This is a genomic window from Streptomyces sp. NPDC049687 (assembly GCF_044465285.1).
Lineage (GTDB): Bacteria > Actinomycetota > Actinomycetes > Streptomycetales > Streptomycetaceae > Streptomyces.
Map to the genome: position 1 here is coordinate 344,460 of NZ_JBITLN010000002.1, position 57,671 is coordinate 402,130.

At 72.2% G+C, this 57,671-nt stretch carries 45 protein-coding genes and 1 pseudogene (2 of these 46 cut by a window edge); 23 read left to right on the forward strand and 23 right to left on the reverse strand.

The genetic code is table 11. The annotated features are described in order from the left end of the window. The 3 genes from ACIBVL_RS06635 to ACIBVL_RS06645 all read right to left on the reverse strand — a co-directional run. Positions 1-250 carry the 5' portion of an Lrp/AsnC family transcriptional regulator gene (locus ACIBVL_RS06635; RefSeq protein WP_399092871.1) on the reverse strand. 191 nt of this gene lie to the left of the window's left edge, so the window shows 250 of its 441 coding nt (coding positions 1-250); it begins with the start codon at positions 248-250; its stop codon lies off the left edge, out of view. Positions 251-271: 21 nt separating this feature from the next. Further along, entirely contained in the window at positions 272-1,621 is a 1,350-nt protein-coding gene (locus ACIBVL_RS06640) for a transaminase (RefSeq protein ID WP_399092874.1), read from the reverse strand. A gap of 152 nt (positions 1,622-1,773) precedes the next feature. Then, positions 1,774-2,520: an anti-sigma factor antagonist gene (locus ACIBVL_RS06645; protein ID WP_399092877.1), complete on the reverse strand. Its 747-nt coding sequence runs from the start codon at positions 2,518-2,520 to the stop codon at positions 1,774-1,776. Between the two features lie 127 nt (positions 2,521-2,647). Between ACIBVL_RS06645 and ACIBVL_RS06650 the strand changes: the two genes are divergently transcribed. Both ACIBVL_RS06650 and ACIBVL_RS06655 read left to right on the forward strand, forming a co-directional pair. Then, complete coding sequence (locus tag ACIBVL_RS06650; protein WP_399092880.1) at positions 2,648-2,995, forward strand: helix-turn-helix transcriptional regulator; 348 nt, start codon at positions 2,648-2,650, stop codon at positions 2,993-2,995. Between the two features lie 291 nt (positions 2,996-3,286). Beyond that, positions 3,287-5,470: an NlpC/P60 family protein gene (locus ACIBVL_RS06655; RefSeq protein WP_399092883.1), complete on the forward strand. Its 2,184-nt coding sequence runs from the start codon at positions 3,287-3,289 to the stop codon at positions 5,468-5,470. Positions 5,471-5,586: 116 nt separating this feature from the next. Here the strand turns inward: ACIBVL_RS06655 and ACIBVL_RS06660 are convergent, their stop codons facing one another. Beyond that, positions 5,587-5,760 carry a hypothetical protein gene (locus ACIBVL_RS06660; protein ID WP_399092887.1) on the reverse strand — a complete coding sequence of 58 codons (174 nt, stop codon included), beginning with the start codon at positions 5,758-5,760 and terminating at the stop codon, positions 5,587-5,589. Between the two features lie 264 nt (positions 5,761-6,024). Between ACIBVL_RS06660 and ACIBVL_RS06665 the strand changes: the two genes are divergently transcribed. Beyond that, positions 6,025-6,660, forward strand: coding sequence for a class I SAM-dependent methyltransferase (locus tag ACIBVL_RS06665; RefSeq protein WP_399092890.1), 636 nt, complete (start codon positions 6,025-6,027; stop codon positions 6,658-6,660). 25 nt (positions 6,661-6,685) lie between these two features. Here ACIBVL_RS06665 and ACIBVL_RS06670 read toward each other — a convergent pair whose 3' ends face one another. The 6 genes from ACIBVL_RS06670 to ACIBVL_RS06695 form a co-directional block, all read right to left on the reverse strand. Continuing rightward, positions 6,686-7,258, reverse strand: coding sequence for a phosphatase PAP2 family protein (locus ACIBVL_RS06670; RefSeq protein ID WP_399092893.1), 573 nt, complete (start codon positions 7,256-7,258; stop codon positions 6,686-6,688). After that, positions 7,251-8,597 carry a diacylglycerol/lipid kinase family protein gene (locus tag ACIBVL_RS06675; protein WP_399092896.1) on the reverse strand — a complete coding sequence of 449 codons (1,347 nt, stop codon included), beginning with the start codon at positions 8,595-8,597 and terminating at the stop codon, positions 7,251-7,253. Before ACIBVL_RS06675 ends, ACIBVL_RS06670 begins: the two co-directional genes overlap by 8 nt. A gap of 94 nt (positions 8,598-8,691) precedes the next feature. Then, entirely contained in the window at positions 8,692-10,389 is a 1,698-nt protein-coding gene (locus ACIBVL_RS06680; RefSeq protein WP_399092899.1) for a hypothetical protein, read from the reverse strand. A 111-nt stretch (positions 10,390-10,500) separates the two neighbouring features. Further along, entirely contained in the window at positions 10,501-12,534 is a 2,034-nt protein-coding gene (locus ACIBVL_RS06685) for a DUF1996 domain-containing protein (protein WP_399094791.1), read from the reverse strand. A 195-nt stretch (positions 12,535-12,729) separates the two neighbouring features. Then, positions 12,730-13,497, reverse strand: coding sequence for a hypothetical protein (locus tag ACIBVL_RS06690; protein ID WP_399092902.1), 768 nt, complete (start codon positions 13,495-13,497; stop codon positions 12,730-12,732). Positions 13,498-13,661: 164 nt separating this feature from the next. Further along, the gene (locus ACIBVL_RS06695; protein WP_399092905.1) at positions 13,662-15,089 is read right to left on the reverse strand and encodes an alkaline phosphatase family protein; all 1,428 of its coding nucleotides are present in this window, start codon (positions 15,087-15,089) and stop codon (positions 13,662-13,664) included. 193 nt (positions 15,090-15,282) lie between these two features. On the opposite strand from ACIBVL_RS06695, the gene ACIBVL_RS06700 reads away from it, so the two are divergent. The 5 genes from ACIBVL_RS06700 to ACIBVL_RS06720 all read left to right on the forward strand — a co-directional run bounded on the left by ACIBVL_RS06700 (position 15,283) and on the right by ACIBVL_RS06720 (position 23,913). Then, a complete protein-coding gene (locus ACIBVL_RS06700) occupies positions 15,283-15,921 on the forward strand; it encodes a lipoprotein (RefSeq protein WP_399092908.1) in 639 nt (212 codons plus the stop codon). A gap of 105 nt (positions 15,922-16,026) precedes the next feature. Next, on the forward strand, positions 16,027-18,525 hold the full coding sequence (locus tag ACIBVL_RS06705) for a SpoIIE family protein phosphatase (RefSeq protein ID WP_399092911.1): 2,499 nt from the start codon (positions 16,027-16,029) through the stop codon (positions 18,523-18,525). Between the two features lie 78 nt (positions 18,526-18,603). Then, on the forward strand, positions 18,604-21,300 hold the full coding sequence (locus ACIBVL_RS06710) for a SpoIIE family protein phosphatase (RefSeq protein ID WP_399092914.1): 2,697 nt from the start codon (positions 18,604-18,606) through the stop codon (positions 21,298-21,300). Between the two features lie 143 nt (positions 21,301-21,443). Then, positions 21,444-22,808 carry an FAD-dependent oxidoreductase gene (locus ACIBVL_RS06715; RefSeq protein WP_399092917.1) on the forward strand — a complete coding sequence of 455 codons (1,365 nt, stop codon included), beginning with the start codon at positions 21,444-21,446 and terminating at the stop codon, positions 22,806-22,808. Positions 22,809-22,947: 139 nt separating this feature from the next. After that, positions 22,948-23,913 carry a DUF1152 domain-containing protein gene (locus ACIBVL_RS06720; RefSeq protein ID WP_399092920.1) on the forward strand — a complete coding sequence of 322 codons (966 nt, stop codon included), beginning with the start codon at positions 22,948-22,950 and terminating at the stop codon, positions 23,911-23,913. A 68-nt stretch (positions 23,914-23,981) separates the two neighbouring features. Here the strand turns inward: ACIBVL_RS06720 and ACIBVL_RS06725 are convergent, their stop codons facing one another. After that, positions 23,982-25,775 carry a protein kinase gene (locus tag ACIBVL_RS06725; protein WP_399092923.1) on the reverse strand — a complete coding sequence of 598 codons (1,794 nt, stop codon included), beginning with the start codon at positions 25,773-25,775 and terminating at the stop codon, positions 23,982-23,984. 291 nt (positions 25,776-26,066) lie between these two features. Here ACIBVL_RS06725 and ACIBVL_RS06730 point away from each other — a divergent pair, with 291 nt between their 5' ends. Next, a complete protein-coding gene (locus tag ACIBVL_RS06730; protein ID WP_399092926.1) occupies positions 26,067-26,576 on the forward strand; it encodes a hypothetical protein in 510 nt (169 codons plus the stop codon). A gap of 33 nt (positions 26,577-26,609) precedes the next feature. On the opposite strand, the gene ACIBVL_RS06735 is transcribed toward ACIBVL_RS06730, so the two are convergent. The 3 genes from ACIBVL_RS06735 to ACIBVL_RS06745 form a co-directional block, all read right to left on the reverse strand. Continuing rightward, the gene (locus ACIBVL_RS06735) at positions 26,610-27,104 is read right to left on the reverse strand and encodes a roadblock/LC7 domain-containing protein (RefSeq protein WP_399092929.1); all 495 of its coding nucleotides are present in this window, start codon (positions 27,102-27,104) and stop codon (positions 26,610-26,612) included. A gap of 348 nt (positions 27,105-27,452) precedes the next feature. After that, positions 27,453-28,205, reverse strand: a complete 753-nt coding sequence (locus ACIBVL_RS06740) for an SDR family NAD(P)-dependent oxidoreductase (RefSeq protein WP_399092932.1) — start codon at positions 28,203-28,205, stop codon at positions 27,453-27,455. Next, complete coding sequence (locus ACIBVL_RS06745) at positions 28,202-29,173, reverse strand: fumarylacetoacetate hydrolase family protein (RefSeq protein WP_399092935.1); 972 nt, start codon at positions 29,171-29,173, stop codon at positions 28,202-28,204. The genes ACIBVL_RS06740 and ACIBVL_RS06745 overlap by 4 nt, the downstream gene beginning before the upstream one ends. A 407-nt stretch (positions 29,174-29,580) precedes the next feature. Here ACIBVL_RS06745 and lanKC point away from each other — a divergent pair, with 407 nt between their 5' ends. The 4 genes from lanKC to ACIBVL_RS06765 all read left to right on the forward strand — a co-directional run bounded on the left by lanKC (position 29,581) and on the right by ACIBVL_RS06765 (position 36,310). Then, on the forward strand, positions 29,581-32,259 hold the full coding sequence (gene lanKC / locus ACIBVL_RS06750; RefSeq protein WP_399092938.1) for a class III lanthionine synthetase LanKC: 2,679 nt from the start codon (positions 29,581-29,583) through the stop codon (positions 32,257-32,259). A gap of 45 nt (positions 32,260-32,304) precedes the next feature. Continuing rightward, the gene (locus ACIBVL_RS06755) at positions 32,305-32,439 is read left to right on the forward strand and encodes a SapB/AmfS family lanthipeptide (RefSeq protein ID WP_399092941.1); all 135 of its coding nucleotides are present in this window, start codon (positions 32,305-32,307) and stop codon (positions 32,437-32,439) included. A gap of 144 nt (positions 32,440-32,583) precedes the next feature. Further along, positions 32,584-34,395 (forward strand): ABC transporter ATP-binding protein, encoded by a 1,812-nt coding sequence (locus ACIBVL_RS06760; RefSeq protein WP_399092944.1) that lies wholly within the window; start codon positions 32,584-32,586, stop codon positions 34,393-34,395. Then, on the forward strand, positions 34,388-36,310 hold the full coding sequence (locus ACIBVL_RS06765) for an ATP-binding cassette domain-containing protein (RefSeq protein ID WP_399092948.1): 1,923 nt from the start codon (positions 34,388-34,390) through the stop codon (positions 36,308-36,310). Before ACIBVL_RS06760 ends, ACIBVL_RS06765 begins: the two co-directional genes overlap by 8 nt. On the opposite strand, the gene ACIBVL_RS06770 is transcribed toward ACIBVL_RS06765, so the two are convergent. Both ACIBVL_RS06770 and ACIBVL_RS06775 read right to left on the reverse strand, forming a co-directional pair. Next, positions 36,240-36,848, reverse strand: coding sequence for a response regulator transcription factor (locus tag ACIBVL_RS06770; RefSeq protein WP_399092951.1), 609 nt, complete (start codon positions 36,846-36,848; stop codon positions 36,240-36,242). The genes ACIBVL_RS06765 and ACIBVL_RS06770 overlap by 71 nt on opposite strands. A gap of 177 nt (positions 36,849-37,025) precedes the next feature. Continuing rightward, positions 37,026-38,042 carry an Acg family FMN-binding oxidoreductase gene (locus ACIBVL_RS06775; RefSeq protein WP_399092954.1) on the reverse strand — a complete coding sequence of 339 codons (1,017 nt, stop codon included), beginning with the start codon at positions 38,040-38,042 and terminating at the stop codon, positions 37,026-37,028. 624 nt (positions 38,043-38,666) lie between these two features. Between ACIBVL_RS06775 and ACIBVL_RS06780 the strand changes: the two genes are divergently transcribed. Further along, positions 38,667-39,248 (forward strand): hypothetical protein, encoded by a 582-nt coding sequence (locus tag ACIBVL_RS06780; protein ID WP_399092957.1) that lies wholly within the window; start codon positions 38,667-38,669, stop codon positions 39,246-39,248. A 373-nt stretch (positions 39,249-39,621) separates the two neighbouring features. Here the strand turns inward: ACIBVL_RS06780 and ACIBVL_RS06785 are convergent, their stop codons facing one another. Continuing rightward, a complete protein-coding gene (locus ACIBVL_RS06785; RefSeq protein ID WP_399092960.1) occupies positions 39,622-40,233 on the reverse strand; it encodes a cysteine hydrolase family protein in 612 nt (203 codons plus the stop codon). A gap of 145 nt (positions 40,234-40,378) precedes the next feature. Here ACIBVL_RS06785 and ACIBVL_RS06790 point away from each other — a divergent pair, with 145 nt between their 5' ends. After that, positions 40,379-41,074 (forward strand): TetR/AcrR family transcriptional regulator, encoded by a 696-nt coding sequence (locus ACIBVL_RS06790; RefSeq protein WP_399092963.1) that lies wholly within the window; start codon positions 40,379-40,381, stop codon positions 41,072-41,074. Between the two features lie 79 nt (positions 41,075-41,153). Here ACIBVL_RS06790 and ACIBVL_RS06795 read toward each other — a convergent pair whose 3' ends face one another. Together ACIBVL_RS06795 and ACIBVL_RS06800 are read right to left on the reverse strand one after the other, a co-directional pair. Further along, entirely contained in the window at positions 41,154-41,336 is a 183-nt protein-coding gene (locus ACIBVL_RS06795) for an SDR family oxidoreductase (RefSeq protein WP_399092966.1), read from the reverse strand. Positions 41,337-41,641: 305 nt separating this feature from the next. Further along, a pseudogene (locus tag ACIBVL_RS06800) lies at positions 41,642-41,905 on the reverse strand (short-chain dehydrogenase); the annotation flags it as partial. Between the two features lie 300 nt (positions 41,906-42,205). Here ACIBVL_RS06800 and ACIBVL_RS06805 point away from each other — a divergent pair. Then, positions 42,206-42,913, forward strand: a complete 708-nt coding sequence (locus tag ACIBVL_RS06805; protein ID WP_399092969.1) for a TetR/AcrR family transcriptional regulator — start codon at positions 42,206-42,208, stop codon at positions 42,911-42,913. 116 nt (positions 42,914-43,029) lie between these two features. Beyond that, entirely contained in the window at positions 43,030-43,434 is a 405-nt protein-coding gene (locus ACIBVL_RS06810) for a hypothetical protein (RefSeq protein WP_399092972.1), read from the forward strand. A 52-nt stretch (positions 43,435-43,486) separates the two neighbouring features. Here the strand turns inward: ACIBVL_RS06810 and ACIBVL_RS06815 are convergent, their stop codons facing one another. Continuing rightward, positions 43,487-44,545: a cation diffusion facilitator family transporter gene (locus ACIBVL_RS06815; RefSeq protein WP_399092975.1), complete on the reverse strand. Its 1,059-nt coding sequence runs from the start codon at positions 44,543-44,545 to the stop codon at positions 43,487-43,489. A gap of 294 nt (positions 44,546-44,839) precedes the next feature. On the opposite strand from ACIBVL_RS06815, the gene ACIBVL_RS06820 reads away from it, so the two are divergent. After that, the gene (locus ACIBVL_RS06820; RefSeq protein WP_399094794.1) at positions 44,840-45,841 is read left to right on the forward strand and encodes a glycoside hydrolase family 43 protein; all 1,002 of its coding nucleotides are present in this window, start codon (positions 44,840-44,842) and stop codon (positions 45,839-45,841) included. 439 nt (positions 45,842-46,280) lie between these two features. Here ACIBVL_RS06820 and ACIBVL_RS06825 read toward each other — a convergent pair whose 3' ends face one another. The 3 genes from ACIBVL_RS06825 to ACIBVL_RS06835 all read right to left on the reverse strand — a co-directional run bounded on the left by ACIBVL_RS06825 (position 46,281) and on the right by ACIBVL_RS06835 (position 50,362). Beyond that, positions 46,281-46,715, reverse strand: a complete 435-nt coding sequence (locus ACIBVL_RS06825) for a VOC family protein (protein WP_399092978.1) — start codon at positions 46,713-46,715, stop codon at positions 46,281-46,283. 304 nt (positions 46,716-47,019) lie between these two features. Then, positions 47,020-49,191 (reverse strand): hypothetical protein, encoded by a 2,172-nt coding sequence (locus tag ACIBVL_RS06830; RefSeq protein WP_399092981.1) that lies wholly within the window; start codon positions 49,189-49,191, stop codon positions 47,020-47,022. Between the two features lie 97 nt (positions 49,192-49,288). Then, positions 49,289-50,362, reverse strand: coding sequence for an NAD(+)/NADH kinase (locus tag ACIBVL_RS06835; protein WP_399092984.1), 1,074 nt, complete (start codon positions 50,360-50,362; stop codon positions 49,289-49,291). Between the two features lie 326 nt (positions 50,363-50,688). On the opposite strand from ACIBVL_RS06835, the gene ACIBVL_RS06840 reads away from it, so the two are divergent. From ACIBVL_RS06840 to ACIBVL_RS06860, 5 genes are all read left to right on the forward strand, one after another. Further along, positions 50,689-51,840, forward strand: coding sequence for a LacI family DNA-binding transcriptional regulator (locus ACIBVL_RS06840; RefSeq protein WP_399092987.1), 1,152 nt, complete (start codon positions 50,689-50,691; stop codon positions 51,838-51,840). 364 nt (positions 51,841-52,204) lie between these two features. Next, on the forward strand, positions 52,205-53,602 hold the full coding sequence (locus ACIBVL_RS06845; RefSeq protein WP_399092990.1) for an ABC transporter substrate-binding protein: 1,398 nt from the start codon (positions 52,205-52,207) through the stop codon (positions 53,600-53,602). A 77-nt stretch (positions 53,603-53,679) separates the two neighbouring features. Further along, positions 53,680-54,621, forward strand: coding sequence for a carbohydrate ABC transporter permease (locus tag ACIBVL_RS06850; protein WP_399094797.1), 942 nt, complete (start codon positions 53,680-53,682; stop codon positions 54,619-54,621). Beyond that, entirely contained in the window at positions 54,618-55,550 is a 933-nt protein-coding gene (locus tag ACIBVL_RS06855; RefSeq protein ID WP_399092993.1) for a carbohydrate ABC transporter permease, read from the forward strand. The genes ACIBVL_RS06850 and ACIBVL_RS06855 overlap by 4 nt, the downstream gene beginning before the upstream one ends. 29 nt (positions 55,551-55,579) lie before the next feature. Next, positions 55,580-57,671: the 5' portion of a beta-galactosidase gene (locus tag ACIBVL_RS06860; RefSeq protein WP_399092998.1), read on the forward strand. 71 nt of this gene lie beyond the right edge of the window; 2,092 of the gene's 2,163 nt are visible here — the first part of the coding sequence; its start codon is at positions 55,580-55,582; its stop codon lies off the right edge, out of view.

Here is a 57,671-nt window from a genome sequence, read left to right on the forward strand (position 1 = left end):
GGGCGGCGAGAGCGTCGGCGACGGGGCGCGGGTCGCCGTCGGCGGTGATGCCGAGGAGCGCCATGGCCTGGCCCCCCATGGCCATGGGGTCGGTGACGCCGACGACCTGGACGGCACGGGAGTCCAGCAGCCGTTGGAGACGCTGGCGGGCGGCGGAGGCGGACAGGCCGACCCGGGGGCCGAGGTCGGCGTAGGCGATGCGGCCGTCGGTCTGCAGTTCGCGCAGGATGGCCCGGTCGATCTCGTCCACGTGGGGTTCCTTTCCCGGTGGTCAGCCGGCCAGTTCGGCGAGGGCCGCCGCGAACAGCCCGGTGTGGGTGTCGACGTCCTGCTCGGTGGTGTCGGGGCACATCAGGGCCATGTTGTGGAACGGGGTGAGGAGGATGCCCCGGTTGGCGAGGTAGAGGTGGAGGAAGTCCTCCAGTTCGGTGTCGCCGGCGGCCGCTGCCTCGGTGCCGGTGCGGGGCGCCGGGTCGGTGAAGCGGTACTCGGTGCGGGCGCCGAGGCGGCTGACCGACCAGGGCAGGGCGTGGGCGTCGATGCCCGCGCGAACGCCGGCCTCGAAGCGCTCGGACAGCTTGTGCATCCGGGCGAACGCCTCGTCGGTGAGGACGTGTTCGAGGGTGGCGCGGGTCGCGGCGACCGAGAGCGCGTTGCCGGCGAGGGTGCCGCCGACGCCGCCCATGTCGACGAGGTCCAGGTCGGCGCGGCCCAGCAGCCGTTCGGCGAGGTCGGCGGCAAGACCATAGGCGCCGGCCGGAATGCCGCCGCCGACGGCCTTGCCGATGGTCAGTACGTCCGGATCCAGGTCCCAGGCGGCGGTGCAGCCGCCGGGTCCGGCGGAGAAGGTGTGCGTCTCGTCGTTGATCAGCAGCGTGCCGTGGCGGCGGGTCAGCTCGCGCACGCCTGCCAGGTAGCCGGGTTCGGGCAGGACGATGCCGATGTTGGTGAGCGCGGGTTCCATCAGGACGGCGGCCACGTCGCCGTGGGCGAGTTCGCGCTCCAGGTGGTCCAGGTCGTTGAACTCGGCGACCCTGCTGGTGAGGGTGACGTCGCAGGGGGCGCCGACGTTTCCGGGGCGGGCGGTGCCGTGGCCGTCGGGGCCGGTCACGATCAGGGACTCGTCGACGCTGCCGTGGTAGCAGTAGCTGTTGACCAGGATCTTCGGGCGGGCGGTGACGGCCCGGGCGAGGCGGATCGCCCAGCGGTTGGCGTCGGTCGCGGTGAGCGAGAAGCTCCAGCGGGTCAGGCCGAAGCGCCGGGTCAGCTCGGCACCGACCCACTCAGCGTCCTCGGTGGGCAGCATCGCGGTCGCGCCCCCGAGGGTGGTGAAGCGGTGCTGCACGGCGGCGGCGACGGCGGCCGGTGAGTGACCCGCCATGGCCCCGGTGTCGCCGAGGCAGAAGTCGATGTACTCGTGCCCGTCCACGTCCCGGACGCGGGCGCCCCGAGCGGACTCCAGATACCGGGGAAAGGCACCGGCCGTCTTGTTCATCCAGGTCATCGGCACCCGCCCGAAGAGGTGCTCGGCGCGGGCGTAGGCGTCCCGGGAGCGGGGGTTGCGTCGTTCGGCGTCCGCGCTCTCGCGGGCCAGGAGATGACGCAGTCGGGCACGGTCCATGGCACACCCCGGATCCGAGGGACGAGTGATTACGGTGAATCTACGGTCGTCCACCCCGGGTTCTCAAGAGTCCACGCTCGAATCGACCGTCTCCACGATTGATCCACGCGTCACCGAGGTGTGTCGGATCGTCGCCCCCTTCGTCGTCCGATTCATTCCTCGGCCGCCGAGGTCTCCGCCCGGATCCTGGACACGGCCGCTGCCACCTGCTGCTGTACGGCGCCGGTCGGCGGGGCGCCGTGGACGGCGGACACGAGGTCATGGGCGAGGTGGTGCAGCTTGGTGTTGGTGTGCTGTGACGCCTCCACCAGGACCCGCCAGGCGTCCTCGGCACTCAGGGCGAAGGAGGCCATCAGGATGCCGCGGGCCAGGTCGATCACCGGGCGGGTCTGCATGGCGCGCCGCAACTGGACGACCTCGACGCGCAGGTCCCGCAGAGCGTCGCCGCCGGTGGCGGCCGGATCCGCGCCCGCCCCGGTGCCGTCCCACTCGGGGACATGCCCGGCATCGGCCGGCTCGGGCGCCTGTTCGGCGAACAGCGGGCGGGTGCCGGTCAGGGCGAGGAGGCGTTCGACGGCGGGGGCGAGGGTGCGCAGCACCACCGTCTTGCCCTGTCTCAGCCCCTGCTCGCGCAGGTTGAGGAGCACGTTGAGGGCCGAGCAGTCGCAGAAGGAGACACCGCCGAGTTCCAGGTCGACGCCGGCCACCGCCGCGCCGAGGGCGGCCCGCAGGGCATGCTCCAGCCGCTCGGCGGAGCCGAGGTCGAGGTCGCCGTATACGGCCACGACGACGCGGTCGCCGTCGTACCTGACACCGATCTCCGGCACAGGCACCGGCCGGGCGGATGACGCGCCGCCCGTCTCCGCTTCGAGCTTCGCTTCGTACGCAGGCTCCGGCATGACCGCCTCCCCCGGTCACTTTCCATATGACAACAAGGCTGACCCCGGAGCCCGTCATACGTCAACAGATACATGAACCAAAGTTCCGGCGTTGGTATACGTGAATCGTCAGTCGTAGGATTGCTCCATGGAGGGAGTGCCCGAGACGCACAACGGATGGACGTTCCTGACCAACCACGCCCGCGTACTGGCGGCCATCGCGGACGACCGCAGCGTCCGGATCCGCGACATCGCCGCCCGCTGCCGGCTCACGGAACGCGCCGTCCAGAAGATCATCGCCGAACTGGAACAGGACGGCTATCTGTCGCACGTCCGGGAGGGGCGCGGCAATGTCTACCGGATCGAACCGGACAAGGTGCTGCGCCACCCGGCGGAGGCCGGTCTGCAGGTGGACGCCCTGCTCTCGCTGCTCGCCCAGGAGGAGACCACCCGGGGCCGACGCCCCGACACCGAGACGCAGGAGGCCCGCTCGTGACCGCCGCCCGCGGCCGTGAACGGTGGTGAACCGGTCATTGCGGGCCGGGCCGTCGAGGCGAGAGACGAAGGTCACGAATACGTATCGGACATTTAACGCTTCAATCTTCACACCAGTCACACATGTTGGTTAGGTTGACGCTCAGACCGCACGACCGACACCGGGACACCCCGCCGGCCGGCGCGGCCCAACCGCCCGGCAGGGCACAGAGCTTGGGGCACCCCGGACACTCGGGTGCCCGGATCCGCGGGCCGGGCCGGCCGGGCGGAGCACGGAAGGAGTACGTCTTCCATGGCGACGGAGGTCGGCGAGCCGAGCCGGGCGGAGGTCCAGCAGGCGGTCAACGCGCTGTACGACCGGGCCGAGAACGACACCGGTAATTTCAACGCCACGCGCGCCAGGTCGGGCGCGGGCCGCCGCTCCGGTGTCTCACTCGCCCGCGGTGGGCGCGGGTCGGCCGACCCGTCGACCGAGGCCATGGCCCGCAGGTGGTTCGACGTCGCTCGCGGCAGCATCGGCCCGACCGTGCCGGCGGTGTTGCCGGCCGACCGCATGCCGACGCGTCCCGCCGCCCCGGCCGCTCCTCCCCGTGTACCGAAGGAGCTGGAGAAGGCTTTCGAGAACAACGCGCCGCGCGCCCTGGAGCCGGGCCGGAGGCTCGAACTGGAGGCGCCCGAGCGGCGGGTACCGGAGCTGACCGGGCGGGCCGTCCCGGCGCTGCCCCCGGCGACCGAGCGGATGCCCGCGGCGCTGGAACCGCGCCGGGGGGAGCCCAAGGCCCTGCCGTCGGCGTCCGCCACCCCCGGCACCTCGATGGCCGCCGCTCCCGCGAACCGCCAGGCCTCGCTCAAGAACAGCAAGGAGCAGAACGGGCGCAAGCTCACGGCCGCACGGAACCTGCTGGCCCGCGCGCTGTCGCGGTCCGCGCCGTCCCCGGCACAGCTGATGGGGCCGCCCGCCGCCATGCCACAGGCCATGACGGCACAGATGAGACCACTGGCCGGTGTGCCGTCCCAGCCCATGGCCGCACAGCCGATGAGACCGCCGGCGGCTCCCGTGTCCCGGCCCGGGGACACCGCGGAGCAGCAGGCGTACCGGGCGGAGGCCGCGGCCGCGTGGGCGGGCCAGTCGCCTGCGGCCGGTTCCGACGGAGCGCCACAGCTCGGCGGGGGCGGCGGCGAACCGATGCCCGAGGCCAAGATCATGACTCCGGGGGCCGGCTCCAATCCCGGGGGCTCCAAGCCCGCGTCCGTCTTCCCGACCTCCGAATTCGGCGTGGCGAAGCCCGCGTTCAGCTTCCCCATGCCGGAAGTCGACCCCGCGACCGGCTCCTTCATCCTCCCCGACCTCGACGCCGCCCCGACACCCCAAGCCGGCCCGGCAAGCGGCTCGTTCAGCTTCCCCCTGCCCGACGACGCCGCCACCACGCCCGCGGGCGGCACACCCCAAGCCGGCCCGGGTACCGGCTCCTTCGCCTTCCCCATGCCCGACACCGGCCCCACGACACCCGCGACCGGCACCCCGATGCCCCAAACCGGCCCGGGAACAGGCTCCTTCGCCTTCCCCATGCCCGACACCGGCCCCACGACACCCGCGACCGGCACCCCGATGCCCCAAGCCGGTGCCGTGATGGCCGGCGGTGCCCTGCCGTCCGCCGAATACGGCGTGACCAAGCCGCCGTTCAGCTTCCCGCTGCCCGGCGTCGGCCCCACCACGCCCCCGGCCGGCACCCCCATGCCCCAAGCCGGCTACGCGACGCCCGCGGGCGGCACTCCGATGCCCCAAACCGGCTACGCCACGCCCGCGGGCGGCACCCCCGTGCCCGAAGCCGCGGTGGCCGCGCCGATGGGTGGGTTCCCTCCGCCCGAACTCGTGGGCGCCGCCCCCGGCCCCGGCTTCCCGGCTTCCGGAGCCGGCGTCACCGCTCCGATGCCGACCACGGCGACCGGCCTCGCGGCTCCGATGCCGGGCATGCCTTCCCAGTCGACGGGCTTCGCGACAGCGTCGGCCGGGGCTCTCACCGAGCCGGCGCTCTCAGTCCCCGCGCCCGCTCCCGCCCCGGCTCCGGTACCCGCCCCCACCGGCGCCACCTTCACCACCACCGGCGCGGCCTACCTGGGCAAGGCGGACAAGGCCCTCGCCTTCGCACGGGCGCAGATCGGGCGGCCCTGTCTCCCGGGTGCCACGGGACCCGAGTCGTACGACTGCTCCAGCCTCACTCAGGCCGCCTGGCGGGCCGCCGGGGTGACCCTGCCGCGGTCCGCGATCGACCAGGCGAAGGCCTTCACGCGGGTCGGTCTCGACGAGCTCCGCCCCGGCGACCTCGTGTTCTTCCACGACGATCTCAGCCACGTCGGCCTGTGCACGGACGGCGGCACGATGATCCACGCCCCCGGCCCGGGCGCGCACATCCGCGAGGAGTCGATCCTGGCCGTCGGAGAGGGCACGGTACGCGGGGCCGTACGGCCCGCCTGACGCGCCCGCCCGTTCCCGGCACCCTGCAGAGGAACACGCCGCAGAGGGCCGCCCGATGCTCGACCGGGCGGGCCGGCGGCCCGGACGGATCTCCTCCGGGAGGGCCGCCGGCCGCCTCAGCGCAGCGTGGAGCCCGGGCGCGCCTGGGTTCTGCGGACGTTGTTGTACGCGCGCAGGAGGAGTTTGGAGACCGCGCAGGGCGACATGTCCACGTGACACTGCCGGCACGTGCGCACGTGCTCCTCGTAGGCGGTGCGGGCCTGCAGCAGGGCGTCCTCAGGAGAGGGCATGGGGGGTCCTCCGAACGATTACGACGGTTATCGGGGGCCGTACCTACTTGTGAGTAGACCCCACGTCGAAGTGGACCATGTTACTTACGGTAGCGGAAAATGAGATTCCGGCCGTTGTGAGCACCGTCTCCGCTCACATGGCGTGAACTCATCCGTGGAGGACCGCGGACCGGGGCCCATGAGTGCCCGGCCGGCGGCCTGGTGAGGCGTCGTCGGCAGTGCGAGGATGCGCGGGACCCGCTCACCACGACACGAGGAGCCGGCTTGGCAGGCGAGGACGACGGGCGACGCGCTGCGGCGGTGTTCGACGCGCTGGGGGCCACGTACGAGAAGGCGTTCGCGCACTCGGAGGCGCACCGCAGGTCCCTTGAGTGGCTGCTCGGACGGCTGGCGCCGGGCAGCCGGGTGCTGGACGTGGGCAGCGGGACGGGCCGGCCGACGGCCGAGACCCTCACCCGGGCGGGCCACGGGGTGCGGGGCGTCGACATCTCGCCCGTGATGGTCGAACTGGCCGCACGCCAGGTGCCCGGGGCCGTCTTCGACTGTGTCGACGTACGCGAACTCCCGCTGGACGAGGACTCGTTCCACGCGGTCTGTGTGTACTTCTCCCTGCTCCAGATGGACCGCGCGGAGCAGATCGGCCTGATCGGCCGCCTTGCGCGGGCGCTGCTGCCGGGCGGCAGTCTGGTGTTCGCGACCGTGCCGCTGGACGTGGAGGGCGTGGACGCGGTCTTCATGGGGCAGCCGGTCCGGGTGACGAGCTTCGCCGGGGCGGATCTCGTCGACGTGGTGCGGGGGGCGGGCCTGACCGTGCTGGCCGAGGAGAACACGCTGTTCACGCTGGACCATCCCGAGGCCGGGCCCGAACCCCATCTCTTCCTCCACTGCGGCAAGGAGTAGCTCTCTCCGTCGCCCTCGGAGGCGCTCAGACGTCGGCGCGGGACGCGAGAGAGAGGACCAGGGCCGCCGATCCGGTGCCCAGCAGCGCGCCGGCGATGACGTCGCCCGGGTAGTGCACACCGGTGTGGACCCGCGAGTAGCCGACCGCGCAGGCGAGCATGCCCAGCGGGAACGCCGCAGCCGGGAAGGCCGGGCCGACGGCGGCCGCGAAGGCGACCGCCGAGGCGGTGTGTCCGGACGGGAAGGACGCGGAGTCCGGCATCGGCACGTGCCGTCCGGGGAACGGCGAGTCCTCGGCGCGGTGCGGTCGCGGCCGCCGTACGAGCCGCTTGCCGAGCAGGTTGGCGGTCGCCGAGGCCACACCGATGGCGGCGACGCCCAGGACGGCGGCGCGGCGGGCGCTGCCACCGCGCAGGGCCAGACCGGCGGCGACCGCGAAGGACAGCTTGGAGTGGTCGGCGGCCGCGGACAGCCGGCGCAGCGCGGTGTCCAGGGTGGGGGTCTTGGTGATGGTGACCGTCTCGTACAGCGCCTGGTCCAGGGTGGCGAGGTCGCGGACCAGACCCGGGGTGGTGAGCTTCGGCAAGCGGTCAGACATCATAGGCATCCTTGATCGTGCGGGGGTCGGGACGGCCGAGCGCGAGGCGCACGATACGCCTCCAGTCGACCGTGGGGGGCGCGTAGGCCGCGCCGGGGCGGTGTCGTGGCACCCGGACCCGGAGCACGCTGGGCCGTACGGTGCACACCACCGGAGTGGGCAGTTCGAGCGCTTCGCCGTCGACGGCCACCGGGATGCGGTCCCGGTCGGCCTCGACGACCACGCGGTGCGAGGTGAGCGAGGTGATACCGCTGGCCCGTTCGCCGAGCAGCGCCAGCTCGGCGGCCTGGGCGGCGCCCTCCACACGGACGCCGATCACGCCGAGCAGGCCGGCGTCCAGCCGGGGGCGGCGGCCGCCGCCGATCGGGTCGGCACGGGCGTAGGCGTTGTTGCTGACCAGGACGGCCTGCGGCGCGTGGATCCGGGTGCCGTCCGCGTGGACGTCGAGGGTGGGTCCCGCGTCGCCCTGCAGCAGGTCGGGCAGGTGTTCCAGGGCGGTGGCGGCCTTGGCGTCGCGGTACTCGGGGTTCTGCACTATCGCCGCGTACGCCCCGAAGGAGACCGTGTTGACGAAGGGCCGCCCCTGGACGTCGCCGAGGTCGATGCGGAGTTCGATGCCGTTGCTGAGGGCGTCGAGGCTGCGCACGGGGTCGGTGCGGTCCAGGCCGAGGTCCATGGCGAAGTGGTTGCGGGTGCCTGCGGCGACGACCAGGAAGGGCAGGTCGTGTTCGGCGGCGACGGCCGCGACGAGCGCCTGGGTGCCGTCGCCGCCGGCGACGCCGAGCAGGTCGGCCCCCTCGGCGACGGCCTTGCGGGCCTCCGCGACCGGGTCGGTCCAGTTGTCGTCGGTGCCGAGCAGGACGACCCGGGCACCGAGCTCCTCGGCGCGCTCGACGAGGCCGTGCTTCTCGACCTTTCCACCTCCCGAGCGCACGTTCATGATCAGGACGGGACGGCGGGGCGGCGGGGTGCGGCGGCCGTGGGTGCCCTTGGGGCGGCGCAGGGTGCGCAGCGACTGGCGGGCCGAGGCCAGGGCGGCCCCCCACAGCGCGAGGGCGCCGAACGCCACCACCCACAGTCCCGAAGTGGCGTACAGCACGAGCACGCCCACGGGTGCGGTGAGGGCGAGCGCGCCGCCGAGGATCCGGGCGCCGCCCCGGTGTGCGAGCGTCCACCAGACACCCGCCCCGGCGAGGCAGAGTCCCGCCAGGCCGGTCAGCAGGACCACCCAGCCGCCCGATCCGGCTCCGCCGGCGACGACCGCGGCGCAGCCGAGGACCAGGACCAGGGCGAGCCGGGCCCATCTGCGCGCGCGGGCGACGGCGTCCTGGCCCGTCATGCCCGCGGTCCACCTCGAGAGTGTCTTGTTCACGGTGCGCCCGCCATGCTCCGGGGTCCCCTTGTCGTACGTGTGGTACGTGGACAGCAGTCGGTCAATTGTCCATGGCGCAGCAATGGGGTGTCACCGCCGGGTCGTTCGCAGGGTCCAGACGGCAGAAGCAGGACGCCCTTACGGGTACGTCCGCCAGGGCGGCCGCGAACTTGAGCTGCTGGGCGACGATCAGCGCCTCCGCGTCCTTGCCCTGGCGGAGGAGGCACTCGTGGAAGCCGTGCAGGGACCAGACGTTGCCGGGGTGCTGGGACGGGCGCGGCAGGGTGTCGTCGAGGCCGAGGTCGGCGCGGTAGACCGCCTCCGCCTCCGCGACCCGGCCCTGCTCGAGGAGCAGGGCGCCGTAGGCGTGCCGGGTGGGCTGCATCCAGCCCCACGGCTCGTCGTAGGGGAGGTGGTCGTCCAGGGCGACGGAGCGCTCCAGGGCGGCGAAGGCGAGGTCGAACCGGCCCCTGCGGTACTCCAGTTCGCCGTCCAGCATGGCGGAGGCGATCGCGAGGATGTCCCGGCAGGTGTTGTTGAACAGCATGCGGGTCTCCTGGACCCGCTCGGCCGCCGCCCGGAACCGCTCGCGCTCGCTCTCGGCCTGCGCCATCCGGCCGGTGGCGGAGAGGGCGACCCCGCGGGCGTAGTGGAGCAGCGCGGTGGTGAAGCTGTAGAGCTCCTGGTCGGCGGGGAGCGGCAGGGCGAGGACGTCGTCCCAGCGGCCGAAGCGGATCAGCACGTGGAACCGCATCCCGAGGAAGGCCTCCAGCCAGTCGGCCATGGGCGGGCTCTGCACCCGCAGCAGTTCCTCCGGGATGGCGGCCTCCAGCCGGTCCACGGTCTCCAGGGCGGTCCGGCACTGGCCCAGGAACATCGCGCCGTAGATCTTGAAGTGGAGGTCGTGGCAGCGGTACAGCGTGTAGAAGTTCATCGCCCCGGAGCGGGCCACGACCTTCTCGTCGGCGGCGATGGCGGCGGTGTTGTCGGTGACGACCCGCCGGTAGTCGCCGCACAGCACGTCCAGGTGCGAGGGCATGTGCTGGAGGTGCCCGGCGTCGGGCACCAGACCGCGCAGCCGGTCGGCGACCTGGAGGGCGGCCTCGGGGGTGGGGGACATCTCCATGAGGTGGATGGAGAAGTGCAGCACGCCGGGGTGTACGGCCGCGGCCTCGTCGGCGAGCGCGCGGTCGAGCACCTCCTTGGCCTGCGCGGTGCGCGCGCCCTCGGCGGGCCGGCCGGTGCGCGGGTCCCACAGCTGCCAGGGGGTGAGGTTCATCAGGGCGTCGGCGTACAGGGCGGCCACGTCGAGGTCGTCGGGGGCGAGTGCGTGGACGGCGCGCATGGCGTCGGCGTAGGGCGCGTTCCACACCGAGCAGTCCTTCGCGGGCCGCGTCTGCGGGTAGCGGGCGCGCAGGGCGCCGATCAGCGCCCGTTCGACGGGGGTGGCGCCGGCGGCCTTCTCGTGGGCCAGCTCGACGGCGGCGTGGGTGCGGGCGACGGTCCGCCGGAGGTCCTGCTCGTCGAAGAAGTCCCAGGGTTTGTTGTAGTTGGGGCCCAGCGCGTAGGCGATGCCCCAGTGCGCCATCGCGCAGTCCGGATCGGCGCGGGCCGCCGTCTCGAAGCAGACGACGGCCTCCTCGTGGTGGAAGGCGTACGACCACACCAGCCCGCGATCGAACCACAGCTGAGCCTCCGGGGAGGAGGTCGTCACGGGCCGGTGGTGGGTGCCGAGGTCGTAGTACTCCACGGATTCCATGGTGCTCCCGTCGTCGAGCGGCGCGATTCGAGCGACGTATACCGCGCGGGCCGGGGCCCGGACGGTGTCTCGCGGACGGGAGCACCCGTACGAGGACGGTCGGCCGGTGCCTCAGTGCGTACGGCGGACGTTGCGGTAGAGGACGACGAAGCCGGCGATCACCAGGAGGCCGCCGCCGGCCGCCGGCCACAGGCTGACGCCGGTCTCGGCCAGGTCGCCCTGGACGGCCTGGGGCTCGGTGCCGTCGCCGATGCCGGTACCCGTCCCTATGCCGCCGTCGCTCCCGCTGCCGCTGCCGTTGTCGGCCGGGGTGTCGGTGGCCGTGGCGGCCGGGGACGGTGTCGGGTCCGGGGCGGTCGCCGCGGTGCCGATCTCGTCGCCGGCGGTGGTGTCGGGAGCGGGGGTGGCCGCCTTGGGGGCGTCGGCGGTGGGCTTGGTGTCGGCGCGGGGTGCGGTGCTCGGCGAGGCCTGGCCCCGGCCGGGGTCGCCTGCGGCGGGCTCCGTGTCCACGGGGCCGGTCGCGGGGGCCTCGGGGGTCTGGGACTGGTTCTGGGCCGGGGACTCCGGCGCGTTGTCGCCCGGGTCGTCGTCCGCGCCGCCGCCGGAACCGTTGTCGCCGGAACCGTCGTCGGAGCCGTTGCCGGTACCGTCACCAGCGCCATTGCCGGTACCGTCACCAGCGCCGTTGCCGGAATCGTCGCCCGACCCGTTGCCGGAGCCGTCGTCGCCCGTGCCGGCGCCGCATGTGCGGCCGTCGTTGATGCAGTCGACCATCTCCCCCATCAGGTCCTCGTCGAAGACGTTGATGAAGTCGCCGTGGTCCGTCACCGGCTTGTGCAGCTGCTCGGGGAAGGAGTCCACCGCGAACAGCGGCGTCGTACGGCCGCCGTCGGCGAGGCTCGGCGCGTCGACGTCGTAGACGATGCGCTGCACCAGCTGCGGGATGGCCTCGAAGCCGGCCGGGCAGCTGCCGTCGGCGGCGGCGAAGGCCACATGGGTGCGGTGGTTGGCGCTGTCGATGTTGCTGCCGTCCCAGCAGCTCTGGAAGCGGAAGGTGCGCACCACGTCGCTGCCGTCGGGGCAGAGCGGGTACTTGTCCTTCAGCTGCCGGTCCTCGAAACCGGTGCAGCTCCACGAGGCGTTGGCGTTGGCCGGGCCGTTGACGAAGGCCTTGGCGTCGCCGGTGATGATGCGCAGCAGCCGGGGCATGGCGGTGACCTTGGAGCGCGGGCTGCCCACGAAGGTCAGCGTGACGTCCTTGGGGGTGACGATCTCGCCGGCGTTGCCCTCGATGCCACCGCCCGGGCTGTTGGCGTCCTGTTCCTGGGTGCCGTTCTGCAGGCGCAGGACGGGCCAGTAGTACGTGGACTTGTCGCCCTGGTCCGCACAGCTCGTCTCGGCGTTCGCCAGGTCCTCGTCGGAGGCGAAGGCGGTGTTCGACTGGTTGCCGATGTAGTCGTGGAAGTGGTGGGCGCCGTTGCTGACGCCGGGGGCGACGATGACGTTGTCGGAGTTGAACAGGCCGTTCTCGTTCACTCCGCAGCTGGTGCTGAAGGTGCCGCGGGAGGGGCCGGAGGCGGGGTCCGGGGTCTGCTGTGCGCTCTGGACGGAGGTGATGTCCACGTAGTCCGCGGCGACCGGACCGTTCCCGGCCTGACCGCCGTTGCCCTGCTGGCCGTTCTGACCGGACCCCTGAGCCGGGCCCTGTCCCTGACCTGCGTTCTGGTCCTGCTCCTGCCCCTGGGACTGTCCCTGCTGCTGCCCCTGTGCCTGGTCCTCGGTGATGCGCAGGGTGCAGGCGGCGAGGGAGTCCAGGCCCTCCGGGCGGTCGCCGTCGCGGTCGATGGCCTCCGCGATGCGGGCGATCGTCGCGCCGCGCTTGTCCTTCAGCGGATTCATCACCGCGTTGTCGGCGAAGCCGGGGTCCTGCCGTACCGCCTGCGCCTGGTCCTGGAGTTGGCGGTAGGCGGCGGCGATCTGCTCGTCGAGAAGGGCGAGTTCACGGTCGACCTCGGGCTTGGCCTGCTCCGGCACGGAGGTCAGGCCGTTGCCGACGTCGGGGCAGTCGATCGTGACCGAGCCCCCTCCCGTCAGCTCCACGGTCTCTCCGTTGGAGGTGGCCGAGGCATAGACGTTCACCGCCATCAGCCCGCCGCCGCCCAGGATCAGTGCGACTGCGGCGAAGGTCGCACGTCGTCCGCCTGTAGGGCGTCTGCGCCTGTTGTGTACCAAGGAGTGCTCCTACGCGTCGTCGTCAGCGGCCAGGACATGGAAATCCCCGGCCCTATACGCAACCTGACGCAGGAGCGTTCAACCGACTCACGAATTCACAGGAAGATCTCAGACGACGGCTTCCTCCTGCGCTTTCGCCCACCGGAGGCGGCCGCGTTCGTGGACCAGCCCCAGGACGACGGAGGCGGCGACGGCTATCAGGTGCTCACGGCCGGCCAGGTTGGGCTTGGCGATCGACTCGATCACCATCGAGCCACCGGTGAGGACGAAGACGACGGGTGCGCGGCGGACGACCGAGATGTAGGTGAACAGTCCCACGACAGCCGCGGACGGACCGGTGTCGAGCACCTGCCCCGCCTCGGGCGGCAGCCCGAGCCCCCACCAGCCGGGGCCCATAGCGATCATCACCCGCACGGTGAGGGTGCCGGCCAGGGTGGCCGCGTAGGCGACGGCCAGGGTCCGGCCCCGGCCGAGGGCGAGTTCGGCGAGGGCGAAGGCGAGGAAGAGCTGGGTGATGCCGGCCCACACCGGCAGGTCGAGGGCGGGGACGTACAGGGAGACCGGGGTCCGCAGCAGGGCCAGCCACAGGGGAAGGTCGCCCCGGACCCCGCCGAGGAGCCGGACGGTCGTCGCGCCGGCCGGGCGTTGTGCGAGGGCGTGGAAGAAGATGACGCCTCCGCAGGCCACGAACGCCAGCAGCAGCGCGTCGGGGCCCCGCCGGCACAACTCCCGTACGGGGTCGACGACGATGCCGTGAAACTCTCCCCGCACCGTCCGTCCGACGAACGCGGCCGTCCGCGCCAGGGCGCCGCGGCGCGGCCGCTCCTCGACGCGGCGGTCGCGGTACCGCTCCACCTCCGGCCGCAGGATCACCATGGTTCCCCCAGGAAACGCTCATCGCACGCAGTTCACATCCCTGCGACTCCGGCCGTCGCCGCACCGGTGTCGCCCCTGTGAAGACGCGAAGACGGCCTCGGAGGATCACTCCCGCACGGTCCGGAATCCGGACGTCCACCGCGGGTTCCCTTTCCCGAGGCGTGTCAGACCTGTGGCCGGCTCCCCGGCTCCTGCTGCGGGAACGTCTGTACCGCGCCCGGCAGGGTGGGTCTGGGCAGGGTCGCCACCTCCTGCTCCGCCTGGAGCAGTTGCTCCGCCGTGTCGTCGGGCAGGCGGGGCGCGACCGGCCGGGCGGAGGCGAAGCGGAAGGCGGAGGTGAGGTCGCCGAAGGTGGCGCGCCGCCAGGCGCTGATGTTGGGCTCCTCCACCCCGGTGACCCGCTCGAGGAACCGCAGCGCCGAGGTGTGGTCGAAGGCCTCCGTGGCCACCCAGCCGCCCACTGTCCAGGGCGAGACGACGATGGCGGGAACGCGGAAGCCACCGCCGATCGGCAGCCCCCGTACGAACTCGTCGGGTGTGCCGGGGGGCGGGGTCGGCGGCTGCACGTGGTCGAAGAGGCCGTCGTTCTCGTCGTAGCTGAGGATGAAGGCCGTCTTGCGCCACACCTTCGGGTCGGCGGCGATCGCCTCGAGCTTGGAGGCGACGAAGGCGGCGCCGGCCGCCGGCAGGAAGTCCGGGTGCTCCGACTGGTGGCTCGTCGGCATGATCCATGACACGGTCGGCAGCCGGTCGCCCCGGGCGTCGTCCTCGAAGGTCCCCTCCGGCTGCGGCCGTACGCCCCGCTCGTACAGGTCGGAGCCCGGCTGCGCGGCGCGGAAGGCGGCGAACTGCTCCAGCATGTTGCAGGCGTAGTCGTCTTCCTGCTGGTACACCTTCCAGCTGATGCCGGCGGCCTGGAGCCGTTCGGCGTACGTCGTCCAGCGGTACGGCGAAGGCGCGACGTTGCTGGTGATCGGGCCGCCCCGGGCGCCGCCGGGGTCCAGGGTGCCGGTCATCCACAGCAGCCGGTTGGGCCAGGTCGGGCCGAGGACCGAGCAGAAGTAGTGGTCGCAGAGGGTGAAGGTCTCGGCGAGCGCGAACTGGAAGGGGATGTCCTCGCGGGTGTGGTAGCCCATCACGTAGGGGCCGTTGGCGCCGTCGGCCTTGCGGTGGGCCGACATCCAGCGGTCCATTCTGCCGCCGTTCCAGGCCTCGTGCTGCACCGACCAGGCGTGGCTGGTGGAGGGGATGGACTGGGCACCGGTGGTGCGGGTGTCGAGGTGGAAGGGGAGCAGATAGCCCTTCGGGTTCTCGGGGTCCGGCTGGTGGAAGACCGAGCGTCCGGTGTCGAGGGTGAGCGCGTCCGGGTCGGCGAAGCCGCGCACTCCGGACAGGGTGCCGAAGTAGTGGTCGAAGGAGCGGTTCTCCTGCATGAGCAGGACGACGTGTTCGACGTCGGCGAGCGAGCCGCGGCGGGGTTGTCCGGCCGCGACGGCCTTCTGCACGCTGGGCGGGAGGAGGGAGACGGCCGCGGCGGCGCCGAGCGCGCCCACGGCCGAGCCCAGGAGTCTGCGGCGGGTCAACTCGGCCATGGCGGCACCTCGTCGCTCGTGAGGAACAGGGGGAACCCATGGGTTCCCCGGCGGGGCCGAGGGTGTGACGGTATGTCACCCCGCCTCACCCGAAGGCCGCAAGGGGCGCCACCCCACCGCCCGCCACCCGGAAACGCGTCTCCCGTTCCCCGCCGGTTACAGTGCACCGCCGACATCGAGAGGAGACAGCGCGGTGCGCTTCGGGGTGGGGAACGACAGACGGGGGCCGGCCCTGGCCGTCCTGCTGACGGTGCTGGTGACGGGCTGTGCCGCCGGGGGCGGGGAGAAGGAATCGGGGACGGCCGAGGTGGCCCGGCGCGGCGCGACCATCGGTGCGGCCGGCTCGGCCTGTGAGCTGCCCGTGACCTTCGACATCGCCGAGTCCTGGAAGGCCAAGGCCGTGGACGCCGAGGCGGCGGGCGACGTGAGCGAGGAGCTGGCGGACCTGGCCGACGCGTTCCTGCACCAGGGCCCGGTCACCATGGCCTGCGAGATCGACGCGAAGCCCGCCGGCAACATCGGGTTCCTCCGGGTCTGGACCGGCGAGCCCGGCGACGCCGACGCACGCGCCGTACTGGAGGACTTCGTGGCCGCCGAGCAGGGGGAGGACCGGGTCACGTACCGCACCTTCACGACGGGCGACGTCACCGGCGCCGAGGCCGAGTACGTCACCCCCAGTGGCGGGAAGGAGACGAAGAAGCAGCACGCCCTCGCCGTCACCACGTCCGACGGGCCCGTCGTCCTGCACCTCGGCGGACTGGACGACCAGGAACACGAGGAGATGCTCCCGGCCTACGAACTGGCCAAGACCACCCTCCGCACGAAGGCCTGAGCCCGCCCCGCCGCCCCTCCGGCAGCGCGCGGATGCACACCGGGGTCGGCGTGGCGCATTCTTGCTGTGTCGCCCACGCGGTGGTGCACGGACGAGGTAGGGCCGATGACTGGGAGCGCCAGGGACGAGCGGAGGCCGGCCGGGACGCCGCGAGCGCTGCTGACCGCGGCCGCGGCCGACGCGCTGCGGGCGGCGGACGGCCGCGCCGGGGGCGCGTACCTGTGCTCGCCCACGCCCGGGATCCTGCGGCTCGCCGTCCTCGCCGGGCTGCCCGGACCGCTGTTCCGGCCCTGGGGGCGGTTGCATCTGGACCGGCCGTTCCCGGTGGCGGACGTGCACCGGACGGGCGTACCCGTGGTGCTGGCGAACGCCACGGAGACGATGCGCCGGTATCCGCAACTCGCCGCGGGCCTGCCCTTCCATTTCGGCTCCCTGTACGTCCCGATCGCGGCGCGGGGCCGGTCCTTCGGGGTCCTGCTCGTGCTGCGTGCGGCGGCCTCCGACGCCGCGGAGGTGCTGGCGGAGCGCGAGCGGCTGGCGCGGGTGGCGGACGATCTGGCGGCCGGGCTGCTGCGGCTGGAGGCGGACGGCCAGGCCGTCACCTGGGACGAGGAGCCGGTGTGCGTACGGCCGCCGACGGCCGGCCCGGCGCCGGGGCGGGTCGGCCGTTTCTCGTGGGATCCGGCGTCCGACACGGTCGTCGCCGACGAGCGGTCGCGTGCCCTGTTCGGGCTTGCGCCCGGGGACCTTCCCGGCACCCTGGACGCCCTGGCCCGGGCCGTCGATCCGGTCGACGCACACCGGCTGACCGGCCTTCTGCACGAGTCCGCCCGGGGCAACCCGCCGTCCGTTCCGATCGAGGTGCGCACCACGGCGGGCGGACTGCGGCTGCTGGAGCTGTGGGCGGCCTCCGACGCGGCGTACGGGCCCGTCACCGGTGTCCTGCTCGACCCCGGCGCCGGTGCCCTGGCCGACGGCGCCGCCGACCTCCTCCCGGAGGGTGTCTTCTGCCTGGACCGGCTCGGGCTGATCGTCTACGCCAATGCGCGGGCCGCGCACTTCCTGGGCGTGGACCGGGCCGAGCTGGCCGGGCGGTCGCTGTGGGACGCGGTGCCCTGGCTGAGCCAGCCCACCTGCGAGGAGCATCTGCGCGGCGCCCTGCTCGTGCCGGAGCCGGTGCATTTCCACATACGGCGGCCGGCCGACGGTCCACGGGTGTACGAGGGCGACTGGCTGAGCCTGTCCGTCTACCCCGGCCCTGACCTGCTCACCTGTACCGCCGTACCGGCGAACCGCGTCCCGCCCGACTCGGCCCCCGAACCGGTGGCCGCCGAGGTCCCGGTGCCGGACGCGGCCGCGTCGACGAGGCCGCTGTACCGGCCGATCGTGCTGGCGATCGCGCTGACCGAGGCGGTGACCGCCCGCCAGGTGTCGGCGGTGGTCATGCAGGAACTGCTGCCCGCGTTCGGCGGCCGCCGGCTCGCGATCTACCTGCTGCAGGAACGGCATCTGTATCTGGCGTGGGAGAGCGGCTTCCCGGAGGGCTTCCTGGCGCCGTTCGAGGGGGTGGGTCTCGACGCCCGGCTGCCCGGGGTGGAGACGTTGAACACCGGCCGTCCGCTGTTCTTCGACTCGATGCAGCAGCTGGCGGACGCCTACCCGGGCATCGCGCTGGACGCGGAGGAAGGCGCCCGCGCCTTCCTCCCGCTGATCGCCTCGGGCCGTCCGGTCGGCTCGTGCATCCTCGGCTTCGACGGTCCGCGCAGCTTCAGCCAGGAGGAGCGCACCGTGCTGACGGCGCTCGCCGGGCTGATCGCCCACGCGATGGAGAAGGCCAAGCGCTACGACACCGAGGCGGCCCTCGCGCGCGGGCTGCAGCAGGCCCTGCTCCCCCGGCGGCTGTCGCAGCACGCGCGCGTGGAGACCGCGGGGCGCTATCTGCCGGGCACCGAGGGCATGGACGTGGGCGGCGACTGGTACGACGTGGTGGAGGCCGGCGACGGGCTGGCGCTGGTCATCGGGGACGTGCAGGGGCACGGGGTGCAGGCGGCGGCCACCATGGGGCAGCTGCGCAGCGCGGTGCGCGCCTTCGCGCTCGGCGACCGGCCGCCCGACGAGGTCATGTCGGGGACGAACAAACTCCTCATCGACCTCGACCCCGGCCAGTTCGCCAGCTGCTGCTACGTCCGTCTCGACCCCGCCACCGGTATGGCCCGGGCGGCCCGCGCCGGCCATCTGCCGCCGCTGCTGCGCCGCCGGGACGGCCGCACGACGGTGGTGGAGCTGCCGGGCGGAGTGGTGCTCGGGGTCGACCCGTGCGCCCGGTACCCGGTGACGGACCTGCGGCTGGAGCCGGGCGCGATCCTGGCGCTGTACACGGACGGGCTGGTGGAGCGGCCCGGGCACGACATCGACGACGGCATCGCCACCCTGCGCGCGGTCCTGGCCGGCGCGGGTGACGACGGCGGACGCTCCCTCGGGGACGTCGCCGACCGGCTGACCGCCACGGCCCGGCAGGCCGCCGACCGGCCCGACGACATCGCCCTGTTGCTCGCCACCCGCCCGGACGGACTCCAGGCTGCGACGACGTCCGAGATCACATAGCGAGATCACGGCGACCCCGGCCCATGACCCTGTGTGACGCCCCTCGCCTCGCGCGGCCGGGCAGTGTAGGAATGGCTCATGGCACGTGTCCTGGGGCGCTCGGGTGCCCGGCCGGCCCGTCGTCCCCGGGGCCCGGGGGTCCGGCGTGCGCCCGAGTCGGCGCTGGGCGGGCGCAGTCTCGCCGCACAGGTGTTCGTCCTACAGGTGGCGATCGTGCTGCTGCTGGTCGTGGCGGCCGTGGTGGCGCTGCTGCTGCAGGTGCGGCACGACAGCACGCAGGAGGCCCGCAACCGCTCCCTCGCCGTGGCGGAGACCTTCGCCAACTCGCCGGGCCTCGTCGAGGACCTGCGCGGCTCGGATCCGACGGCGGTGCTCCAGCCGGCGGCCGAGGCCGCCCGCGAGGCGGCCGACATGGACTTCATCGTCGTCATGAACACCGACGGCATCCGCTACACCCATCCCAAGCCGGACCGCATCGGCAAGAAGTTCGTCGGGAACATCCAGCCCGCTCTGGACGGCGGCACCGTGGTCGAGGAGGTCGACGGGACCATCGGGCGGCTCGTGCAGGCCGTCGTACCGGTGAAGGCGCCCGACGGGACGGTCGTGGGACTGGTGTCCTCCGGCATCACCACCGAGCACGTCGGCGGCAACGCCGACCGTCAGCTGCCGCTCGTCCTCGGCAGCGCCGCCGCGGCCCTCGTCCTGGCCACCGCCGGCACGGCGCTGGTCAGCCGCCGTCTGCTGCGCCAGACCCACGGTCTGGGACCGCGCGAGATGACCCGGATGTACGAGCACCACGACGCGGTGCTGCACGCCGTACGCGAAGGGGTGATCATCGTCGGCGGCGACGGCGAACTGCTGCTCGCCAACGACGAGGCCCACCGGCTGCTGGACCTGCCCCCGGACGCCGAGCGCCGCCAGGTCCTCGACCTGGGCCTGGACCCCGGCACGGCGGAGCTGCTGGCGTCCGGGCGGATGGTCACGGACGAGGTGCACCTGGTCGGCGGCCGGCTGCTGGCGATCAACCAGCGGCCCACCGACCTGGCGGGCGGCCCGGCGGGCAGTGTGGCCACGCTGCGCGACTCCACGGAGCTGCGCGCCCTGTCCGGCCGGGCTGAGGCCGCCCGTGAGCGCCTCGACCTGCTGTACGCGGCCGGGGTCGGCATCGGGACGAGTCTGGACGTCACCCGCACGGCCGAGGAGCTGACGGAGCTGGCGGTGCCCCGGTTCGCGGACTTCGTCACCGTCGACCTGTTCGAGGCGGTCCTGGACGGGGAGGAACCCGAGGCGCGGGCCACGCTGCGGCGGACGGCGCTGAGCGGGGTCCGCAAGGGCGCGCCGCTGTACGCGGTGGGCGAGCGGATCCGGTTCGTGGACTCGGCGCCGCAGTCCCGCAGTCTGGCATCGGAACGGCCCGTGCTGGAGGCGCGGCTCTCCGCGTCGCCGGGCTGGCGGGCGCAGGATCTGGAGCGGACCGAGCAGGTCATGGAGTTCGGCATCCACTCGCTGATCACCGTGCCGGTGCGGGCGGGCGCGCTGGTGCTGGGCGTGGTCAGTTTCCTGCGGTCGGAGCGGCCGGAGCCGTTCGACCCGGAGGAGGTGGCGCTGGCGGAGGAGCTGGTGGCGCGCGCCGCGGTCTCCATCGACAACGCGCGCCGCTTCACCCGTGAGCACGGCATGGCCGTCACCCTTCAGCGCAGTCTGCTGCCGCGCACCCTGCCCGAGCAGAACGCTCTGGACATCGCCTACCGCTATCTGCCCGCGCAGGCCGGTGTGGGCGGCGACTGGTTCGACGTCCTGCCGTTGTCCGGGGCCCGGGTGGCGCTGGTCGTCGGTGACGTGGTCGGTCACGGGCTGCACGCGGCGGCCACGATGGGGCGGCTGCGCACCGCCGTGCACAACTTCTCCGCCCTGGACCTGCCGCCCGAGGAGCTTCTCGGGCTACTGGACGAGCTGGTGGCCCGGATCGACCAGGACGAGGCGGCCGACGATGCCAACGCGCCGGTGTCCGGGGCGACGTGTCTGTACGCCATCTACGATCCGGTGTCGCGGCGGTGCACCGTCGCCCGGGCCGGCCATCCGCCGCCCGCGCTGGTCCACCCCGACGGCCGGGTGGAGTACCCCGACGTACCGGCCGGTCTGCCGTTGGGGCTCGGCGGGCTGCCGTTCGAGACGGCCGAGCTGGATCTGGCGGAGGGCAGCCGGCTGGTGCTGTACACGGACGGGCTGGTCGAGGACCGGCAGCGGGACATCGACACCGGTCTGGAGCTGCTGCGCTCGGCCCTGGAGCGGAGCGCCTCGGGTACGCCCGAGGAGGCCTGCCGGAGTGTCCTGGACGAGCTGCTGCCCGCCCGCCCGAACGACGACATCGCCCTGATCGTGGCCTGCACCAGGGCGCTCGGGGCGGACCGGATAGCCGAGTGGGACGTTCCGGTGGACCCGGCGGCGGTGGGCGAGGTGCGTGCCGCGGTCGTCCGGCAGCTGGCGGTGTGGGACCTGGAGGAGCTGTCGTTCACGACGGAGCTGATCCTGAGCGAGCTGGTGACGAACGCGATCCGGTACGGCACTCCCCCGGTCCGCGTCCGGCTGCTCCGCGACCGCACGCTGATCTGCGAGGTGTCCGACGGGAGCAGCACCTCGCCGCATCTGCGGTACGCGGCGATGACGGACGAGGGCGGCCGCGGGCTGTTCCTGGTGGCGCAGCTCACCGACCGCTGGGGCACCCGCTACACACCCACGGGCAAGGTCATCTGGGCGGAACAGCCGCTGCCGTAGGGCGGGTCGCCCGCACCGCCATCCGATCTTTGACTCATAAACGATGTTTATGAGTCCATAGACCGGACCCGTGTACCGACTTAGGTATGCCTCAGTTTAGGCTTCCCCGAGTTGATCTGTCGCCGCTCGAAGGGAACCTGATCATGCCCCGCCCCCTGCGGGTAGCCATCGTCGGAGCCGGCCCCGCCGGGATATACGCCGCCGACGCGCTGCTCAAGTCCGATGTGGCCACCGACCCCGGTGTCTCCATCGACCTCTTCGAGCGGATGCCGGCCCCGTTCGGACTGATCCGTTACGGCGTGGCCCCCGACCACCCCCGGATCAAGGGCATCATCACCGCCCTGCACCAGGTGCTCGACAAGCCGCAGATCCGCCTCTTCGGCAACGTCGACTACCCGTCCGACATCAGCCTGGACGACCTCCGCGCCTTCTACGACGCCGTCATCTTCTCGACCGGCGCCATGGCCGACCGCGAGCTCGCGATACCCGGAATCGAGCTCGACGGCTCCTACGGCGCCGCCGACTTCGTCTCCTGGTACGACGGCCACCCGGACGTACCGCGCACCTGGCCGCTGGAGGCGGAGAAGGTCGCCGTGCTCGGCGTCGGCAACGTGGCGCTGGACGTGGCCCGCATCCTCGCCAAGACGGCGGACGAGCTGCTGCCGACGGAGATCCCGCCGAACGTGTACGACGGTCTGAAGGCCAACAAGGCGCTGGAGATCCACGTCTTCGGCCGCCGTGGCCCGGCGCAGGCGAAGTTCTCCCCGATGGAGCTGCGGGAGCTCGACCACTCCCCCAACATCGAGGTCGTCGTCGACCCCGAGGACATCGACTACGACGAGGGTTCGATCGCGACGCGGCGCGGCAACAAGCAGGCCGACATGGTCGCCAAGACGCTGGAGAACTGGGCGATCCGTGACATCGGCGAGCGCCCGCACAAGCTGTTCCTGCACTTCTTCGAGTCGCCCTCGGAGATCCTCGGCGAGGACGGCAGGGTCGTCGGCCTGCGCACCGAGCGCACCGCCCTGGACGGCACCGGCAACGTCAAGGGCACCGGCGCGTTCAAGGACTGGGACGTCAGCGCGATCTACCGCGCGGTCGGCTACCTCTCCGAGAAGCTGCCCAAGCTGCCCTGGGACATCGACTCGGGCACGGTCCCGGACGAGGGCGGCCGGGTCATCGAGGAGAGCGGCACGCATCTGCAGTCGGTGTACGTCACCGGCTGGATCCGGCGCGGACCGGTCGGCCTCATCGGCCACACCAAGGGCGACGCCAACGAGACGGTGTCGAACCTCCTGGACGACCACGCCAACGGCCGTCTGCAGACGCCCGCTTCGCCCGAGCCGGAGGCGGTGGACGCGTTCCTCGCCGAGCGCGAGGTCCGTTTCACGACCTGGGAGGGCTGGTACAAGCTGGACGCCGCCGAGAAGGCGCTGGGCGAGCCGCAGGACCGCGAGCGCGTGAAGATCGTCGAGCGTGAGGACATGCTGCGGGAGAGCGGCGCGTAGCCGTGCCGGGGTGGCCCGGCGGCGCAACTTCGCCGGGCCACCGTCTCCGTACGCCGAGGACGGCCGTCGGCGCCAACGGCTGATCGCCGGTGGCACAAAATCGCTGGGGCGCATGATCGCCGCCTGCTAGCGTCCCCGCGTGTTCTCCCTCCACGAGCCTCCCCTGTTCACCCGGCTGCGCGACGCTCGGCGGGTGCTCGTCGCCGGTGCGGGCGGCGGTTTCGACGTGTACGCGGGCCTTCCGCTGGCGCTGGCGCTGCGCTCGGCCGGCAAGGAAGTCCATCTGGCCAACCTCTCCTTCACCGAGCTGTACGGCCTGCCCACCGAGGTCTGGCTGGAGCCGGACGTCGCGGCGGTGTGCCCCGACACCCCGGCCCGCGGCGACTACTTCCCCGAACACGCCCTGGCCACCTGGCTGGACCTGCAGGGCCTGCCCGCCACGGTGTACGCCTTCCCGCGGACCGGGGTGGCACCGCTGCGGGACGCCTACCGGGCTCTGGTGCGGCATCTCGGCGGCGTCGACGCCCTCGTCCTCGTGGACGGCGGCACGGACATCCTGATGCGCGGCGACGAACACGGGCTGGGCACGCCCGAGGAGGACATGGCCAGCCTGGCCGCCGTGCACGCCCTCGACGAGGTCGAGCACCGGCTGGTGGTATGCCTGGGCTTCGGTGTGGACGCCTATCACGGCGTCAACCACTCCCTGGTACTGGAGAACCTGGCCGCGCTGGACCGCGAGGGCGCCTACCTCGGCGCGTTCTCCCTGCCCCGCGACAGCCGCGAAGGGGCGATGTACCTGGACGCGGTGGCCCACGCCCAGGCGTCCACCCCCGGGCACCCGAGCATCGTGAACGGCTCCGTGGCAGCCGCCGTACGCGGCGACTTCGGCAACGTACGGTTCACCGAGCGCACCCGGGACAGCGAGCTCTTCGTCAACCCCCTCATGTCGCTGTACTTCTGCGTCGACGCCGTGGGCCTGTCCCGGCGCAACCTCTACCTGGACCGCCTGACGGAGACGGTCCTGATGCGGCAGATCAGCACCCGTATCGAGGAGTTCCGCGAAGAACTCCCCTTGCTGCGGCAGCCGCGGGCGTTTCCGCACTGAGGCGCTCTCGTCAGCGTCGGTGTCGTGGCACAGGGGGTTGCCCGATCAGGACTCCGGTCCGGGGCCTGTCAGCCGTCGTCGCGTGCATGGGCCTCGATGACCTTGCCGTGCACATCGGCCTCCAGGTAGGCGCCGCCGTAGTCGTCGGCGAGGTAGACGTTCATCGTCGGAGGGTCGTCGAAGATGGTGGACGCCGGGTCGATCACGAGATAACGGCTGGTGGGGTCGCTGATGTTGAGTGTCCGCCCGGCCTCGGCGAGCAGCTTGGGTATGGCGTCCCAGTTGAAGGTGTTCAGGTCGACGGGGGTCTCCCCGCTGCGCACGGTGCCCCCGGGCCCGTCCTTCACGGCCACGTCCCCGCCCCGGTACTCGTAGCGGTCGTAGAGCTTGGGGTTCCCGTCAACGGGCGCCTCGGCGATGGCGTATTCCGGGTAGACCACGAGGCTGGTGACCCTGGTGCCGCCCATGGCGGCGGACAGCTTCTCCACCGTCGTCCGCACACCGTCCTCGGTGAGCAGGTTGAGCGTCTTCCCGGACTGCCCGTCGGACGCGGCACTCGCGGACGGGGAGCCCGACCGGCCGTTCTGCGAGGCGGTCGCGGAGGGATGCGTCCCGGCCGCGCCGCTGTCGCCGCCGCCGTCCTGTATCTGCGGGACCGCCCAGACGACGACACCGGTCAGGGCGGTACCGATGACGGCCCTGGCGACGGCCGTCGTCAAGGGACGGCGGGATCCGGGTGGGGTGGGGGAGGTCGCGGCCGTCACGTCGACGGGGGCAGGGGCGGAGGACGGCGGCGCGATGGGATACGAGGTCGGCACGCCGGTGAGTCCCGGGGCCGCCACGGAGGCCGAGACGTGATCGGCCACGGGGGCGCCGAAGGAGCCCGGGGGCGTGTGCGAGGCACCGGCGGGTGCGGCGGTGCCTCCCGGCCCCGCGGGCGGGACCTTCCACGCCCCGGATCCGGCGACACCCCCGGACGGCGGCCCGAAGGCGCCCACCGGCCCCACCGACGCCTCCGGAGCCTCCCCCGTCACCGCCGCCAGCAGACGGTCGACCTCCTCGGCCTCGGGGCGGGCCTGGGGATCGCGGACGAGGAGGGACATGAGGAGGCCGGTCAGCGGGCCTGCCTGCCGGGGTGGGGGTACGTCCTCGCCGAGCACGGCGGCCAGCGTGGCGAGGGTGCTGGCCCGGCGCAGCGGATGGTGGCCCTCCACGGCGACGTACAGCAGCATCCCCAGGGACCAGAGGTCGGCGGCCGGGCCGCCCTCCTTGCCGGTGACGCGTTCCGGCGCCATGAAGTCGGGCGAGCCGATGACGGCGCCGGTGGCGGTGAGGCTCGTGGCCTCGCGGACGGCGGCGATGCCGAAGTCGGTGAGCACGGGCCGCCCGTCGGGGCGCAGCAGGACGTTCGCCGGTTTCACGTCGCGGTGCTCGATGCCGACGGCGTGCGCGGCGCGCAGTGCGGACAGCACCTCGCGTCCCACCCGGGCGGCCTCGACCGGGGTCAACACGCCGCGCTGCAGCCGGTCCTGGAGCGAGCCTCCCGTGACCAGCTCCATCACGATCCACGGATAGGTGCCCTCGCCGCCGTCGACGATGTGGTGGATGGTGACCACGTTGGGGTGGTGCACGCGGGCCAGTGCGCGGGCCTCGCGCAGAACGCGCTCGCGCAGCGTGCGGGCGCCCTCGGGGTCGTATTCGGCCAGCGCCGGATCCGGCGGCCGGACCTCCTTCACCGCCACGTCCCGGTGCAGGGCCAGGTCATGGGCGTGCCACACCCAGCCCATGCCCCCGCCGCCGAGCCGCCGGAGCAGTTCGAATCGGCCGTCGATGACGCGTCTGTCAGGTTCCCCGGTGTTCATGGAGGGAGCTTAGGGGTAGACGCGGACAGTGGTGTGTCCGCCAGAGGGGGCACAGCACGAATGGTCCGCGCGGCCATGGGCATGCTGTGAACGAGGTCACTTCCGGTCGGGCCGCGCCGGAACCTTTCCGGACTCGTCGCCCTCCCCCCACGAACGCCACGAAGGACATGTGCTTTGGCTCTTACGTACCCTGACGCCCCTTCGGCCCGACGTCCCGGCCGTTGCTGGACGATCCGTGTGGTCGGGCACCGGGACCGCACCGCTTCGGTCACCTGCTCGTCGGCGTGCGCGATGCCACCGCGCTCCCGCGACATCGCTGTCCTGCGCCGCTTCGCCGAGGCCCACGCGGCCGCGCACGCCAGAGCGGCGGCGGTGCATCACGACGCCGCCTGCTGGTGCCGGCGTCAGGGGTGCGCGCTGCACGAGGGCACCCGGGTCAACTGCGCGGGCTCGGTCGTCCTCGTGCTGCGGCACGATCCGGCGGTCGGCCAGGTGTGGACGCTCACCGAAGTGTGCTCCGCCTGCGCTCCGTTGATGCCCCACGCGCGCGTGATCAGCCGCGCGGTTCCGCCGCCGTCTCCGCCCCGGGACGCGGAGCGGGAGCCGTACGACCAGCGTCTTTCGCCGTCCGGCCCCACGACTCCGACCGTGGCACCGCCGCGCCTGGTCCCGGGCGGCTTCAGCGCCCCCTCGGGTCCCGGTCCCGGTCCCGGCACCGGCCCCGACCGGACGGGAGGCCGACGCCGTGGCGGTGTCGGCAGGCGCCGCGGCCGCACGGAGACGGAGGGCAGGAGCGACTGAACCGGTCTGCCGTCCCGAGTGCCGGGCCCCGGCTCAGGGCTCGTGTCGGGACTGCGGGGGGATGCGGATGGGGAGGGAGCCCAGGTTCCGGCCGCGGAATGTGGGCGAGGCCGAGGCCGTTCCTCCCGGTCCCGGGAGGTGGGGGCGGTCGGGCGTGGGTCCTGCCGCCAGCAGCTCGGCGATTCGGGTGCCGCTGCGCCGCCCCTCCAGGTGCAGCCGGCCGACGTTGGCCCGGTCGTCCGCGAGCAGCGTGAGTACGGCGGACGGTCCGGCCGCGTAGGTCGCGACGTACCCCCCGGCGCCGCGGACGAGCAGTTCGCGGAACTCACCGCGGGCCGCGAGGTCGGCCATCCGGCGGCCCACGCCGAGGGCGGCCGCCGTGAGTGCCGCCAGCGCCTCCGCTTCGACGTCCGGCATGTCCCGGGCGAGGACGAGTCCGTCGGCGCTGGCCGCCAGCGCCCCCGTCAGCTGCGGCATGCGTGCGCGCAGCCGGTGCAGTTCGTTCAGAACCTCGGCCTCGACGGCCATGACCGTGTCCTTTCGGCGCGTTGTCGGCGAAAGCGGTTCAAGTGCGGGGCGGGACAAGGTAGTTCAGGGGCCCGAAGAGGTCGGGTGCCCTAGAGATTACGGAAAGTACCGACCTCAGGGAACGGCATTGGCATTTTCCCCTGGAACATGCTGTGCCGGTTTTTCCACCGAGGGGTCGCGGCCGTGATCGAGACTGCCGGTGACGGGCCGGGGCGGAAGGGGACGTCGACCTGGGAAGCGCGAGCCCGCGGGGTCGCGCTGGCGGGGACGCCGACGCGGCCGAGGGGAGCGGTGCGCCCGTTGCTGAGCGAGCTCCCCGAGATCAGAGCCACCTTGCCGTCGGGTCTTTCACATCGCCTCCTCGCGCAGCGCGTCGGAGACGGACTTGACGCCGCCGTGCGCGGTGAGCCCGCCGTCCACGGGGATCTCCGCGCCGGTGATGAAGGACGCCTCGTCGGAGAGGAGGAAGACCACGAGCGGGGCGACCTCGTCGACCGTGCCCGTACGGCCGAGCGGTGTCTCCCGGACGTTCGCCTCACGGAAGACGGGCGCGGCGGACGCGGTCATGTCGGTCTCGATGAAGCCGGGGTGGATCGTGTTCACGCGGATCCCCCGGGGGCCGAGTTCCGTGACCGCGGTCTTGGACAGGCCGCGCAGCGCCCATTTGCTGGCGGTGTAGGCGACCGGGTAGTGGCCGGTGAGCGCGGCGGTGGAGCCGACGTTGACGATGGACGCGCCGGGCGGCATCAGCGGGGCGAGGTGCTGGATGCCCAGCAGCGGCCCGGTGACGTTGACGGCGTGGACGCGGGCGAAGTCCTCGGGGCGTACGTCGTCGACGCGGGCGCGCCAGGTGATGCCCGCGTTGTTGACCAGGCCGTGGACCTGGCCGTACGACTCCCTCAGTTCCGCGGCCAGTTCGGCCCAGTCCCGCTCACTGGTGACGTCGAGGCGGCGGCAGTCGCCCTCCGGCTTCGCGTCGGTGGCGATGACCCGGGCCCCCTCACGGGCCAGGGCGTCGGCCTCGGCGGCGCCCTGGCCGCGGGCCGCGCCGGTCACGACGACGACCTTGCCGAGGAGTCTTTTGGGGTACAGGTCGGTCACGGCCGCTCCCGGGTGCTTCGGCGGGCGAGCGGGATCGGCACCGGATCGGCACCGTCGACCACGGTGTTGGAGACGGTGCCGATGCCCTCGACGGTGAGCGTGACGGTGTCGCCGGGCTTCAGCGGGGGCGGTGACTGCTCGCCCCGCACGCCCCACAGCTCCGCCAGGCAGCCGCCGTTGCCGCAGGTCCCCGAACCGAGCACGTCGCCGGGGCGGACGACGGTGCCGCGCGAGGCGTAGGCGGCCATCTCCTCGAAGGTCCAGCTCATGTTGGACAGCAGGTCCCTGCCGACCACCTCGCCGTTGACCTCGGCGGTGAGCCCCAGGCGGAGGAAGCCGTCCGGGTCGCGGTAGGGCTCCAGTTCGTCGCTGGTCACGAGGTACGGGCCGAGGGTGGCGGCCGTGTCCTTGCCCTTGCAGGGGCCGAGACGGACCTGCATCTCGCGGGACTGGAGATCACGCGCGGACCAGTCGTTGAAGACGGTGTAGCCGATGATGTGGTCGCGGGCCCCCTCCGGCGTGAGGTCGCGGCCCTCGCGGCCGATGACGGCGGCTACTTCGAGTTCGAAGTCGAGCACACGCGAGCCCGGGGGAACGGGCACGTCGTCGTAAGGGCCGATCACCGCGTAGGGGTTGGTGAAGTAGAAGGTCGGAGCGTCGTACCAGGCCTCGGGCACCCCGCCGACACCGTCCACGGACCGCCGTACGCCCTCGACATGCTCCTCGAAGGTGACGAAATCCCGGACGGTCGGCGGCTCCAGCGGTGGCAACAGACGTACCTGCGCCACCTGGAGCCGCGCCGGGGTGTCGAGGGCGGCGGCGCCCGCCTCGAGCAGCCCGGCGAGGCCGTCACCGGAACGGATCAGTTCGTTGAGCGACCGTGCGCCGCGGACGGGGTGGAGGGCGCCCTCCTCCGCGACGACGGCGACCCGGCGCTGTTGCTGGTGTTCGTAGACGGCGAAACGCATGAGTGGGACTCCAGGCTCCGGACTTCTCCGGATGTGAGGGGACCGGGGACGCGGCGCAGGAGTCAGGGCGGTTGACAGGCACCGCGCCCCCGGAACGTGAGGGGCTCAGACCGGGGCGGATGGGGTGCCGAGGCCGAAAGGTCCAGGGAAGGACGCGGCGGGGGCTACGGGTTTCACGTGAGTGTCCTCCAGATTGCGTGCGACCAATCTGTCCCGGCCCACCCGATCTGGGAAATCGATTCTCACTATGTTGATCATCTGTCGCGTGGATAAGGTCCCTGGCGACGAGGCGCTGCGCGGGGCACAGGAGTGCGGTGCTGCGTTTGTCATGGGTGACCGATGACAGGCGTGACTGTACGGGGCCGCACGCCCGCCGGAGTCTGGTGACCACCCAGCGGGAGGTGCCCATGGAGAAGCGATACGAGGTCTTCTGTCTCGCCGACGACCACTTCTACGAGACGCCGGACCGCCTCTTCGGCGCCGAAGACGGCCTACCGCAGCTTTACGAGCCCGCCTGCCGGGCGGAGCCGGACGGCTGGCGCCGGCACCGGTCCGGTGATTGGCTGCATCTGTCGCCCGCCGACGGAACCACTCCCCTGCAGGGCTGGAAAATCCACGTGTCGGCCTGCCTGGACAACGCGCAGAAGACGGCCGGCGTCGTCTGGGACTACTGCGTCTCCCGCACGATCCCGTTCAAGTTCTTGCCCGGACCGAACCATCTCTTCCTCAGGAACTCGAAGTACGCCGGGCGGGGCGGCAGCGGGAAGTTCGCCACGCTCTATCCGCGCGACGAGGAACAACTCCACCGTTCACTCCAGGAGTTGGGGGAGCTGCTGGACGGGGAGCAGGGACCCTACATCCTCACCGACCTGCGCTGGCGACAAGGACCGCTCTACGTGAGGTACGGGGGCTTCGCCCAGCGGTTCTGCCCGGACGCCGACGGGACGCTCGTCCCGGCTGTCGAGGACGGCAGCGGCCGCTTGGTGCCGGACCGCAGGGACCCGACGTTCCGCGTGCCGGAGTGGGTGGTCCTGCCGGCCTTCCTCGAGCCGGAGTTGGCGGCCCGCAACGCCACGACCACCGGCGACCTGCCGTACCGGATCGAGCAGGCCCTGCACTTCTCCAACGGGGGCGGGGTCTACGCCGGCCGCGATCTGCGCACCGGTGAGAAGGTCGTGCTCAAGGAGGCCCGGCCGCACGCCGGTCTGGCGGCGGACGGCGCGGACGCCGTCACCCGGCTGGAGCGCGAACGCGCGAGCCTGGAGCGCCTTTCCGGCTCGGGCGTGGCACCGGAGGTACGGGACTGGTTCGTGCTCGGTGATCATCGCTTCCTGGTGATGGAGCACTTGGAAGGCGACACCCTCAACACGTATTTCGGCCGCCGCCATCCGCTGCTCGTCGCCGACCCCGGTCCCGACGTGCTCGCCGACTACACCGCCTGGGCGCTGCGCGTACACCGGTCCGTCGAGGACGCCGTCGCCGCCGTGCACGATCGCGGGGTCGTCTTCAACGACCTGCACCTGTTCAACATCCTCATCGGCCCCGACGGGGAATCCGTGCGGCTGATCGACTTCGAGGCCGCCGCTCACGTCGACGACAACCGCCGGCAGGTCGTCGCCCACCCCGGTTTCCTCGCTCCGGCCGACCGCCACGGCTTCGCCATCGACCGCTACGCCCTGGCGTGCCTGCGCCTCGCGCTCTTCCTGCCGCTGACGACACTGTTCGGCGTCGACCGCGGCAAGGCGGCCCACCTCGCCGACGCGGCTGCCGGGGAGTTCCCCGTGCCGCGCTCCTTTCTGACCGACGCCGTACGCGAGATCACGGGGACGCCCCGGTCGCAGGGGCACGGAACGTCGCGGGCGACCCGTCGAGGTGCCGAACGCCATCTGCCGGTCGATCCCGGCGACTGGCCACGCAGCCGGGACTCGATGCACCGGGCCATCGTCGCGAGCGCCACACCCGAGCGGGACGACCGTCTGTTTCCCGGGGACATCGAGCAGTTCAGGGACGGTGGCGGAATCAGCCTGGCCCACGGGGCGGCGGGCGTCCTGTACGCCCTCGCCGAGACCGGCTGCCCACGCCATGAATCCGGCGAGGAGTGGCTGCTGCGGCACACGACGGACCCCGGATCCGGCACTCCCCCAGGCCTGTTCGACGGGTTGCTCGGCGCCGCGTTGGTCCTGGCGCGCCTCGGTCACACCGGACCCGCGCTGAAACTGGCCGAGAGGGTGCTGGACGAGAGGTGGCAGCGCCTCGGGCCCGACCTGTACGGAGGGCTGGCCGGGGTCGCGCTGGCTCTGGAGGAACTGTCGCGCGCCACGGGCGAGGCGGTCCTGCACGGCCATGCGCTCGAGGCGGCCCAGTTGCTCGCGGACGGTGAGCGCGCCCACAGAACGGACAAGGCCGGCCTGATGTACGGACCCAGCGGCCCCGCACTGTGTTTCCTACGGCTGCATGAACGCACGGGGGAACCTGCCCTGCTCGACCTGGCAGCCGACCGCCTCCGCGCCGACCTGGCGCACTGCGCGATCGACCGTTCGGGCGCGCTCGCCGTGGACGAGGGCCGCCGCTCCATGCCGTATCTCGGCCAGGGCAGCGTGGGCATCGCCATGGTGCTCGACGACTACCTCGCCCGGAACGACGACGAGGAGTTCGCACGTGCCCGTGTGGCGATCCTGCCCGCCGCCACGTCACGCTTCTACGCCCAGTCGGGGCTTTTCGCCGGACGCGCCGGCATGGTGTTGCACCTCGCCCGCACCACCACACCCGAGGTCGCTCCCCGTCATCTCGCCGACCAGGTCGCCCGTCTGTCCTGGCACGCGCTGCCCTACAGCGGACAGCTGGCCTTCGCCGGCGACCAGGTGATGCGTCTGTCGATGGACCTCGCCACGGGAACGGCAGGCTGCCTGCTGGCCATCGGCGCCGCACTCGGGGAGCGGCCGGCCGCGTTTCCCTTCCTCCCGCCGCTCCGGCGGCCCCAGAGCCGGTCCCCGCAGCAGGGGGCCGAACCGGAAGATCCACTCGCACACGCCGCGTGCGTGGAGACCTCGCCCGTACACGTCGCCAACGGAGATCCCGCCGGCTGACGCCGGGACACCCACTCAAGCGGCACCGAGCCGAAAGGATGAACCATGGTATTGCTCGACCTGCAGACACTCGAGACTCCCGAACCGCCGGAGTCGCCGGATAACGCGGCTTCGACGGTCAGCAGCGCGAGCCTGCTGCTGTGCTCGGCGAGCACCTCGTCCACCACTCTGTGTCTGTGACCGCCCCGTCCCGACCCGCTCCCGCCCGTGCGGCGGCCGGGCATCGGTGACGGAGCGAAGGACAGCCCCCGGACGGCAGCCGTCGTCCGGGGGCCCGCCCGGTGACCAGCCGGGCCCTGCCCCCGTCGTGGGAAGGTCGAAACGATGCGCCTGGGCGCCTCCCTCTGCCACGCGTCCGAGCCCCCGACCCGGCGCCTCCTGCGCGATGTTGTGCGTCACAGCGCCGGCCGCTGCACCGCGCTGGGCCTGATCGGCATGTTCACCGCGGCGGCGGAACTGGCCATGCCCAGTGTGCTCGGCCACGCCGTCGACGCCCTGCTGACGGACCGGCGGCCCCTGTGGACCGGGCGCTGGACCGTGCTGGCGGCGGCCCTGACGGCTGCTCTCATCGCCGCCCAGGCGGGCGAGGCCCTGATCACCGGCATGACCGGTGCTCGTACGGTGGCCCGGGCACGCGGGCGGCTGCTGCGTCACGTCCTGGCTGTCGGGCCGCCCGCCCAGGACCGGTTCTCCCCGGGAGACCTGACCACCCGGCTGGTCGGCAACGCCGCGCACACCGGCGCGGCCCCGGCCGCCCTCGCCGGGTTGCCGGCCGCCGCGATCACACCGCTGGGGGCGCTGCTCGCCCTCACCCTCCTCGATCCGTGGCTGGGGACAGCGTTCGTCCTCGGCATACCCGTCCTCGTGCTGCTGCTGCGGGCCTTCGTGCGCGACACCACCGACAGCGTTCGGCGTTACCAGCAGGTCCAGGGCCGGATGGTCGGCCATCTGCTGGAAACGCTGCGCGGGGCCCGTACGGTGGCCGCCGCGGGCACCGTACGGAGTGAGACGGCCCGTATCCTGCGTCCGCTGCCCGAACTGGGGCGGCACGGAAACCGGACCTGGCAGGTCCTGGGCCGTTCGACAGCCCAGGCCGCGGCAATCCTTCCGCTGCTGCAGATCCTCGTCCTGGCCGTCGCGGGCCTGCTCATGACGGCTCACCGCCTGACGGTGGGCGAACTGCTCGCGGCCTCCCGCTACGCGGCACTGGCCACCGGCCTGGGTGTGCTGGTCTCCCGGGTCAACGACGTCGTACGCAGTCGTGCCGCCGCCGGCAGGGTCGCCGAGGTTCTCGCCGAGCCCGCCACCGCCCACGGCACCCGACGGCTCCCGGCAGGCACCGGAAGACTCGAGTTCCGTGGCGTCGCCGCGGTGCGTGGCGGTCGCGCGGTGCTCCGCGAGGTCGACGTGTCCGTTCCGGGCGGTTCGTCGCTGGCCGTGGTCGGGCGTTCCGGGACGGGCAAGTCGGTGTTCGCCGCCCTCGCGGGACGGCTCGCCGATCCCGACGAGGGCGTCGTACTCCTCGACGGGGTGCCCCTGCCGGAACTGTGCCGCGCGGAGTTGCGCCGCGCGGTCGGTCATGCCTTCGCACGACCCGCCCTGTTCGGTGGCACGGTCGGCGGCGCCATCGCCTTCGGTCCCACCGCCGTTCCGCGAGAGAGGGTCGTCTCGGCTGCACGCCAGGCGTGCGCCGACGACTTCATCCGCCTCCTGCCGCACGGCTACGAGACCCACCGCCGGGCGGTCGCCCTGTCCGGCGGTGAGGTTCAACGCCTGGGCCTGGCCCGGGCATTCGCGCACGGCGGTCGGCTCCTGGTGCTGGACGACGCCACCTCCAGCCTCGACACGGTGACCGAGCGCCGCATCGGCGCGGCGCTGTGGCACGGGCTCGGCGACCGCACCCGTGTCGTCGTGGCCCACCGCCCCTCCACGGCGGCCCGCGCCGACCTGGTGGCCTGGCTCGACGGCGGGCGGGTGCGGGCCCTGGCCCCGCACGCCGCGCTGTGGTGCCTGCCCGAATACCGGGCGGTCTTCGAGCCGCCTTGCGCCGAGGCCGACCTTCCGGGTCCCGCCCCTGAGCCGATCCATGAACCGGTTCGTGAGCCGGTCCGTGAGGGAGAGGGGCCGGATGACTGATACGGCCCCCGGGGTCGCCCCCGCAGCGACCGAATGCGGTCTGCGGGACGCCGGCCTCGTCTTTCTGCGCCGCCATGTGCGGGCGCTCGGCGCCCTGGCCGGCTGGTCGGTCCTGGAGGCCGGGCAGACCTTCCTCCTGGGCGTCGCGCTGGCCCGGGCGCTGGACGAGGGTTTCCTCAGGGGCCGGCCCGACCAGGGCCTGGTATGGCTCGGGGCGGCCGCCGTGTCGGTGGTCGGCGCGGCCGTCGGCACCCGACGTGCCTATCGGGCGCTGGCCGGGCTGGTCGAACCGCTGCGCGACGCGCTGGTGCGCCGAGTCGTCTCCGGAGCCGTGCGGCGGGCCGTGGCCGGGCCGCACCGGGCCGACGCGACCGCGGTCTCCCGCCTCACCCAGCAGGTGGAGCTCGCCCGGGACACGTTCGCCGGGGTGACGATGGCCGCCCGTTCGTTCGCCTTCACCGCGGCTGGTGCCCTGGCCGGGCTGGTCGCGCTGAGTCCGCTCCTGCTGGTGGTGGTCGTGCCCCCGCTGGTCGCCGGACTGGGCCTCTTCGTGGCGTCCCTCGGCCCGCTGGCCCGGCGTCAGGATGCCTACCTGACCGCTGACGAGGATCTCGCGCGACAGTGCGGCGAGCTCGCCTCCGGCCTGCGGGACGTCACCGCGGCGGGCGCGCAGGACGCGGTGGCCGACGAGATCGATGCCCTGGTCGCTGCGGAGTTCCGGGCCTCGCGGTCGCTGGCGCGCTGGGAGGTCAACCGTGTTCTGGCGCTCGCCGTCGCCGGGCGGCTGCCGGTCGTCCTGCTGCTGGGCGCCGCTCCGTGGCTGCTGCGCCACGGCGTGACGGCGGGCTCCCTGGCAGGCGCGCTCGTGTATGTCACGCAGTCGCTCCAGCCGGCGCTGCACAACCTGGCGCAGGGTCTGGGCACGGCCGGCACTCGGCTGGGTGCCGTCCTGCGGCGGCTGTGGGCCGGCCCGGCGGGTCGGGGCTCGGACGCCGGTGCTGCGGGAGACACCGACAGGACTCACCCGACGGCTCCGGACGGCACCGAGTCGCCACCCGGACGGACCTGCCGCCACCCCGCCGCACGGCACGCCGTCGTACGGGCGGCTCACCCGGTACCGCACAAGCCTCCCGCAGTGGAGCTGGACTGTGTCACCTTCGCTTACGGCGACCACACCAGGCCCGTGGTCCGCGATCTGCACCTGACCCTGCCCGAGGGCGGGCACCTGGCCGTGGTCGGGCCGAGCGGCATCGGCAAGTCGAGCCTGGCCGGACTCGTCGCCGGGCTGCTGAGCCCCCGCAGTGGGCAGGTGCGGGTCGGCGGTGTGCCGGTCGGCGGCCTGACCGCGGAGCAACTGGCCCGCCTGCGCGTGCTGATCCCTCAGGAGGCGTACGTGTTCTCCGGCAGCCTCCGTGCCAATCTGCTGTACCTGTGCCCCGATCCGCCGCCCGACGCCGCGGTGCGAACCGCTGTCACCCGGATGGGGCTCGACGCTCTGGTCGGCAGACTCGGCGGACTCGACGCGTCCGTCGATCCCTCGGCCCTCTCCGCCGGAGAAGCCCAGTTGATCGCACTGACGAGGGCCTACCTTGCGCCCGCGCCACTGGCCCTGCTGGACGAGGCCACCTGCCATCTCGACCCGGCGGCCGAGGCCCGGGCGGAACTGGCCTTCGCCCGTAGAGCCGGCACCCTCGTGATCATCGCCCACCGGATCACCTCCGCCCGACGGGCCGGGCGGATCCTGCTGATGGACGGCGCGCACACCCGATGGGGGACCCACGAAGAGCTGCTGACCCGCTCGCCCGTCTACCGCGACCTGGTGGGCAGCTGGGACACGACCACACTCAGACCCAGCCCGCCTCCTGGGAGATGCGGATGGCGTCGACGCGGTTGCGTGCCCCCGTCTTGCGGGTGATGGTCGACAGGTAGTTGCGCACGGTACCGTGCGTCAGGTGCAGGTCCCCCGCGATCTCCGCGACGGAAGCTCCCTGCGAGGCCAGCGACAGAACGCTCAACTCCCGTTCGGTCAAAGGGACTCGGGACGCCTGCAGAAAGTCCCATCCCAGTGAGGTGTCCACAAACCGTTCGCCCCGCGCCACACGCCTGATGGCACCGAGGAGAGCCTCGCACGGCTCGCCCTTGCTGACGTATCCCAGCGCCTGCGCCCGCGAAACACGATGAAGCAGCCCCGGTCTGCTGGGCGACGTCAGGAGGAGCAGCCCGCACTTCCGCTCCGTCGCGCGTTCGGCCAGCGGCACCAGTTGAGAGAGATGCGCCGCCGGTTCCGAGGCCTCCACGTCCACCACACACACCCGCGGCTGCCAGGAAACCAGCCCGGTCACCGCATCCGACCACGACGCCGCTCTCACCTCCAGGTCACGCTCGTGGCGTAACAGGATGGCCAGCGCCTGCCGCAGGAGACAGGCGTCATGCACGAGAAGAACCTTGATCACTGTGGCCCCCCAAAGTCGTCTGGGCCACTTCCGGTTACCCGTCCTCTTGTTCGACTATCCCGCCCGAGGAACGTCGTTCGAGGGCGCCCTGTCAACGTCCGGGTTCCGCTCCGCTCCCTCCGCCCGCGGCGGGACACGGCCGGACGGGCGGGCTCCCAGTCCGGATGCAGCTCTCGGTCAGCCTTCCGAACCGGTCTCGGAAGGTGTTGAGGTACGAGCCCCGAGGCGCCCCGGCGCTCGTGGTGTACGCCCGCCGTCCGGGCCGTAGCCGAACCGGATGAGCACCTGGGGATGGCACCGCCTGTGCTGCGGCAGGGCCGCCGCCGCCCGCAGATCGGGCCATTCCATGGCCTGGTGCAGGAGCGAGGTGCGCACCCCTCGGGCGGTCGCCGTGAGCAGGACGTACTGCAGGGCCTGACCCGCCCTCAGCCAGTCCTCCCTCCGGTCGTGCGACGTCCACAGCATCGCCGTCTGGACATGGCGTTCGAACCACAGAGCGGGCAGCCGGTAGGCCGGCCCCGCTCCGATGAAGTCCCGCACCGGCATCCACCCGGCCGCGTCGGGCGGACCGAGGGCGGTGACCGGTATCCCGTACGGTGCGTCAGCGCGTGGGTCGGTGATCCAGGAACGGGTTTCCGCCGTGCGGTCCGGGTCGGCGTGGTTGCGGACCTCGGCCGCGGCGGTCAGATGCAGCAGGCGTTGTGCTCCGGCGGGGTCCGGGACGTGCAGTCGCGCTCCCGCGGCCTGTGCGGCTGCCGTCATCTCCGCGACGACCGGCTCGGGCACCGGCCGGCCGGTGAACGGCGACCGGCTGGTGTGCCGTTCGGCGATGGCGTCGTGGAGGCCCGGGTCGGAGGGCTGGTCGTGCGCGGCGAGCGGGCCGGTCAGTCGGACCGCGGCCAGCAGTGCGGGTTGGTGCGGGTCCGGCAGCAGACTCACCTCGGGCCGCCAGCCCTCGTGGACGGCGGCGAGCCGGAGGTTGAAGAGCGCGGCGCCCACGGACACGTACTGGGCCCGGTGCGTCGGGTCGGTCAACGGCAGCGTGCGCGTCGGTGCCGAGCGGACCTCCAGCACCTGGCTGTCGGGGTTCAGACGGAAGCGCCAGGGCTGCGTGTTGTGGATCGACGGGGCCATCACGGCGGCCGCGAGCAGCGCCTCCACGGTGGCTTCGTCCGGCAGGAGTTGGGTGCGCATGACGCTTCCTCTTTCCTCATCGCACGACGACGAAGGGCCGGTCGGCCACGTCGTGCCACCGGCGGGGGACGACCTGGTCGGCGGCGCTCACCGCACAGCCCTCCCCAGCGCCCGGGGACTGCGTCCGGCCGCCCTGGAGTCAGGGCAGACGAGGCGGGCGGCCGGACGGTGACCGGGCCGGACCGTGCGCGGCACCCACCGCGAGCGACAGCGGTGGAATCGGCCTCGAGGGCGGTCGACGTGGTCGTACACGGGACACCTCCGGATCGGTCGCCGTCAGCATCCACCGGAGGCCGACGCCGACGCGGCGGCCGATGGTCTCCGCGCACGGGGCCGAAGGTCCCTCTTCGCGGAAGGTTCCGACATGGCCGCCGGGCGTCGCGGCACGCGCAGGAGGCGGCATGGGACGGCGTCCGGCCGCGGGGAACGGCCGGGCGCTCGAGGGCCGCCGGCCGAACACGGCGACCGGGAAGGCGCTCCGCGACCGCCCATTGGGCCTCTCGGCCACCCCCACGGGGCCCAATGGCCTCACCGTGGCGACCCCATGACCCCTGCCCGCAACGATCGCGGGTCAGGGACCGTAGTGGCATGGACCGTCACAGAGGTGCGCGGAGGAGCGGACACATGCCGAAACGGAAGAGAAGGGTGTGGCTATGGCGGTGGCGGCACAATCCCCTCAAGCGCCGCTCCGACGTCCTCGAGGCATGGATCGGCGCGCTGGCGGCGGCGGTGGTGCTGCTCACGGCACCGGTGGTGGGTGTGACGGCGGCCGGCGTGGCCGAGCGCTCGGCGCTCGACCAGGCCCGAGGACTGCACCGCGTCACCGCGGAACTCCTCGAGGACGCCACCGCACCCCCGTCCCGGTTCGGGATGATGGGCGGCAACCGGGCACGGGCGACCGTGCGGTGGACGTCGTCCAGCGGCGCTTCCGCGTCCGCGACGGCCTCGGTTGCGGTAGGCGGCAAAGCCGGGTCGCACACCACGGTGTGGCTGGACGACACCGGCCGCCTCCAGCCGGCGCCGCCCACCCCGGCCCAGGCCAGGTCGCACGGTGTCGCCCTGGGAGCGGCCTCGGCCGTGGGCGCGAGCATGCTGGTGCTGGGCACCTGGTGGATGGTCCGACTGCGTCTGGACGTACACCGGAGAGCGCAATGGGACCGTGCCTGGGCGGCGTTCGACACGCCTCAGGGGCACCGGCACGCGTAGCAGGCGGCAGGGATCGGCGGCGGGCTCGTGCGCCGCGGCTCGATGTGCCGGAACTGGTGAACGGCCCCTACCCGCAGAACAGTGGGGCACCGGCTCCACGGCCGCCCGTCGTTCGACCAGCGCCGGCACCAGCCGGACCGGCAGCGGGTCCCGCCCGCCCCGGACTCGCCGACGACCAGCGGCCGCCGGGTGCCGGGACGCACCCTGTGAAGACGTCCGCGATCTCGCCGCCCCGGCCGGTCGGCCGGTGAGGATCCCCACCTCGGCCTCCCCCTGTCGTCGTACGGCCTCGGCCGGCCGGTCGGCCACCTCGGCAGGACTGCTCGCCGCGGCCGCCTCGACGAGTGGGTGGGACAGCGGCCAGGCAGGCTCTTCAGGGCGCGGGCATCTCACTGAGCGGGACCCCGTCCGGGCGGGCGCCGCGGGACGCCGTGGCCCCCGCTGCCCAGTCGGCCGCGGTCGTGACGTCCGCCTGTTGGGGGAACACCTTCTCCGTGAGAACCCGGTGCACTTCCGGGTCGGCGTCGAGGCATCCGTCGGACAGCACGGTGAGGCCGAAGTCCAGGTCGGCCGCCTGGCGCAGGGTGGACAGCACGACACCGCTCGTGGCGATGCCGGTGAGGACGAGGCGATCGATGCCGCCGGCCCGCAGCACCATGTCGAGATCGCTGCCGGCGAAGGCGCTGACACGTCGCTTGGTGACGACGATGTCGCCGGGTTCGGGAGCCACGTCCGGATGGATCCGCGTCATCCGGTCGTCGCCGGCCGGGGCCGCCGGTGCGCTCGCCAGCCGTCCGAACATCTTGTTGCGGGCACTGACTTCGGGGTAACCGGGGCGGAACCCGACGACCACGTGGATCACGGGGATGCCGGCCGCCCGGCCGGCGTCGATCGCCTTGCGCAGGCGCGGCAGGTAGTCGGGGTCGGGGTAGCGGTCCACGACTGCCTGCTGGACATCCATGACGAGAAGCGCTTCCTGGGACACCGTCATCGTTCCTTCCACGCCGGAGCATAAGTCATCAAGTGATTACTTGGTAACGTAACCACGCCCCGGAACGATGTCAACGAGTGATTACTTAAGGGGCTTACCGGCCCTGCGGCCGGGCCGTGCGCGGAAGGGGTCCGAGGTGGTGACGACGACAGGAGCCGGCGTGCCGCCGGAGGACGTGCCGGACACGCCCGGCCGAACCGATTCCCCGCCCGGCTCCCGGCCCGCCGACGGTCGACGGCGGCGGGACGCGGCGGCGACTCGTCAGGCGCTGCTCGGGGCCGCCCGCGGCCGGTTCACCCGCCTGGGGTACGACCGCACGACGCTGCGGGACGTCGCCGCCGACGCGGGGGTCAACCTGGCACTCATCAAACGGTACTTCGGCTCCAAAGAGGGCCTGTTCAAAGCGGCACTGGCGACGGCGCCCCGCTTCCTGGGAGGGGAAGGGGGGTTCCCCGGCGACCCCGCCGCCCTGGCCGAGGCCCTCAGCCGCCAGTTGGCGGCCGGGGCATGGGCGGAGTTCGGCGAGCATCCCGTGCTGATGCTGTTGCGGGACTCCGGCGACGAGCAGGTGGACGACCTGCGCCGCCACGCTCTCGAGGACTTCAGCCGACAGGTGCTCGCTGCCTCGGGGGGCCGGTCGGCGCCGGAGGACGAAGAGCTCCTGAGGGCGCAGCTCCTGGTGGCCCTGGGCGTCGGCGTCGCCGTCCTGCGCTCCGCCGTGGGCCTGCAGCCCTTGGGAGGGGCGACGTCCGACGACCTCCTCGGCCCGCTCAACGACATCGTCGCCGGCCTGCTCACGCCTCCCCCGGCGACCGGTCCGGGAGGAACCGGGTAGCCGGGGGGCAAGTCAGCGGCGGGGGCGTCGGGCCGGATCGTCCGTCGCCGTCACCGTCGTGGCCTTGCGGCCTGCGGTGTCACTCGTCCTGCACCGCGGCGCACAAGCCACCGTCGACGACGATGTCGACCCCGTTCACATAGCTCGCCTCCTCCGACAGCAGGAACGCGGCGACGGCGGCGGCCTCCTCGTAACGACCGGCGCGGCCCAGAGGCGTGCGGCGGATGAGCTGCCGCACCGACTCGTTGCGCGCCGCCTCCATCCGGGTCTGGGGGTGTCGATCGCGCCGGGCGACAGGGAGCACGCGCGTGCGCCCACCGGGCCGAGCCGCACCGCCTCGGCCCGGGCGAAGCGGTGCACGCCGTAGGTGGCCCACGGGTACGCCCACGCGGGGTCCTCGAGGGCCGGGCTGATCGCGTGTGGGATGCGGTCGAGGAACCCCTCCTCCGCCGGGTCGTCCAGGACGGCCGCGACCGCCGGGTCGGGATCGATGTGAGCGATCAGCGGGGACACCGACGCGCAGTACACGAAGGCCGTGCCGACGGTGGCCAGCGGGCGGAGCGCCTCGGCGAGCCGTACGGATCCCACGAGGTCCACCTCGATGATCGCGCGCCAGTCGGCGTCCTCCGGCTCCACGCTCTGCGCGTGGGCGACGGCCCGCAGGGTGCCCAGTTCACCGACCCGCCCGGCCAGGCCCGCCAGGTCCTCCGGGCGGGTGACGTCCACGCCGAGCGGCTCGGCGACGGCCCTCGTGCCGGAGCCGGACAAGTCCTTGGCGAGCGCGGCCACGGCCGCGTCGTTGCGGTCGGCGAGCAACAGCACGTCCACCATGTCGGCGAGGCGCCTCGCGCATGCCTCTCCCGTCCCGCTACCGGCACCGGTGGCAATACCTACGGGGGGTCATGCGCCCCTCCTCACCCGAGACCCGCGTCACAGGACGAGTGCCCGTCTGCGCCGGTTTTCCGGCCCACCCGGAGATCCATGGACGCCATCTTTTAACGTACCGTTTGGTCCAGCAAACCAAGTGCTGCCCCGGAATCCACTTCCCCCGGATGTGCGCCAAGCCGTCCGACGTGGTCCCGATGGGCGGCCTTGGTCGATACTTCGTCACATCAAGCGGGGAGAGAACCGATGCCACGACCGCCGGGCCATGGACCGGGCTTCGAGGTCAGACGACAGAAGATCATCGATGTCGCGGCGGAGCTGTTCGCCCGGCAGGGATACGCGGCGACGTCCATCAACGACCTGGGCCGGGCGGTCGGGCTCGCCAAGGGTGCCCTGTACTACTACATCGGCTCCAAGGAGAATCTCCTCGTCGAGATCCAGGCGCGCGTGATGGGGCCGCTGCTGTCCCGGGCGCGGCAGATCGCCGAGCTCGACACGGATCCTCTGCTGCGGCTGCGCCTGCTGTCGGAATCGCTGCTGACGATCATCTTCCGCAGGCTCGACCACATCTGGGTCTACGAGCACGACTACCGCAGTCTGAGCGGTGCGGAGCTGAAAGCCCTGCTGGGCCAGCGATCCGACTTCGAGCAGTTGATCTCCGGGCTGCTCGAGGAGGCCGTGGGCCGGAGCACCTTCCGCGCGATGCCGCCGCGGCTGGCCACCCTGCAGTTCCTGAACCTGCACAACCACACCTATCAGTGGGTCGATCCGGAGGGGCAGTGGGACGCGTCCTTCCTGGCCCGTGAGTACTGCGCGACCCTGTTCCGCGGATTCGGTGCGCCCGACCACGTCCTGCCGAAGGTCGAGCAGCAGGCCGAGGCATTCAAACGGGAGCGGCCGGAACTGCCACTGGACCCCGAGGCGGAATGGGAGCCCGTCACCGCCACCGGCTGACGAGCGGGCCCGCGGAGACCGTGCCTCGTACGGCGTAACAGAACAGGGCCGGGCAGCGGCGGTGTTCCTAGGCTCGCGGTGACGGCCCGGTGCCGTCGCTTCGAAAGGAACGGCTCATGCGAATACGTGCCGGATTCGCCGCCGCCGTGACGGTGGTCCTCACCGCCGGACCAGTCGCGGGCGTCGCACACGCCCAATCCGATCTGGACTGCGGCGACTTCGTCTTTCAGGAGGACGCTCAGGCGGAACTGAACCGCGATCCCGGTGATCCGAACCGGCTGGACGAGGACCGGGGGCCGGACGACGGCGTCGCGTGTGAGGTACTGCCCCACCGCACCGCCATCAGCTCGACGACGTCCCCGGCTCCGACCCGCGGCGTCGAGGGCGGCGTGGGCGGGAGCACGGATCCGGCCGACTTCGCACAACCTCTGGGGGTGGGCCTGACCATGGGTGCCCTGGGGATGGCGGTCGGCTGCCTGGCCCGCCGGCGCCGACGCTCCGCCGGGCACCGGAGGGGTTGAGACCGCACGTCCGAGGGCGGCGACGTCATGCGGCCATCGCCCGTCCGTCCGCTCAGTGCTCGTGCGGCTCGCCCCTGTGGACCGGCCCGTGCGCCTCCTCGCAGTGCCCCGCGTCCTCGGTGGGCAGCAGCTCGCGGTCGCCGGGGAGAGCGACCTGCAGCACCGGGAGGGGGGCGTGGTCGACCTGGAGGGTGGTGTGGGTGATGCCGTAGTCGTGGCGCAGGAGTTCTTCGAGACCGCGGCGGACGGCGTGGCAGTCGCCCCCCGGCTCGACCAGGATGTGGGCGGAGAGAGCGGTCTGGCCGGAGGTGATCTGCCAGACGTGCAGGTCGTGGACCTCTACGACGGTCGGTTCGGCCACGAGCTTGTCACCGAGGGCGTCGGGGTCGACGTGCGACGGGGCCGCCTCCAGGAAGATGCGGCCGGACTCGCGCAGCAGCCCGTATCCGGCCTTCACCATCAGGCCGACGACCACGAGGGTGGCGATGGCGTCGGCGCGGGCGAAGCCGGTCAGGACGACGATCAGGGCGGCGATGGCGGTGCCGACGAAGGCGAACAGATCGTTGAGGATGTGCTGGTAGGCGCCCTCCACGTTGAGGGAGGTGCGGTTGGCCCTGGAGATGCACCAGGTCGCGGCCACGTTCACGGCGATACCGGCGAGCGCGGTGGCCAGCATCAGGCCGCCCTCGACCTCCGGCGGGGAGATCAGGCGGCGGACGGCCTCGTACGCCAGCCAGGCGCCCAGCAGCAGCAGGGTCAGGCCGTTGGCCTGCGCGGAGAGGATCTCGGCGCGTTTGAGGCCGTAGGTGTAGCCGCCCTTGGCGGGGCGGGCCGCCAGCCGCATCGCGATCAGCGCGAGGACGATGGAGGCGGCGTCGGTGAGCATGTGTGCCGCGTCGGAGATCAGGGCCAGTGAACTGGCGATGACGCCGATGACGACCTCGACCGCCATGAACGCGGTGATGAGGGTGAGGGCGATGGCCAGCCAGCGGCGGTCGGCGTCCGCCGAGACGCCGTGGGAGTGGCCGGCGTGTCCGCCCGCCCCGTGGTCGTGTCCAACGCCGTGCGCGTGCCCCGGACCAGCCTCGTGGTCATGGCCGTGATCGCTCATGCCGACGCCTTCCCCCTCTCGATGGATGCCCTGCTCGCAGTGAAGCGCACACTGACGCGAATCACCAAAGGCTGCATCGGTGACCGTTGTCATGTCGGATAACACGTCGCTGACCTGCACAAACGCGCCGAGGACGACCGGAGCGACGGCACCGTGCGGCACCTGACCGATCAGACGCGGCTCACGCCATCGACGACGAGGCCCTGTACGTCATCAGCTCCTTTCCGTCCCCGCCGATGAGCTGAGCGACGCACAAGGTCCACGTAGTCTTCGGCCGTGGCTGAGACCGAACCGATGCGGCTTCCCGACATGCCGCTGCACGATCCGTTCATCGTGCCCGACGCGAAGTCCGGTATGTACCACCTCTACACGTCCAACGACGCCTCCGTCTCGGGCGTGGACGGGGCGGGCACGATGGTCTACCGCAGCCGAGACCTGCGCGACTGGACGCGCCCCACCGTGGTCTTCCTGACCGCCGGGCAGAAGGGCCTCTGGGCCAAGGACGGCGCGTGGGCACCGGAGGTGCACGAATGGGCGGGCCGCTACCACCTGTTCACCACCCTCCACGACGAGTCGAAGCCGCTTCCGGTGGCGCCGCCGGGCCCCTGGGGGACGCCGTTCCCCATGCGGAACCACACGCGGGGCACGGTCATCGCCGTATCCGATTCCCTCCTGGGTCCCTTCACCGTCCTGACCCCCTCACGCCCCACCACCCCCGAGCACCTGATGGCCCTGGACGGCACGCTCCACGTGGACGACTCCGGGCAGCCGTGGCTGGTCTACGCGCACGAGTGGCTCCAGACGATCGACGGCACCATGGAGGCCGTCCGTCTGACCCCTGACCTGTCCGGCACGACCGGCGCCCCGGTCCTCCTCTTCAAGGCCTCCGACGCCCCCTGGCTCACCGAGCAACTCCCCGCCGGCACCCCCCACCAACTCCCGCCCTACATCACCGACGGCCCCCAACTCCACCGCGCCCCCGACGGCTCCCTGCTGATGCTGTGGTCCACGTACGAGAAGAACACGGCCGGCCCGGACGGGAGCATCGGCGGCGGATACGTCCAGACCTGCGCCGTCGCCACGTCCGGTGACGTCACCGGACCTTGGGAACAGCGCCGCCCCCTGGTCCGCGACGACAGCGGTCACGGCATGCTGTTCCGTGCCTTCGACGGCCGGCTGATGATGGTTCTCCACCGCCCCTTCGACCATGCCCGGGGCAAGCTGTACGAGATGTGCTTCCAGGGCCCCGAGCTACGAGTACTCCGCCGCCGGGCGGACCTGGACGGCGGTGGCTGACGCACCAGGCCCGTCCACCGGGTTCTGGCTGGGCGGTGAAACCGCGCGTCTGTCACGGATCATCCCTCAACCCGGTCCACCAGCCCCCAGGCCAGGGCGCGTCCGGCATCGACGGGCCGGCCGGCGAGGACCAGGAACAGGGTGCGCGGGCGACCCATCCGGCGCGGCACGCTGACGGTGCACGCCGTGCTCTTCGGCCGTGACGTGCACGGAACGCCCCCTGAAAACCGCTCGGGCGGCGCTCGCGCGGTGAGCGCGGGCACCGCCCGGAGCGATGTCGAGGGCGAGGAGAGCGAAGGGACTCATCGCGTTGAAGCCGCTTTCACGGCAGAGGAGAAGGAAGCCCCTTCATGGCCTCGCCACAGGCAATGCTAACAGTCTGCTCGGGACCAGGTCTTGCGGGTTTTCCCGGCTCCCCACCCCGCCGTCTCGGGGATGCTCAGTCGAGACAGAACTCGTTGCCCTCGACGTCCTGCATCACGAGGCACGACTCGTTGTCGTCATCGGCAGGCAGCAGTCGCACCCGTACCGCGCCGAGCGCGACCAGTCGCGCGCATTCGGCCTCGAGCGTGGCCAGGCGCTCTTCACCCACCAGTCCGGTGGCGACCCGTACGTCGAGATGCAGCCGGTTCTTTGCGACCTTCCCTTCGGGAACTCGCTGGAAGTACAGCCGCGGGCCCACACCTGTGGGATCACTGCACGCGAACCATGAACCCCGTTCGTCAGGCGGCAGCGAGCGATCGAAATCGTCCCAAGTGGCAAACCCCTCCGGTGGCGGAGGTGCGACGTACCCCAACACCTCGCACCAGAAACGAGCGACGCGCTCGGGTTCAGCGCAGTCGAAGGTGACCTGGAACTGCTTGACCAATGCCATCGGGCCACCGTAGCAGGGGGACTTCGTTGCTCAATTGCCGGTAGGAATCCGCATGTTGACGAGAGAAACGGCCGTGCGGGCCGCTGCTGTGTCGCACGGCGCACGGCACTTGTGGGACTGGTCGGGTGACGTGAGAGCGATGGGATGTGCGTGGGAGAGCAACCGAGCTGTGGCCGGGCCCTTCTCCGCTGCACCGGCGCGTGCGCCGAGGTGAGCGCGCGGTCGGCGACCACCTCGACGCCCTGTCGCTCGCACTCGCCCCGGGGCGTGGGGCGGCGCTCAGTCACGGGACGGCCTTCAGCACTCAGCCGGGGATCAACTCGCGCAGATTCCCGAGGGTGATGACCCGGGAGTCCGGGTGCAGTCCCTCGGGACGTTCGAGTCCGATGTACATCACGGGCTCGTCCGGGACCGGATCGCCGTCCCACAGATCCACGGCCGTGGTGTCGTCGGACATCCGGTCGATCAGGTACCGGACCGTCAGATACTCGCGCTCCACGAGGGCGCGCACCACCTTGGACACCGACACCTGGTTCTCCTCGACCCGGTTGGCCGACGAGATGCCCTTCAGATACAGGTGCAGCCACTTCGCGCCCCACCGGCCGTCGTCCTCGCGCCGGAACACCAGCGGCAGCGCCACTCGCCCCACACCGCGAAGGTCCGACTTCATCCGCACGGTGCGCGGCTCGAACGGCCGGCCCTTCTGCTCACCGCCGCGCAGCATGAAACCGAAGAACGACTCCTCGACCTCCTCGAAGCTCTCACCGGCGTAGATGTTGACCTGCGGAACGATGAACGGGCTGCGCACCCGGTCCAGGGACAGGTCGATGAATTCCGAGGCCCCGTCGGGCGCCTCGGTGACATCGCCCGAGTGCTTGCCCCCGACAGCCGTGAGGGATGTGTAGGAGAGCCAGGAGTCGGTGCTGTAGTCGGCGTGGAGGAGCAGCGCCGAGAGGTCGTAGTCGGTCCGGTTCCGGGACTCCTTCCAGTACACGAAGAAGCGCAGCTGTTCGCCGTCGACCGCCGAGACCGAACCTCGTGGCAGTACGCCGAGCCCGGCCGCGGTCGCCCTGCCGCTGAGCGGGAGCGCCACGCCGAGGACGTCGGGGTCGAGCAGCAGCCGGCCCGGCGACGGGAGCCTGCGGCGCATTTCGGCGTCGAGGACGGCGATCAGGCGACCGCGGTCGGCGGCGGGGACGGGCGGCCGGACGTCGGGGGCGACCCAGGCGCGGCCCCTGCGGTTGACGAAGATGCGGGGCGCGGCGGTCTCCCGCTCCCGGTTCTGGAAGTGCTCGCGGACCGACAGCACGACCCGGCCGGAGACCTCGGGAGCGACGCGCACCGCGGCGGCCACCACCGCGTCCCGCTCCCCCTGGTCGGCGGCGGTGCGCAGCAGGAGGTCCAGGGTGCGGAACAGTTTGCCGGGAGCGGACGTCAGCAGTCGCACCGCACCGAGGACGTCGGACTCGCCGAGCAGCTTCTCGACACGGCTGTCGAAGGACCGTGCCTCCTTCTCGCCCCGCGCCACGGCGAACACGTCGGCGGCGTGCGGCCAGCGCGGGTACTCGTGCGGATGGAGACGCTCACCGAGACGCTTGAAAGGCTCACGGTACGCGTGGACATCGGCCAGCTTGGCGGGGTTCGCCGCGACCACGGCGTCCAGACCCGCGAGCAGCGCACGGCGGGCCGGCCGCGAGAGGGCCCGGAACCGGGTCGGCTCCTGCATCGTCACGTCGCCGCCCGACAGTGCGCAGGCCAGCCGCAGCACATCGGTGACGGTGTCCAGGAGGAGGTCCGCGCCGACGGCGAGACGGGCCTCGTTGACGACCGCCCGGTTCTCCCGGACCGGGATCGACTCCGGCTGGGGGCCGGGCGCGCACCGCTCGGCGAGGGTCTTGAGGTCGCGCAGGTGGTCCTCGCCCAGTGGTGTCGTGCTGCCCGCCAAGGCCAGGTACAGGTCCGTGAGTTCGTCGTCCAGGTCCCGCCCGAGGTGCAGGACGGTCACCCGGTCGCCCGCCGAGGCGATCAGCTCGTCCTGGGCCGCGAGCATCTCCTCGTAGGTGTGCTGGTAGCGGCCGTACGCGGGCAGGCCGAGCAGGTCCAGCACCCCGTGTGCCAGCTGCGTCAGCACGCTCTCGCGCGACTTGTCGTCGCCGAGCGCCTTCGTCACACACCGCATCCAGAACTCTTCGGTGTCCGGTACGTTCGCCGGAAAGTCGATGAAGTACGCGTTGTGCCGGACGTGGTCGCCCACCATCTCGCTCACGGTGCGCAGCGTCCGCCTGGCAGTGTGCACGACCGCTTCCTCGGACAGCCCCGACAGCCGCTCCAGCAGCTCCGCCGAGAGCTTGAAGCCCACGGATGTCAGCGCCGCGTCGAACTGCCGAGCGGCGGTGGCTCCTTCACCGGCGGAGCCCTCGGGAGAGGGAAGGCGGTGGGTGTGCCGGATGACCAGCGATGCGAAACTGTGCGCCATTCGGGGATGATCGCAGAGGTGTGCGAGCCGGCGCACAGGAGTTTCACGCACCGAGTGCGCGACGGCCTCGGCGCGATTCACCGGCAGCCGTGAGTGCTCACAGAAGGGGGGAGGGCCCCTCGGGCACCGTCAGCAGCGCCAGATGTGCGAGGTCTCCGGGCGGAGGGGTCGTCACCGACCACAGGGGCGCGGGCGATCCGTCGGCGACCGCGGCCGGGGCGTCGGTCAGGTTCATCCGCTCGCGCAGACGGCCGTAGAAGTCCATCGGGCCCAGCCGGACGGCCCGTAGGCGACGCGGGGCGGCGTACACGCCGATCCAGTCCCCCGGGTCGAGAACGCCCCGCACCTGGCCGTCGATGCTGACCGCGGCCGGTCCCGACCGTTCGAGGACGCGCAGTCCGACGGGCTCGTCGGGGGCCGTGACGACCGACCGGTCGAACGCCATGTGCGGGGCGACCGGCGTGAAGACGAGCGCCTCCGCACGGGGCGAGACGACGGGTCCGCCGGCGGCGAAGCTGTAGGCGGTCGAGCCGGTCGGGGTGGCCACCAGCAGCGCGTCGGCGGAGTAGGACGCCAGGAGCCGCCCGGAGATGTACACGCCGACCGACACCTGCCGGTCCCTCGCCAGCTTCTCCAGGACGACGTCGTTGAGCGCGGTGACGTCCAGGGGGATGCCCCACTCGTCGTCGACCTCGCAGTCGGGGCGTACCCGGGGCGGCGGCAGAAGGGGGCCGCGGCCGTACCGCACCCATTCCTCCATGTTCGCCGGTATCTCCAGGCGGCGGGAGGCCCGCAGGGCGAGCAGCATGCGCGTGTCGATCCTGAGCCGGTCCTCGCGCACCGCGTCCAGGGCCGAGCGCACTCCGGAGGCCGACACCTCCGTCAGGAAGCCCACCCGCCCCAGATCGACGCCCAGGACCAGGGCGTCGTTCTCCGCGGCCAGCCGGGCGCCTCGCAGGAAGGTGCCGTCTCCGCCCAGGGTGACGATGAGGTCGGGGTCGCCCGCGGCCCCGACCTCCTCACCTGCGGTGCGTCGCCCGCCGTCATGCCACACGTCGATGTCCGTGCACCGCACCGCGTGCTCTTCGCACCACGCACGGACCACATGAGCCGCCTCCACGGCCTCCGCGCGTCCGCCGTGCACGACGAGGCCGAGTCCGCTCACCGTCATGTCTGCCTCCCAGGAGTCTCGGTCACCAGGTCGTGGCGACGGTGCGGAGGGGTTGGTCGGTGGTCAGTCGCAGTCTCCAGTTCCCGCGGGCGCCTCGCACAGTCTCATCCGGGTGGGCCCGAAACGCGGCGTCGCGCGAGGCCGCACCCCCGACCGTGAACCTTCCCTCGCCCCGGCGTCACCCGGGCTTGTGTTACGGATGCGTTCCGGACTCTTGACGACAACCTTATGACTGCGTAGACATGACTGCGTAGACATGACTGCGTAGGCAGATCCAGACGGTTCTGACATCATCTGGCTGGTACGTCCGGCCATCGGGAGACACCATGACGCGAGGACCAGCACGGAGCGGGAACACCGCGGCTCCGCGCAGCGTGGACGTGGCCCGCCTGGCGGGGGTCTCGCAGAAGACGGTGTCGAGGGTCTTCAATGACGAGCAGTACGTCTCCGCCGAGGTGCGTCGGCGCGTCCTCGAAGCCGCCGAAGAGCTCGGTTACCGGCGCAACAACGCCGCCCGGGCACTGGCCTCCGGACGCACCCGCTCCATCGGCGTGGTGACCCTGGGCACCGCCCTGTACGGCCCCGCCTCGCTGCTCATGGGTGTCGAGCGGGTCGTCCGGGACACGGGCTACGCGCTGCGCGTGGTCAACACGGTGGAAGGCGACCCGGCGGGCGTGGCCGGTGCCGTGGACTCGCTCCTCGATCAGGGCGTGGACGGCATCGTGATCTCCGAACCGATCGACGAAGACGCTGCCGAGGGAGCCGACGGAAACACCTCGCTCCGTATCGACGTTCCGGTCCTCGTCATCGGCGCGCCCTCCCCCGTCACCGCACCCACGGTGCTGACCGCAGGAGGCGGCGCCGACCTGATGGCCCACACCGCCACCGAGCACCTCCTGGACCTTGGCCATCCGACGGTCCATCACCTGGCCGGTCCCCAGCGGTGGTATGCCGCCAGGGACCGCCTAGAGGGATGGCGGGCGACGCTGTCCGCCCGCGGCAGGGCCGTACCGCCGGCCGTCGAGGGCGACTGGTCGGCCGCGTCCGGGTACCGTGCCGGACGCGAACTGGCCGAGGACAGTGACGTGACCGCGGTGTTCGCCGCGAACGACGACATGGCGATCGGCCTGATCCGCGCCCTGTCGGAGGCCGGACGCCGCGTGCCCGAGGACGTCAGCGTCGTCGGCTTCGACGACATCCCGGTCGCCGCCTATGTGACTCCTCCCCTGACCACGGTCCGGCAGCCGTTCGACGCCGTGGCGCAGGAGGGACTCAAGCGACTCGTGCATGCCATCGAGAACCCGGCCGCCGCCCCCCTGCCTGCCGGCGATCCACCGATCGACCTCATCGTGCGTGCCTCCACCGCGCCTCCGCCCAGCCGGACGACCCCGGCTCGTGGCCGGCGTACCGCCTCCCGTCCCGGCGGGAGCGCGCACCCCGCGCAGCTCGCGAACGGAGGCCCGCCCACCCCCCACTGAACACCACCGGTCAGCCCGGACAGCACGTACTCCGGTCCGACGCGTGACCCCAGGCCAAGCCGCTCCCTCCGGTCACGCCCCGCCCCTTCCGACGCCCCCGCCACACGATTGCCGCGGGGCCGCTCCTGAATCCGGCAGACGCTGAGTCACGTTTCCCCGCGGTCTCCGCCTCCGCCCCGTCCCCTCCTTCTCCGGCCGCGCCCTCCACGCTCCACCAGGAACGCTCGCCGGCCCGGTCCACGAGGACACGTCCCCGGCCCCGTCGGCTGTCGAGCCCCGGTCGGCGCGTCCGCAGCTTCCTCCACCACGCTTCCGCACGCCCCACCAGGCGTGCCGCCATCTTCGCCACCGGCGGGAGTTCACCATGCCCAGAAACCTCTCCACGTTCATGTCCGGCTCCTCCCCGATGAGCCGCCGCTTCTTCCTCACCACGACGGGCGCCCTGTCGCTCGGTGCCGCCCTCACCGCCTGCGGCGGTGGTGACTCCGGCGGTTCCTCCGCCGCCGCCAAGCCGGTCAGCCAGTCCGACATCGACAAGGCGATGAAGACGCCGACCGAGCTGACGTTCTGGACCTGGGTCCCGAACATCGCCAAGGAGGTCGCGCTCTTCGAGGCGACGTACCCGGCCGTCAAGGTCAAGGTCGTCAACGCCGGCCAGGGCACCCCCCAGTACACCAAGCTGCGCACGGCCCTGAAGGCCGGCAGCGGCGCCCCGGACATGGCGCAGATCGAGTACCAGGCCATCCCCACCTTCACCATCACCGACAGCCTGCTGGACCTGCGCCCGTACGGCGCCTCCGCGCTCAAGTCCACGTTCGTCGACTGGACCTGGGGCCAGGTCAGCGGACGCGACGGCGAGGTCTGGGCGATCCCGCAGGACACCGGCCCGATGGGCATGCTGTACCGGAAGGACATCTTCGACAAGCACGGCATCGAGGTCCCGGCCACCTGGGACGAGTTCGCCGAGGCGGCCCGCAAGCTGCACAAGGCCGACCCTGACGTCTACCTCACCAACCTCGCCGCCAACCAGGTCGCCGCCTGGCACGGTCTGCTCTGGCAGGCGGGCGCCAAGCCGTACGTCACCTCCGGCAAGAGCGACATCACCATCAGCGTCGACGACGCCGTATCCCGGAAGCTCGGCGACTACTGGGGCGGGCTCGCGAAGGAGGGCGTCATCGGCGTCGAGCCCGACTTCACCGACTCCTGGTACGCGGCCCTCAACAAGGGCAAGTACGCGACCTGGATCACGGCCGCGTGGGGTCCGGTCTTCCTCTCCGGCTCCGCCAAGTCCACCTCGGGCAAGTGGCGGGCGGCCCCGCTGCCGCAGTGGGACGCGTCCAAGCCCAGCTCCGGCAACTGGGGCGGCTCCACCACGGCGGTCATCCGCTCCACCAAGAACCCCATCGCGGCGGCGGTGTTCGCGCAGTTCCTCAACAGCGACCCGGCCAGCGCGAAGATGTTCGCCACCGAGCAGTTCTTCTTCCCCGCCACCAAGGCCCTCCTCACGGACGCCGCGTTCACCGGGGACGCGCCCGCCTTCTACGGCGGCCAGAAGGTCAACCAGGTCTTCGCCGACATCAGCTCCACGGTCAACTCCTCCTTCCAGTGGCCGCCGTTCCTGGACCAGGCGGCCACCGACTGGACCGAGACCGTCGGCAAGTCCCTCGCCGACAAGACCGACACCGTCCGCGCGCTCGGCACCTGGCAGTCACGGCTGACCACCTACGCCAAGGGCCAGGGCTTCACCGTCAAGGCGCCCTAACGGCCCGTCGGGTCCCGTGCGGTGGCGCTGGGACCCGCCCCCACCGACACAGTCCCTTCGCTCAGAAAGGCCCGATGATGACTGCCACAACCGCGGCCTCGCCCAAGGGCGGGAGAGGAGACGGGCCGACACGCCCCGGGCGCGGCGGCAAGAGCCGTCACCGGGCGGCAGGACCGCTGTTCGTCGCACCGTTCATGGTGCTGTTCCTCCTGCTCTTCCTCGCCCCGCTCGGCTACGCCGCCTATCTCAGCCTCTTCCAGGAACGCCTGATCGGCGGGACGGTGTTCGTCGGACTCGACAACTACGTCCAGGCGCTCGGCGATCCGCGGTTCCTCGACGGCATCGGACGCGTCGCGCTCTTCTTCCTGATCCAGGTCCCCCTGATGCTGTTGCTGGCGCTGCTGTTCGCGCTCGCGCTCGACAGCGGCCTGCTGCGGCTCGCCCGGCTGATCCGGCTCGGCATCTTCGTCCCGTACGCCGTGCCGAGCGTGGTCGCCGCGCTGATGTGGGGCTATCTGTACGGACCGGACTTCGGGCCGTTCGCCCAGCTCAGCCGCGCACTCGGTCTGCCCGTCCCCGACTTCCTCAGCGACGGCTGGATGCTCGGCAGCCTGGCGAACATCGTGACCTGGGAGTTCGTCGGCTACAACATGATCATCCTGTACGCCGCCCTGCGCACGATCCCCACCGAGCTGTACGAAGCCGCGGCGATGGACGGCGCCGGCGCCTGGCGCACCGCCTGGTCGATCAAGCTGCCGGCACTGCGGCCCGCTCTCCTGCTCACCCTGCTCTTCTCGGTGATCGGCAGCTTCCAGCTGTTCAACGAACCGAACCTGCTGATGAAGATCGCCCCGGACGTCATCAGCAGCTCCTACACCGCCAACCTCTACGCCTACACGCTCGCTTTCACCGGCCAGCAGGTCAACTACGCGGCCACGGTGTCCTTCCTCCTCGGCCTCGTCATCGTGATCGCCTCCTACGCCGTGCTGCTCACCGCGAACCGCCGGAGGACCCCATGACGACCACGATCCCCACCGCGAAGGCCGCCCCGCCGACGAACGTGCCGTCCGCCGCACCGGCTCGGAGCGCGTCCGCCGCCCGGCGCCGCAGCACGCCGCTGACCATCGCCATGCTGGCGGCCCTGGCCTATTTCCTCCTCCCGCTGTTCTGGCTGCTGATCGCCTCGACCAAGAGCACTCAGGACCTGTTCAACAGCTTCGGGCTGTGGTTCTCGCACACCCCGCAGCTGCTGACGAACGTCAAGGAGACCTTCACCCAGGACGACGGCGTCTTCGTGCACTGGCTGCTGAACACGGTCGTGTACGCCGGGGTCAGCGCGATCGGGGCGGCTCTGCTCGCGGCCGCCGGCGGGTACGGGTTCGCCAAGTTCCGCTTCCGCGGCGACCGGGCCGCCTTCAACCTGGTGCTCGGCGCCGTCATGGTCCCGGCCACCGCCCTGGCCATCCCGACCTACCTGCTCTTCGCGAAGGCGGGCCTGGTCAACACCCCCTGGGCGATCATCCTGCCGTCCCTCGTCAACCCGTTCGGCCTCTACCTCATGCGCGTCTACGCCCAGGACGCCGTCCCCGACAGCCTCCTGGAGGCCGCCCGCATCGACGGGGCCGGAGAAGCACGGATCTTCGGCACGATCGTGCTGCGGCTCCTCGCGCCGGGTTTGGTGACCGTGCTGCTGTTCACGCTCGTGGCGACCTGGAACAACTACTTCCTGCCGCTGATCATGCTCAACGACCCGAATCTGTACCCGATCACCGTGGGCCTCTCCTCCTGGGCCGCCCAGGCCCAGAACGGCGGGGCCGGGGCCAGCAGCGACATGCTCGCCCTGGTCGTCACCGGGTCCCTGATCTCGATCCTTCCCCTCGTCGTGGCGTTCCTCATGCTCCAGCGGTACTGGCAGAGCGGCCTTGCCGCCGGCGGCGTCAAGCAGTAACCCCTCACATCTTCCCGGAGGTTCCCTTCATGGCGGCTCTGCCTGCCCGCGTCCTCTTCGGCGCCGCGTACTACCACGAGTACCGGCCCCCCTACGGCGACGAACGCCCCGCCGAACGACTCAAGACCGACCTCGACCTGATGGCAGGCGCGCACGTCACCGTCATCCGGGTCGGCGAGTCGGTCTGGTCCACCTGGGAGCCCGAGAACGGCCGCTTCGACCTCGACTGGCTCCAGCCCGTCCTCGACGGCGCCCACGAGCGCGGCATCTCCGTCGTCCTCGGCACCCCGACGTACGCCGTCCCGCCGTGGCTGGCCCGCCAGTACCCGGAGATCACGGGCGAGCGCCGCACCGGTGAGCGCATCGGCTGGGGCGCCCGCCAGGAGGTCGACTTCACCCACCCCGCCTTCCGCTTCCACGCCGAGCGGATCATCCGCAGGATCGTCGCCCGATACGTCGACCACCCCGCGGTCATCGGCTTCCAGGTCGACAACGAACCCGGCCTGGAGCTCTTCCACAACCACGGCGTCTTCCAGCGCTTCACCGACCACCTGCGGGAGAAGTACGGCGACGTCGAGACCCTCAACCGCGAGTGGGGCCTGGTGTACTGGTCCCACCGGCTGTCCACGTGGGCCGACCTGTGGACGCCGGACGGCAACGCCCAGCCGCAGTACGACGTCGCCTGGAGGGCGTTCCAGGCCCGCCAGGTCACCGAGTTCATCGGCTGGCAGGCCGACATCGTCCGTGAGTACGCCCGCCCCGAGCACTTCGTCACCACCTGCATCTCCTACAAGCGTCCCGGAGTGGAGGACGACGAGCTGACCGACCGCCTCGACATCGCTTCCGGCAACCCCTACTACGCGATGCAGGACGGCCTGCTGCTCCCCGACCCCACGCCCGACGAGCACGAGCAGCAGTGGCAGACCACCGGGGTGTGGTCGCTGTACCAGACCGCCGACTGGATGTTCTCCTCCCGCCAGGAGCCGTTCCTGGTCACCGAGACCAACGCCGGCTCCATCGGTTCCCCCTGGGACAACCGGCCCGGCTACGACGGGCAGTGGCGCCAGGCGGCCTGGGCACTGGTGGGCCGCGGGGCCCGCATGATCGAGTACTGGCACTGGCACACGCTGCACTTCGGCGCCGAGACCTACTGGGGCGGCATCCTGCCGCACACGGGACGGCCCGGCCGCACCTATGCCGAACTCGCGCGCCTGGGAGCCGAGTTCGAGACCGCGGGGGAGCTCGTCGCCGGGCTCGAACCGGACGCCGACATCACAATGGTCTACTCGACGCCCAGCAAGTGGCTCATGCAGAAGTACCCGCCGCTCGCGAAGCCGGACGGCGAGCCCGACCCCGAGGCCTACCACCGTATCTTCGACCCCTTCTACCGCGGCGCGTTCGACGCCGGCCGCCAGGTGCGCATCGTCCACGCCCGCCAGTTGCACGACCCGCGCGGCGAACGGGAGGACCTGACGCCGCAGGAGGCCGTCCGCCGTCACCCCGTCCTCGTCGTACCCGGCCTGTACATCGCCGCCGACTCGACTCTGGACTGGCTCGCGGACTACGCGGAAGCCGGCGGCCACCTGGTCCTCGGCCCGCGCACCGGCTATGCCGACCACGAGGCCCGCGCCCGCGCCGAGCGGGCACCAGGGCGTCTCACCGAGGTGGCGGGCGTCAGCTACGACGAGTTCGGCAACCTCGTCCGGGAAGTGCCCGTGCTGCCGGCAGACGGCGGACCGCTCGTCCTGCCCGAGGGTGCCACGGCGACCCACTGGGCGGACGGCCTGACCGTCACCGACGCCGAGGCGCTGGTCACCTACGACCACCCGCACTTCGGCCGCTGGCCCGCCGTCACCACCCGCCCCCACGGCGCCGGCCGCGTCACGTACGTCGGCACGGTCCCCGGCCGCGATCTCGCCCGGGCACTGGCCGAGTGGCTGGCCCCCTCCGCCCGCCACACCTGGGGCGACCTCCCGGCGTCCGTCACCGCGACGACCGGCACCTCCCCCGACGGACGCCGTGTCCACATCGTCCACAACTGGAGCTGGGAGCCCGCGAGTGTCCCCGCGCCGGCCGCCCTCTCGGACGTCCTGACCGGTGCATCCGTCCTCGCGGGCACGG

Coding starts and splice junctions, on each gene's coding strand:
- ACIBVL_RS06640 (WP_399092874.1), bottom strand. CDS start 1,621: ATGGACCGTGCCCGACTGCGTCATCTCCTGGCCCGCGAGAGCGCGGAC.
- ACIBVL_RS06645 (WP_399092877.1), bottom strand. CDS start 2,520: ATGCCGGAGCCTGCGTACGAAGCGAAGCTCGAAGCGGAGACGGGCGGC.
- ACIBVL_RS06650 (WP_399092880.1), top strand. CDS start 2,648: ATGGAGGGAGTGCCCGAGACGCACAACGGATGGACGTTCCTGACCAAC.
- ACIBVL_RS06655 (WP_399092883.1), top strand. CDS start 3,287: ATGGCGACGGAGGTCGGCGAGCCGAGCCGGGCGGAGGTCCAGCAGGCG.
- ACIBVL_RS06660 (WP_399092887.1), bottom strand. CDS start 5,760: ATGCCCTCTCCTGAGGACGCCCTGCTGCAGGCCCGCACCGCCTACGAG.
- ACIBVL_RS06670 (WP_399092893.1), bottom strand. CDS start 7,258: ATGTCTGACCGCTTGCCGAAGCTCACCACCCCGGGTCTGGTCCGCGAC.
- ACIBVL_RS06675 (WP_399092896.1), bottom strand. CDS start 8,597: ATGACGGGCCAGGACGCCGTCGCCCGCGCGCGCAGATGGGCCCGGCTC.
- ACIBVL_RS06680 (WP_399092899.1), bottom strand. CDS start 10,389: ATGGAATCCGTGGAGTACTACGACCTCGGCACCCACCACCGGCCCGTG.
- ACIBVL_RS06685 (WP_399094791.1), bottom strand. CDS start 12,534: ATGGCGGTGAACGTCTATGCCTCGGCCACCTCCAACGGAGAGACCGTG.
- ACIBVL_RS06690 (WP_399092902.1), bottom strand. CDS start 13,497: ATGGTGATCCTGCGGCCGGAGGTGGAGCGGTACCGCGACCGCCGCGTC.
- ACIBVL_RS06695 (WP_399092905.1), bottom strand. CDS start 15,089: ATGGCCGAGTTGACCCGCCGCAGACTCCTGGGCTCGGCCGTGGGCGCG.
- ACIBVL_RS06705 (WP_399092911.1), top strand. CDS start 16,027: ATGACTGGGAGCGCCAGGGACGAGCGGAGGCCGGCCGGGACGCCGCGA.
- ACIBVL_RS06710 (WP_399092914.1), top strand. CDS start 18,604: ATGGCACGTGTCCTGGGGCGCTCGGGTGCCCGGCCGGCCCGTCGTCCC.
- ACIBVL_RS06715 (WP_399092917.1), top strand. CDS start 21,444: ATGCCCCGCCCCCTGCGGGTAGCCATCGTCGGAGCCGGCCCCGCCGGG.
- ACIBVL_RS06725 (WP_399092923.1), bottom strand. CDS start 25,775: ATGAACACCGGGGAACCTGACAGACGCGTCATCGACGGCCGATTCGAA.
- ACIBVL_RS06730 (WP_399092926.1), top strand. CDS start 26,067: ATGCCACCGCGCTCCCGCGACATCGCTGTCCTGCGCCGCTTCGCCGAG.
- ACIBVL_RS06735 (WP_399092929.1), bottom strand. CDS start 27,104: ATGGCCGTCGAGGCCGAGGTTCTGAACGAACTGCACCGGCTGCGCGCA.
- ACIBVL_RS06745 (WP_399092935.1), bottom strand. CDS start 29,173: ATGCGTTTCGCCGTCTACGAACACCAGCAACAGCGCCGGGTCGCCGTC.
- lanKC (WP_399092938.1), top strand. CDS start 29,581: ATGGAGAAGCGATACGAGGTCTTCTGTCTCGCCGACGACCACTTCTAC.
- ACIBVL_RS06755 (WP_399092941.1), top strand. CDS start 32,305: ATGGTATTGCTCGACCTGCAGACACTCGAGACTCCCGAACCGCCGGAG.
- ACIBVL_RS06760 (WP_399092944.1), top strand. CDS start 32,584: ATGCGCCTGGGCGCCTCCCTCTGCCACGCGTCCGAGCCCCCGACCCGG.
- ACIBVL_RS06765 (WP_399092948.1), top strand. CDS start 34,388: ATGACTGATACGGCCCCCGGGGTCGCCCCCGCAGCGACCGAATGCGGT.
- ACIBVL_RS06775 (WP_399092954.1), bottom strand. CDS start 38,042: ATGCGCACCCAACTCCTGCCGGACGAAGCCACCGTGGAGGCGCTGCTC.
- ACIBVL_RS06780 (WP_399092957.1), top strand. CDS start 38,667: ATGCCGAAACGGAAGAGAAGGGTGTGGCTATGGCGGTGGCGGCACAAT.
- ACIBVL_RS06795 (WP_399092966.1), bottom strand. CDS start 41,336: ATGGAGGCGGCGCGCAACGAGTCGGTGCGGCAGCTCATCCGCCGCACG.
- ACIBVL_RS06805 (WP_399092969.1), top strand. CDS start 42,206: ATGCCACGACCGCCGGGCCATGGACCGGGCTTCGAGGTCAGACGACAG.
- ACIBVL_RS06810 (WP_399092972.1), top strand. CDS start 43,030: ATGCGAATACGTGCCGGATTCGCCGCCGCCGTGACGGTGGTCCTCACC.
- ACIBVL_RS06815 (WP_399092975.1), bottom strand. CDS start 44,545: ATGAGCGATCACGGCCATGACCACGAGGCTGGTCCGGGGCACGCGCAC.
- ACIBVL_RS06820 (WP_399094794.1), top strand. CDS start 44,840: ATGCGGCTTCCCGACATGCCGCTGCACGATCCGTTCATCGTGCCCGAC.
- ACIBVL_RS06825 (WP_399092978.1), bottom strand. CDS start 46,715: ATGGCATTGGTCAAGCAGTTCCAGGTCACCTTCGACTGCGCTGAACCC.
- ACIBVL_RS06830 (WP_399092981.1), bottom strand. CDS start 49,191: ATGGCGCACAGTTTCGCATCGCTGGTCATCCGGCACACCCACCGCCTT.
- ACIBVL_RS06835 (WP_399092984.1), bottom strand. CDS start 50,362: ATGACGGTGAGCGGACTCGGCCTCGTCGTGCACGGCGGACGCGCGGAG.
- ACIBVL_RS06840 (WP_399092987.1), top strand. CDS start 50,689: ATGACGCGAGGACCAGCACGGAGCGGGAACACCGCGGCTCCGCGCAGC.
- ACIBVL_RS06845 (WP_399092990.1), top strand. CDS start 52,205: ATGCCCAGAAACCTCTCCACGTTCATGTCCGGCTCCTCCCCGATGAGC.
- ACIBVL_RS06850 (WP_399094797.1), top strand. CDS start 53,680: ATGACTGCCACAACCGCGGCCTCGCCCAAGGGCGGGAGAGGAGACGGG.
- ACIBVL_RS06855 (WP_399092993.1), top strand. CDS start 54,618: ATGACGACCACGATCCCCACCGCGAAGGCCGCCCCGCCGACGAACGTG.